The sequence below is a fragment of the Pseudomonas sp. 57B-090624 genome, from assembly GCF_003234055.1.
GTDB classification, from domain to species: Bacteria; Pseudomonadota; Gammaproteobacteria; order Pseudomonadales; family Pseudomonadaceae; genus Metapseudomonas; species Metapseudomonas tohonis.
The window spans coordinates 1-55,067 of the sequence record NZ_QKRU01000040.1 but is presented as its reverse complement, the minus strand read 5'-3'; the positions used below and the strand labels follow the sequence as shown (position 1 = coordinate 55,067).

Here is a 55,067-nt window from a genome sequence, read left to right as displayed (position 1 = left end):
CCAAGGGCAGCACCACCGAAACCCTACTCACCGCCCTCAAGCTCGAAGCCAGCAGCGGCGTCGCCCTGCGCCAGTGCATCGCCGCCGTACGGCGCGGCGGCACCGTCAGCGTGCCGGGCGTGTATGCCGGCTTCATCCATGGCTTCCTCTTCGGCGACGCCTTCGACAAGGGGCTGACCTTCAAGATGGGGCAGACCCACGTCCACCCGCTGCTTCCCGACCTGCTCGAACACATCCAGAAGGGCGACCTGAATCCCGAGATCATCATCAGCCACCGTCTCAACCTGGCGGATGCAGCCGAGGGCTACCGCCTGTTCGACAAGGCCGAGGACGACTGCCGCAAGGTGATCCTGCGCCCGTGATCCCGAGCCCATCGGTGCTTTCCCGTGGGAGCGGCTGCAGCCGCGAAAGACTGGTCTGCGGCGCCAGGCTGCTTGCCTCCGTCAGCGGTGCTGGATGGGGCTCCGATGGTGGATGGGTGAAGGGTCATCCACCCTACGCATGTGCCCTGGAGAGAGATTCGCAGGGCGGGTGAAACCCGCGTGGCGGGGTGCCGTGGTGTCGGGTTTGACCCGACCTGCAGGCTCGAGACGGCCTATCGCCTGCATGACTGCGGAGTGGCTTTTCGTAGGGGGGACAACGCTCTCTTTGTCCACCAGCGGAGCCCCGGTTGGAGCAGAGGGGGTGGAGGCCACCACCGGCATCCACCCCTACCGCTGCATCAGGGCTTCTTGTGCGTGGCGGCGAGGTCGCGCGCCATCTGCAGGTGGTGCTCCAGCTTGGGCAGGGTCTTGCTGGCGAAGGCGGCGATCTCCTTGTCATCGGAGGCGGCGGCTTCCTTGAACAGCTCGATGGTCTTCTCGTGGGCCACCACCTGGTTGTTGGCATAGGCCTCGTCGAAGTCCTCGCCGTCGCGCAGCTTCAGGATCAGGGCCTTGGCCTTGTTCATCAGCTCGGCCTCGGTCGCCACTTCCAGTTTCTTCTCGCGGGCGATGACCGCCAGTTCGCGGTTCGCCGCGCTGTGGTCGTCGATCATCTGCTGGGCGAAGGTCTTGACGCCGGGCGTGGTGGATTTCTCCAGCGCCAGCTTGCCGCTTTCGATCTCGGCGATGCCGCCCGCGCTGGCTTCGTCGACGAAGTCATCGGCATCGACCGTGTCGGCGGCGAGGAGCGGGGTGCTGAGGGTGGCGCAGAGCAGGGCGGGAAGAGCGAGGCGGTTGAGTCTCATGGCGATCTCCAGGGGTTGAGGGTTACAGGGCTGTAGAAGCGGCGACCCGGCGGAAAGTTGCACTTTCTGGATGAGCGCCACGCGGCCTGCCACCGGACCGATTTCCTGAACCTCTCCAGGGTCTTCGCCCTTCCAAAGCATGACGACACCCGCAAGCAGGAGACCCGCATGGCGATACGCAACCCACGCACGGCGCACCCGGCCCGCAGCCGGCCGCTGCCGCCTCAGGGCAACCCGCCGCTGGCCAAGACCCTGAGCTTCGCCGTGCTGCACTTCACCATCGCCTTCACCGTGGCCTACCTCTTGACCGGCAGCGTGCTGACCGGTGGTCTCATCGCCCTCATCGAGCCGGCATGCAACACCGTGGCCTTCTATTTCCACGAGCGGGTCTGGCAACGCTTCGGCGTGCGCGCGACGCCTCATAAGGGCCACGGCCACGGCAACCTTTCCAGAGACCTGCGGCGCGCCTCGCGCTGACGCCGCGCAACCATCAGGAGACCCACCCCATGCACCTTCAGACCCATAACGTCCACGGCGTCGAACGCGCCCTCTCGGTCGCCGCCGGCGTCATTTCCATCGCCTCGGGCGTCTACCGGGGCGGCGCCCCGGGCGTGATCAAGGCGCTCGGCGGCGCCGCCTTGCTGTTGCGCGGCGTCAGCGGCCATTGCAGCGTCAAGGGCCTGGTGATCGACCCCGAGACCGAGCTCGAATACCTGCGCCAGCGCGTGGCGGCCCTGCGTGCGGCGTTGCCACGCATCGAGGATCACCCGCTGCGCAGCCAGCGCGAGCTGGAGGCCAAGGTGGACAACGCCGTGGAAGAGACCTTCCCCGCGAGCGACCCGATCTCGCCCTGAGTCAGCCCGCGTCGCCGGTCCTGCCGAACAGCGCAGGGCCGGCCTCGCGCATGAATATCTCCACGGTCTTCGGGCCGATTCCCTCGAACGCCAGCAACCGCTGCTCGAACTCGGCCTGGTCGGCACTGCGCTCGAACAGGGCGCCGACCCGGCCGCCGTATTCGTCCTCGAGCCTGTCGCACAGCTTGCGCAGGCGCTCGGCCGTGGAGCGGTCGTAACGCACGTAGCGCGCCTGGCCGAGCATGCGCACCAGCTCAGCATGGCTGCTGCCCCCGAGCGTGCGCGGCGTATCGCGCCCCCTGGCTTGGACTATCACCCGGTAGGCGCGCTCGGCGACGGATTGCTGGATGGGCTTGCCGAACAGGAAAGCGGCGATCAGCCATTTGAACAGCGCGCCTTCCTCGCCCCGGGCGAGCCCCTGGTCCAGGCCGAGCTGGCGGGCGGTGATGGGTTGGGCGGCCAGGGCACACCTCGCTGGAGCCGGTCGGTGGACGTGCCGGAGGCGCGGCGGCCCCTCCGGCACTGGGGCGCTATGACGCGGGTTCTTCCGGCGGCTGCCGCTCGGTGCCGGGCTTCTGGCGGAAGTAGGGTTTGGGGCGCGAGAAGGTCAGGGGTTGCAGGCCCGGGCGGTCGTCCCGGACCAGGCTGATGTCGCGGATCTCCAGCCCGCAGGCGGTGAGCCAGGCCACGGCGGACAGGTTGCCGAGCGGCCTCGGCGGTGCGTCGCCATAGGCGTGTTCCACCACGCAGCGCGCGGCCGTCTTGTGGTTGGGCAGGTGGTTCGAACGAACGGTGACGGACCTCTCCTGACCTTCAGCATCGCGATAGCTGATGAGCCAATCCATATCTCCTCCTGAATGCAGATATCCAACGTGCAGAAACCCATGGAAGGGGGCGGACTGCGCTATAGAGCGGACGATCAGGAGAATGTTGCAGAAAAAATTCGGCTGTCCCGACGATCAGGATCTGGGCTCCGCCGCCTTGGCGAAATCGTGCTCGATGCTGGCGGTGATGCGCTGGATGATCTGAGCGTATTCCTCGCTCTCGACCAACTCGCACAGCTGCATGGCCGCCGCCATGCCGATGGCCACGGAGTATGAAATCTGGCGAGCGGGAAAGGGGCCACCGCGCTGGGATTCGAGGGTGGCCTGGATCGCGTCGTTGAGGCGGGCCTTCATCTCGTCCTTGGTCATGTCGCTCTCCGCTGGCTGGGGAAATCCAAGCATAGACGGCACCGGCCCGGCGGTCGGGCAGCCGGATGGGGGGCACCGCGCAAGATGGCGAGGACGCCTGGCCGGGGTGGGCGAAACCAGCAGCACCAACAGCACTCGCCATCAGCTGGACTCAAGCCCCCGTAGCACGCGGCGCAGACATGGCCCCTTCAGCCGCGAGGGGGCATCCCAGCCCTCGCCGCCTCCCGCCGGCAGCGGGCGTTTCGCGGCTGAAGCCGCTCCTGCGAGGCGCACGCCAGCGACCCTGCGCCGGCGTGGATCAGCCTGGCCGACTGACGGGCGGGAAGCCGGTGCGCTCAGGTGGCTTCCTCGCCAGGCCGCTGGCCGGCCTGGATGCGCCGGTAGATCTCCTCGCGATGCACCGGCACCTCGCGCGGGGCGGAGATCGCCAGCTTCACCGAGAAGCCGCGGATCTCGGTGACGGTGATCACCACATCGCCGCCGATGTGGAATTTCTGCTCCTGCTCGCACGTGATGATGCGCATCTGGCCATCCTCTCGGGGGCTCGGCGGGCCGGTGAAGGGCTGGCGCTCGTTCATCCCCGGGCACCCGGGCCGAAGGCCGGCGCCGCCCGTTCGGGGAGCGCGGTGGGCGAGCCCGCGTGTTCCCCGGAGGCGGGCAGCGGGCGGTGGGTGACGGCGCAGGGCCGTCGCTCCGGCGTCGGCTGCGCGTATCCGTGGGCGGGTTGGGTCGGCAAGGGCATCGGCATCGTCTGGGCTCCATGGTCGGGCAGGGGGCGTCCTGGGGGCGCCGGCTTCAGGTGGCCTTGGTCTTCACTCGGGGTCGCCCGAGCCGTCGTCGCCCTGGATGTCCGGGTCGTCCGGCTGCACCTCGGGCTCGTCCTCGGGCAGCCGCTCCACGGCGGAACCCGGGTCTTCGTTGCCGGGGTCGTTGATCGGGTCGTCGTCATCGTCGTGCATGGTGGGCTCTCCGGGCAGGGTTCAGTCGTGGGCGGGGCGCGTCGCCTCCAGCACCACGGCGGCGATGCGGTCGGCGCGGGCGTAGGCCGGGTTGTCCAGTTCCTCGCCGAACACGTCCGGGTCCATTTCCCGGTAGCGCCAGGTCCAGGCGTGGCCATCGAGCAGCGGCTGGAAGGCCTCACGGAAGGGGTCGGCGCCGCCGAACATCGCCACGCCGGTGTAGAGCAGCAGGGAGCCGCCGGGGGCGAGGCGTTGCAAGGCGGCCTCGATGATCGCCAGGGACAGGCCGGCGCCGTGTTCGCCGCCGCCATGGCGGTAGGCGCGGCCGGCCGGGTCGAGCATGTAGGGCGGGTTGGCGATGATCAGGTCGAGCGGCCCTTCCACCTGCTGCAGCAGGTCGCTGTGGCGCGGGGTCAGGTTGGCCGCGCCGGCGAGCCGTGCATTGACGGCGGTGAAGGCCAGCGCGCGGTCGTTGATGTCCAGGGCCAGCACCTGGGCCTGCGGCCTGGCGAGGGCCGCGAGCACGGCGCCCGGGCCGGCGCCGCAGCCGATGTCGGCGATGCGCCGCAGCGCTCGTGCGTCGCGGGCCAGGTGCTGGTGCAGGGCCTGGGCGAAGCGGTAGGTGTCGGGGCCGAAGAACACCGCGTCGGCGTCCACGGTGGGGTAGCGCGAGTGCACGAAGAGCTGGCCGTCGAGGCTGGACCAGCGGATGCGGCTCGACCAGAGCTCGCCGTGTGCGTCCACGGCGTCGGCCTCGCGCAGCAGGGCGAACACCTCCTCGCCGACCAGCGCCTGGCGGAAGGGGCGGCTCCAGCCGAAGACGTCCTCCAGGGTGCGTGCCTCGGCGTTGCCCGGCCGCGCGTTGACCCGCTGGTGGGAGAGCGGGGTGAGGGTGGTGAAGCGGTAGCCGCGACCGGCCAGCAGGCGGCCCAGGCGCAGCAGCGGGTGGTCGGCCGCGACGTCGAGGTGATCCAGGGGGGCATGCACGGCGTGCTCCTCAGCGGGTCAGGGTGGAGAACAGGCGGGTGGCCAGCAGCCCGGCCGGGGTCCAGTGGCTGGCCGGGCCCAGCAGCTCGATCAGCCGCGCTTCGTGGCGGGTGTCGTCGAGCTGTTGCAGCTCGTCCAGCAGATGGCGCTGCTCCGAGTTCTCCAGGGGTTGCAGCGAGGGCCGTTGGTGCTCCTGGCTGGGCATGTGCGGCTGCCGGTGGCGGCTGCGGAACACGCCGTTGCGCGACAGCGGCGCGCTGCCGGGGCGCTCCCAGCTGCCGGCGATCCAGTCGTGCAGCAACTGCTGCTCGTAGGCGGAGAACACGCCGAACATCGCGGCACGCTCGCCCTGCACCAGTTGCCAGAAGCGGCTTTCGGCCGGGTCCTGGTGGCGGCGTATCCAGCCACGTCGTTGCAGCGCGGCGAGGAAGCCGGCGATGCCTTCGTCGGCGGCCAGCCACTGGTTCACCGTGCGCCCTTCGATGCGGCAATAGTCGGAGTGCACCTGCCCGGCGACCCCGCGCTTGCGTTCGAACATCTCCAGCAGCTCGCGCTCGAGGTCGAAGTCGGCGATCACCGCGCGGGAGCCCTTGCCCAGCTCGTTGAGGCGATAACCGAGGGTGACGCGGCGGTAGAAGTCCTGCGCATCGGCCACCTGCGGGCGGTTGTCCAGCACCGCCTGCACGGCCTTGTGCGCATGGCCCGTGGCGCTGTTGTCGATGGTGACGTGGAGCTGGAAGTAGTAGGGATCGATGTCCAGCTCGTCGAGTTCGAAGGCGCTGATCAACAGGTGCAGCGGCAGCTGTTCGTAGCCGAGGTTGTAGCCGATCACCTCCGGCAGGAACTCTTCCGCCAGCGCCCCGAGCGCCAGCTGGGTGGTGCCCTGCAGGTAGTGCTCGTCGTCCAGCCCGGCGAGGTCGTCGCAGCCCTGGCTGGCCAGCAGGCGGCGGTACAGCAGCACGTGGTTCTGCGCGGCGACGCCATCGCCCAGCTCTTCGAGGAAGGTACGCACCAGGGGCGTGAAACGGGTGTCGCGCCAGTGGCGCAGGGTGCCGTGGAGCCAGGCGCCGTCCACCAGCTTGGTGGGGGCGACGCCGCGAAGGAAATACAGCGCGTGGGAGCGGTCGCCGAAGTAGCGGCGGCCCGCGCCATGGCGGCGCTCCTCCAGGTAGGTGGCGTACTGGTGGGTGACCTCGGCCGCGTTGCGGCGTGACCAGGCCGAGAGCTCGTCGGGCGAGGCCGGCAGGTCGCAGGGCAGGGCAGCCGCCTGGCGCAGTTGCTCCTGCAGGAAGGCACGGGCCTCGTCCAGGCTCTGCGCCGGCCGCTGTAGCAGTTCCTGATACAGGAGCTGGGTGGGGCCGAGCGGGGCCATCGGCAGGGGCACATCGGCCAGCGTGGTGTCGACGGGGCTGAGGACGGACATCGGCAGTATCTCCAGTACGGGCATGACTTCGCGAAGCGGGCGCTTGTGCACCTCTTGGTTGTGAGGGGCGTGCGGCGGAAAAGATTCCGACTTAATTCGCCCGGCGAAACGACTGGAACCGGGCGGGCGCTGCGGGCGTCCTCAAGGAGTGCATAGCTGACGGAGAAAGCTCGATGACCAGCGGTCCGCCCAGTGGTTTCGGGATAGAAGAGGAGTATTTCGTCGTCGACCTGGAGACGCGCGAGCTGGCCCGGGGCCCGCTGCAGCGCTATGTCGAGGCCTGCCGGCAGGCGCTCGGCGCGCAACTGGCCACGGAAATGTTCACCACCCAGATCGAGATCGCCACGCCGGTGCTGCACGGCCTGGAGGAGGCGCGCGGCTGCCTGGCCCGGGCCCGCGCCACCCTCGACGAGCTGGGCCGCCCCCATGGGCTGGGCATCCTCGCGGTCGGCACCCATCCGCTGGGCGGCTGGCGCCAGCAACAGGGCAGCGCCTCGCCCCGCTACCAGGAGCTGTTCGAGGACTATCAACTGGTGGCCAGGCGCAGCCTGCTGTCGGGGCTGCACGTGCACGTGGGCATCGCCCAGGGGCTGGACCGCATCCGTGTGATGAACCGCGTGACGCCCTGGCTGCCGTTGCTGCTGGTGCTCGGCGCCTCCTCGCCGTTCTGGGAGGGGCGTCCCTCCGGGCTGCTCAGCTACCGCCAGGCGGCCTGCGGGGAATGGCCGCGCATGGGCATTCCCGAGCACTTCGAGGACGAGGCCGCCTACGCCGCCTACCGGCGGATGCTGCTGGAGGCCGGGCTGGTTCGCGACGAGGCCGACGTCTGGTGGGCGCTGCGGCCCTCGGCACGCTACCCGACCCTGGAACTGCGCATCGCCGATGCCTGCCCGAGGCTCGATGACGTGCTGTGCATCGCCGGCCTGTTCCGCGCCATGGTGGCCTTCGCCTGCAGCGGCGAGGAACCGGCCTGGGTGCGCGACCCGCTCACCCGGCTGATCACCCGCGAGAACCATTGGCAGGCCATGCGCCATGGCCGTCACGGCCGCTTCCTCGATCCACTCACCCGTGCCGCGACCGGCTTGCGCGAATGGCTGGAACGGGTGCTCGGGCTCATCGGCCCCGAGGCGCAGGCGGCCGGTGATGGCGCGGCGCTGGAGCGGGCACGCTGGCTGGCGGAGGCGGGCAGTGGGGCGGAGTTCCAGCTCGGCTTCCAGGCGCGGCGATGCGGCCAGGGGCGGGGCGAGCGCGAGGCGCTGGTGGAGTTGGTGGATGAGTTGCTGCAGCAGACGAGGGCGGGGTGAATGCGGCCCGGGCTCCGCCTGAGCGGAGCCTGGGCCCGTACTAGGGATTACGAGCTACGACCGCCGCCGTGGCTCTTCTGGCCGCCCTTGCGGCCCGCCTCGGAAGCGCGCTCGCGATCGTTGGCGAAATTGCCGCCGCTGTTCTGCCCGCCCTTGCGGCCGGCTTCGGAGGCTTTTTCACGGTCGTTGCTGAAGTTGCCAGGGTTCTTGTTGCTCATGGTTCTACTCCTCAGGTGGCAGGCCGGGGTTGGCCTTACCTGAGTTCTGAGCGGGGCCGGCGGAAATTGTTCGACTGGCTTCGCGCTTCGCCAACCCACTGATCGACAAGCGGTTTTTCTGATGGCTGGGCGATGGCGCGGTGATGTGCGGGGGATGTCGCGGGCGCCCGTGACGGGTCGATTTCCTGAACCTGCAGGCGGATGGGCCTTCCAACCGGGTAGGTGGATGGCACGGCGTTGCCTCCGACCGCTCACCGATCCACGACGGAGGTCCCTCTCATGTCAGAACCCTTTTCCTACTTCTGGATCGCCATGGCGGCGATCCTGATCCTGCTGGACCTGTGGGCCATCATCAGCGTCTTCCGTAGCGACAAGAGCGTGGGCACCAAGGCCCTGTGGGCGCTGGGCATCTCGATCTTCCCCATACTCGGCCTGGTCTACTGGGGCATCGCCGGGCCTCGCGGCGTGGTCAGCGGACCCTCGTCGCCGGAGCACAGCAAGTAGCCGGAATTCCACCCGGTCGGCACGAGCCGAGCCGGGTGCGTCACCTTCACCTCCTTATCCACCCCGGGCACTCCACTTGGCCCGCGGTGGATTTTTTTTGGTGGCGTCCGTGCTGGCGATCAGCGCATCCGCATCCAGCTCGGCTCGTCGCTCAACGCGGGGTCATCGTGGGCGGCGAGGAACACCGGCAGGTCACGCCGGGCGATCCACAAGTCGCCCTGCCACTTGAGCACGTTCACCTGCTGGTTGGTCCAGGTCATGCGGGCGCGTAGCGGGGTGGCATCCGGGTCGCGGTGGCGGTCGTACAGGGTCGGCAACACCTCCTCGCTGAGCCAACGGCTGATGCTGCGGTGCTCGGGGTGGTTGAAGCGATACAGCAGGCGGTAGGCGCCGGCTTCACTGATGGCCGGCACCTCCTCGCTGTGACCCTCTCCAACATCTGAAACCGAAGGGGGCAGACCGCGCAGGGTTGACGAACCGGGATACTGGAAACCGGCAGACCTGAAGGTCTCCCCGCGCGGCCTGCCATAAAGCAGGCCGCTTCGAACCGCACGCGCGAGGATGCCTGCAAAAGGTCCGCTGTTGAACCCGTGCACCCTCCGATGCTCACCGTCGGGAAGCAGTCCCGGCCTGATATCGCCTTCCCATCAGAATTACCGTTTATCCATCAATGGCTTAGCGAAGCGGAAATCAGTGCGAACTGTTCGCGGCAGGCTCCATCAGAACTCATGAAGGCCAATTCCGGCCGTTCACAGAAGGAGACATTCCATGACTTCCAACAAGAACCCCGGCAACTTCGCCAATGACCGCGAGAAGGCATCCGAAGCGGGCCGCAAGGGTGGCCAGAGCAATGCGGGCACTCCCGCGAGTGATCGGCAGAAGGCTTCCGATAGCGGCCGCAAGGGTAGCCAGCAAGGCCGTAGCTGACATCGCAGAGGGGGCCCGCTGCGGCGGGTCCTCGCGCCCCTCAACGGCCGCCGGCTTGGCCCGGCGGCCTGCTCAACCCTGTTTCCCGACCAGTTGCGCCACGCGCTCGGCCAGTTCAGCGCGGCGGAAGGGCTTGGCCAGTACCTCGATGCCCTGCGTCTGCGCCGGGGTGAGGTTCGAGTAGCCGGTGATGACCAGCACCGGCAGTGCAGGGGCACGCTGGCGCAGGTCGTCCACCAGCTGTGCGCCGGTGCGGCCCGGCATCAGGTGGTCGGTGACCAGGATGTCCGGCTCCAGGCCGTCGTCCAGGAGGCGCAGCGCGGCGCTGGCCGAGTCGGCCTCGGTGACCCGGTAGCCCAGGTCGCGCAACTGCAGGGCGGTGGTATGACGGACCATTTCCTCATCGTCCACCAGCAGCACATGGGTCGGCCGGGGCGCCTGGGGTTCGTCCACGGGTGCGGCCTGCTCGCCGTCCGCCCGGGCGTGGCCGAGCGGCAGCCAGAGGGTCACCCGCGTGCCGTCGCCCGGCGTCGAGTCGATGCCGATGCCGCCACCCGACTGTGCCGCCAGGCCCTGGACCATGGACAGGCCGAGGCCCGTGCCCTTGCCCACGCCCTTGGTGGAGAAGAAGGGTTCCAGGCAGCGCCCGAGCACCTCCGCGCTCATGCCGCTGCCGTTGTCCTCCACGCTCAGGCTCACGTACTGCCCGGCGGGCACGCCGCTCACCTGGCCCTCGGCCAGGTCGTCCCGCGTGGCGCTGATCACCAGCCGGCCACGGCCGTCCATGGCGTCGCGGGCGTTGACGGCGAGGTTGAGGATGGCGAGTTCGAGCTGGTGCGGGTCGACCGTCACCGCCGGCAGCCGCTCGGGGATGTCCAGCGCCACGTCGATCATCGGCCCCAGCGAGCGCTCCAGCAGGTCGCGCATGTCCTCGACCAGCGTGCGCAAGACCACCGCCTGGGGCTTGAGGGTCTGCCGCCGGGCGAAGGTCAGCAGCCGCCCGACCAGGATGCGCGCGCGGTCCGCGGCCTGCAGCGCGCCGTCGATGAGGCTGCGGCTGCGGTCGTCGTCCAGGCGGCGGCGGATCAGTTCCAGGGAGGCCATGATCGGCGTCAGCAGGTTGTTGAAGTCGTGGGCGATGCCGCCGGTGAGCTGGCCGATGGTTTCCATCTTGCGGGCTTCGTGCAGCTGCGCCAGTGCCGCTTCTCGCTGGGCGACCATGGCGGCGACACGCGCCTCCAGGCCCTCGTTCAGTTCCCGCAACTGGGTTTCGGCGTGCACGCGCGAGCTGATGTCCATGCACACGCAGAGCATGCCGCTGATGCGGCCCTGCTCGTCCACCAGCGGGGTGATCTGGCTGTGCACCCAGGCGGGCCGGCCGTCGGGGCGTCGGTAGCGCTCGGTCAGCTCCACCGGCGAGCCGGCCTCCAGGGCGCGTTGGTGCAGGCTCGACGAGGGGCCGTTGGGGTGGGTGATGTCCTGCTGGCGCAAGCCGAGCAAGGCCTCGCGTGGCCGGCCGACGATCTGGCAGTAGCGGTCGTTGACGCGGGTGAAATTCCAGTTGCGGTCGTACACGGCGATGCCCGCGCTGGCCTGGTCGAACATCGCCGACAGCTGTGCGGAACTGGCATGCAGGGCGCGTTCGGCACGCAGGTGGTTGATCAGCACCCAGGCCAGCTTGGCGGCTTCCTCGACCAGCCGTCGCTCGGGCTCGGAGAAGGCGTGGGGGCGGTCGTGGTGGATCGCCAGCACGGCTTCCAGCTGGCCGTGGCGCATCACCGGCACATGCAGCGTGGCGGCCAGGCCCAGCTCCAGGGCCAGCGCCGTTTCGCCGGAGGCGAGGCCGGTTTCCTGGCGGATGTCCTCACGCGCGACGCTGCCGCCCGCCTGCAGGGCGGCCAGCAGCGAGGCGCCGAAATTGCGGTAGCGGTGGTGGCCGGCAGCGGAGCGCGCGCCGTTCAGGTATTCCTGGCGCACGCTGAAGGTCTGGCCGTCGCTGTTGTCCTCGCCGAACAGCACCCGGGTCGCGCCCAGTTCCTCGCCGAGCCGGCGCACCGTGGTGGCCGCGATCTGCTCCGGATCGCTGATGGAGGGCAGCGTCTGGCCGAGTTCGAGGAGAAAGGCCTGGCGCCGCTCGAAGCGCACGCGCTCGGTGGTCTCGCTGACGATGCACAGCACGCCGCCTACCGAGCCGTCGGCCTCGCGCACCGCCGAATAGGACACGTCGAAATACACCGTCTCGCCCAGGCCGTGGCGTTCGATGTAGAAGGGGCGGTCCTTGGCGGCGAAGGTCTTGCCGGTCTCCAGGACGCCGCGCAGCAGGGGGCCGAGGTCGTCCCACAGCTCGCTCCAGTTTTCCCGGGCCGGTCGCCCCAGGGCCCGCGGGTGCTTGGCGCCGATGCTCGGTGCATAGGCGTCGTTGTACAGCGCCACGAATTCGGGGCCCCAGAACAGCACGATCTGCGCCTGGGCTGGCAGCACCATGGCCATCAGCGTCTTCAGGGCGGCTGACCAGTCCTGCGGCGGGCCGAGGAAGGCCGGGTCGAAATCGCCGCGCAGCAACCGGGCGCCGATCTCGCCGCCGTTGTGGAGGAAGCCGAGGGGGGCGGGGCGCGAGTCGAGGTCGGGGTCGTGAAGCGATGCCATGGTTTCGGTCATGTTCTGCGCTGGGGCGGGTAAACAGCTAAGAGCGGCAAAGCGGTCCGGGCGTTCCGTTGGGATCGCGGCCCGCTGCGTATCGGTAGAAGAAAGCAGTCGCTTCGGCCGGCGGCAAGGCGCGGGGCGGGATACCTCGACTGGTCTACTCTTTTTCTTTCCAGCCAGAGGACGAGACCGATGGAAGACATTCGCCACACCGCCGTGAACGATGCCCTGTGGGTGGCCCTCGAGGCCGTGCTGGCCGCCGCCCTGGACGCGGGGCTGGACCGCGAGCAACTGCTCCGCGCGGCCAAGCGCGAGGCCGCCACCGGGCTGAGCGCCAATGCCGTGCAGGCACCGGAGTTCATCGAGCTGGCGGTGCTGCGCCGGCACATCGGCCCGAAGATCTGAGCGGAGCCCGGCTCAGTGGCGGGTGAGCCGGGTGTCGCACTTGCGCTGCTGCTTGATGCGGTACATCTCGCGGTCCGCACGGCGGATGGCCTCCTCGGCATCGATGCCGTCCGGCAACAAGGCCACCACGCCGGCGCTGGCACCGGCGTAGTCGAGCCGCCCCTGCTCGCCACCCATGTCGTACTGGCCGAGGGTCGCCCTGGCCAGGCGCTGCTGCAGGTGCTCGGCGGCCCGGAGCATCTCGCTCGCCAGGTCCAGCTGCTCGGAGCGCGGGCCCAGGGCGACGACGATGAACTCGTCGCCCCCGGTGCGGCCCAGCATGTCGCTGGTGCGCAGGCTGCCCTGGAGGTTCCTGGCCACCTGGGCGAGGAACAGGTCCCCCGCCTGGTGGCCGTGGGTGTCATTGATCGCCTTGAAGCCGTCGAGATCGACCACGCCCACCAGCAGATAGCGCTCCTCGCGTCGGGCCAGGGCCAGCAGGCGCGGGACCTCGGCGAGGATGGCCCGGCGGTTCCACAGCCCGGTCAGCGCGTCGGTCAGGGCCAGCCTGGCGAGCTCCGCGTTGCTGTTCTGCAACTGCTCGACGAGCATTTCCCGCTCCAGGGAAATGCTCAGCAGCCCGGACAGCAGCATCAGCGTGGGCTGTACCTCCGGGGCGTGCTCGATCTGGCTGGAGCTGGCGGCGCAGATGGTCCCCAGCAGACGACCGTCGCGCGCTCGCAACGGCGCGCTGGCATAGGTGCGGATGCCCAGCGCCCTGGCGGCGTCCGAATCCCCCCAGCACTCGGACACGTCGTTCGAGTAGAGGCGGTTCTCGGCCAGCGCACGCTTGCAGAGGGTGTCGTCCCAGGGCACTGAAAGCCCTTCGGGGATTTCCATCTCCCCCGCGTTGCGGGCGAATTCCACCCGCTGGGTGCCGGCGTCGAGGTCGATGGTGGTGAGGTAGGTCGATTCCATGCCGGTGACGCGGCTGAGCAGGGTCAGCAACGGACGGGTCAATTGCTCGACCGTCTTGGCCTCTGGAACGGTTTCAGAAAGAAGGGACAGTAGATTTTCCATGCTGAACTTCACTGGCGCATGACGGCGAGAATTGTTGCTCAACCTCCTTCCCGGTGAGTAGCTCCGTGATATCGCGGTCTTCGATTATGCAGATTAGTCGACTTTTTCCGCGGCTTCGCTTGGCCGCGACCAACGACCAAACGCGGCCTCGCGGGGGGCTTCGTACCTCAACCCAACCTACGGGTCACTCCGGTTCCTGCCGATGCCTCGGCCACCGGCGCGCCTCTTATATCCATATGCGAATCGGTTATTTATTTTTCGGCTTAATGGTTATTTAGGCTATATGCGCCTCAACGAGGCGGTGCCGCTGAGAGCGCCGTCCCTGACGCATTCCTTCCGTTGCCTGCCGAGATCTCCATGACCGCTTCGATAGCCGCCCGCCCTGATGCCTTGGCCAGTGCCCTGGTCAGTGCCCGGGCGCTGGGCAAGTCGTTCGGCGCCAGCCCCGTGCTCCAGGGCATCGACCTCGACCTGTTTCCCGGGGAAGTGGTGGCGCTGCTGGGGGCCAACGGTGCCGGCAAGTCGACCCTGGTCAAGGTGCTCGCCGGCAGCCATGGCCACGACGCCGGCGAATTGCGCGTGCAGGGCAGGGCGGTGCGCTTCGCCTCCCCCCAGGCGGCGCGCCGTGCCGGGATCGTCGCCGTGCACCAGCACGTGGACGACGCGGTGGTGCCGGGTCTGAGCGTGGCGGAGAACCTGGTGCTGGATGAACTCTGCCAGCCTGGCAATGGCGTCTGGGCCGGGCGTGGGCGGTTGCGTGAGCGCGCCGCGCAGATCGCCGCCGGGCTCGATCTGCACCTGCCGCTGGATGCGCCCATCGAATCGCTGGGCACCGCCGAGCGGCAACTGGTGGTGCTGGCCCGCGCCCTGGCGCTGGAGCCGCGCCTGCTGATCCTCGACGAGCCCACCGCATCGCTGTCGGCCAGCGAGGCCGAGCGCCTGTTCGCATTGATCGACCGCCTGCGCCAACGCGGCGTGGTGATCCTCTACATCTCCCATCGCCTGTCCGACCTGCAGCGCATCGCCGACCGCGCCATCGTCCTGCGGGACGGGCGCCTGGCCGGCGAGTTCGCCGCGCCGCTGGACCTCGCCGCCGCCGTGGTGGCGATGCTCGGTTCGGCCCTGGCGGCGGTCACGCTGGAGCGCCACGCCCCCGGCCGCGAGGTGCTGGCGGTGCGCGGATGCCGGCTCGATGCGCGCAGTGCGCCCTTCGACCTCAGCCTGCACGAGGGCGAGGTGGTGGCGCTCACCGGCCTGCTCGGCGCCGGCAAGAGCGAGATCGCCGAGCTGCTGTTCGGCCTGCGCCGCGCCGCTGCCGGGCACATCACCCTCGACGGCCAGCACTGGGCGCCGGCCACGCCACGCCAGGCCATCGCCGGGGGCGTGTTCATGGCCATCGAGGACCGCACGCGCGGTTCCCTGGTGCCGGGCTTCTCCCTGGCACGCACCCTGACCTTGCCGTTTCTCGCGCGCTTCAGCCGCGCCGGTTTCATCGACCGCCGCGCCGAGCGCGACGCTGTGCAGGCCCAGGTGCAGGCGCTGGGCATCAAGTGCGCGGGCATCGAGGTGCCCATGGACACCCTTTCCGGCGGCAACCAGCAGAAGGTGGTGCTGGCCCGCTGGCTGCTCGGCGAGGGCCGTGTGCTGATCCTCGACGAGCCTTTCCAGGGCGTGGACATCCGCGCCCGCCGCGAGATCGGCGCGCGCATCCGCGCCAGCGCTGCCGGCCGCGCCACGCTGGTGATCTGCACCGACCCCGACGAGGCGCTGGAGATCGCCGACCGCATCCTGGTGGTGCGCGATGGCGCCGTGGTCGGTGGCCATGCCAACGACGGCCTGCAACGCGCCGACCTGGTGGCGCAGCTGGCCGGCGTCCCTGAGCACCCCCTTCCCGACTACCCGCATCGCCAAGGAGCCGCGCGTGCCTGAATCCTCTTTGCCTTCCTCCTTCACCCCGCCCCTGGGGGCGACGCTGCTGCGCCTGGCCATCCACTACGGCCTGTTGCTGCTGCTGGGGCTGATCCTGGTGCTGTTCGCCGTGCTGGAGCCGGCGTTCCTGCGGGTGGGCAACCTGTTCATCATCCTGCAGTCGGTGTCCATCGTCGCGCTGCTGGCCCTGGGCGTGACCCTGACCATGGCGGTGGGCGGGCTGGACCTGTCCATCGGCGCGGTGGCGGCCATGAGCCTGATGTGCGCCAGCTACGTGATGGTGGTGCTCGGCTGGGGGCCGCTGCCGGCGGTGGCCATAAGCCTGGCCTGCGGCGCGCTGGTGGGGCTGCTCAACGGTTTTCTCATCGTGCGCCTGGGCGTGCCGGACATCCTCGCCACCCTCGGCAGCATGTTCCTGGTCATCGGCCTGCAACTGATCCCCACCGGCGGCCGCTCCATCGCCGTCGGCATGACCCTGCCCAGCGGCGACGAGGCCGCAGGCAGCTTCAGCGCCGCCTTCCTCGCTCTCGGCCGCGCGCGCCTGTGGGACACGGTGCCGGTGCCAGTGGTGGTGATGCTGGTGGTGGCGCTGCTGGTGTGGGCCTTCCTCGAACGCACGCGCTTCGGCCGGGTGTTCTACGCCATCGGCGGCAACGAGCGCGCCGCGCGCCTGGCCGGTGCCCCGGTGGAGCGCTACAAGCTGCTGGCCTACGTGCTGTCCGCCTCGCTGGCCTCGCTCGGCGGCCTGCTGCTGGCGGCCCGCCTGGGGCGCGGCGACGTCAGCTCCGGCAACGGCCTGGTGCTCGACGCCCTGGGCGCCGCACTGATCGGCTTCGCCGTGCTCGGTGCGCGCAAGCCCAACGCCTTCGGCACCCTGGTCGGCGCCTTGCTGGTGGCGACCCTGCTCAACGGCCTGACCATGCTCAACGCGCCTTACTACGCCCAGGACTTCGTCAAGGGCGCGGTGCTGGTGCTGGCGCTGATGTTCACCTTCGGCCTCGCCCAACGCGCGCGCTGAACCCTCTTCAGAAAAAGGAACCCGACATGCCTGCATTGATCAACCGCGCCCTGCGTCGCCTCGCGGCCGGCGCCCTGGCCCTGTCCCTCGCCTCCGGCGCCAGCGCCGCCGGCATCGAGGGTGCCCCGGTCCCCTTCGACAAGGGCGGCGTACGCATCGCCCTGGTCGGCTACCTGTTCTCCGGCGACTTCCCCGAGGCCTACCTGCGCGGCGTGGAGAAGCTGTCCAGGGCCCTGGGCGTCGACCTGCGCCTGTTCGATGCCCGCCAGCAGGCAGCGACCCAGCGCGAGCAGCTGGAGCAGGCGATCGACCTGGGCGTGGACGGCATCATCGTCCAGCTCGGCCTCGCCGAAACTCTCAAGGACACCGTCGACAAGGCCGTGGCCAAGGGCATCAAGGTGGTGGCCTTCGACGTCGAGCTGGGCAACCCCGGCGTGACCCAGATCGAGCAGGACCACCACGCCCTGGCGCAGCTGGCCCTGGACCAGGCGCTTAAGGACAACGGCAACGCCTTCCAGGCCGGCTACGTGTTTATCGGCGGCTTCACGCCCATGGAGCGTCGCGACGAGATCTGGCGCCAGGTCAAGGCGGCCAACCCCGGCATCGTCGAGAAGGCCCGCTTCGGCACGCTCAACCCGCCCATCGCCAACTCGGTGGCGGACCAGGCCAGCGCCGTGCTGCGCGCCAACCCCGGCCTGCAGGTGATCTTCGCGCCCTTCGACGAGTTCGCCAAAGGCGCCAAGATCGCCGTCGACGAAGCCGGCCTGGGCGAGCAGGTGAAGATCTACAGTGCCGACATCTCCACCGCCGACATCCAGATCATGAAGGAGCCGGGCAGCGCCTGGGCCGCCACTGCCGCGGTGAACCCGGAAGTGGCCGGCGCCATCAGCGTGCGCACCCTGGCCCAGCGCATCGCCGGGGAAGAGACCGGCCCCCGCGTGCAGGTGCCCGCCACCCTGATCACCCGCCAGCAGCTGCTGGACCTGGACGTGAAGAACGTGCGCGACCTGGCGCAGAAGCTGCCGGCCTTCGGCGAGTCGGCCAGCGTCGCCCGCTCGCCGTGGATTCCCCTGGCCGACTGAGGCGAGCGACATGCACGACAAGGCATCGCGGTTGCGCAAGGCGAGGGCGGTGAAGAACGACCCGGCCCACGGCACGCGCCTGCCGCCGGGGCAGGTGCTCACCGAGCGCTTCCCCATCCTCCACGAGGGCGAGGTGCCCCGGTACGCGTTGGCCGACTGGTCGCTGCGGCTGCACGGCGCGCTGTCCAGGCCCCTGGAGCTGCGCTTCGACGACCTGTTGCAGCTGCCGCAGCGCGAGGTGCGCTGCGACATCCACTGCGTCACCCGCTGGTCGAAGTTCGACACCCGCTGGCGCGGCGTGCACCTGGGCGACCTGCTGCAGGCCCACGGCATCGAGCCGCAGGGCGCCTTCGTCATGGCCCACGCCGACACGGACTACCAGACCAACCTCGCCCTGGCCGACCTGCTGCATCCCGACAGCCTGCTGGCGCTGGCCTACGACGACCAGCCGCTGACGCCCCAGCACGGCTGGCCGCTGCGCCTGCTGGTGGCCGGGCGCTATTTCTGGAAGAGCGCCAAGTGGCTGCGCGCCCTGGAGTTCACCACCGAGGAGGCGTCGGGCTTCTGGGAGCGCAACGGCTTCCACCTGCACGCCGACCCCTTCCTCGAACAGCGCTTCTCCGGCGAGGCGCTGGACATCCCCGAGGACGAATGGCAACGCAAGGCGTACGACTGAGCAGGGAAGGGCGGTGAGCCTCCGGCACCTGTAGGGTGGAGGTCGCTTTTTACCTCCACCCGCGGAGTTGGGTTCGGCACCCAGCAGGCACCGTGCATGACCGTAGGATGGGTAGAGCGCAGCGAAACCCATCACCGCAATGCCATATCCGCACCAACGCATGGTCCCGCTCGAAACTCATGTGGTGCGTAGGGTGGAGGTCGCTTTTTACCTCCACCAGCGGAGTTGGGATCGGCACCCGGCAGCATGGGTTTCGCGTAGCTCTACCCATCCTACGATTGAGAGTGCCTCCTGCCTCATCAGCGCAATACCGTATTCCGCATTTATTAAAAGACCTTTATCGGAATTGATTTAGTTGCTTTTTTTACAACTAACTTCACTTCAGAAACTGTCATTTCATTGTTGCTCCAGCAACACCTGTTGCTGCTGTAGCAGCAACTTTCTCGATTTCGCTTATAAGCCGGCTGTGCGATATAACCTAAGTGTTATTCGTTATTTTGCCCGTCCGTCGGGCTCGTCTAGGATCGGGCTCCAGGACACCCCATCAGGCATGGATGCCGCCCAAGAACGAGATACCAGGCCACCTCGCAAAGAGGCAGGACCCGGTCGGCACTGCCCCCGTTGCACGACGAATCAGAACGTGCCGCCGCTGTTAAGCGGGCGCTTCCGTTCAACTTCGCGATGGCAACTTGAAGACCATTTAAAACAGCATCCATCTGTCGGGACGGCAACTTCCAGTGGTTGGCCAACTGCCCGTCAAAAGTGCGACCAAGGAGTAATTCGCATGCATCGCCGTTCCTTCCCCTTGTTGGGCGCCGCCGTGCTCACGGCATTGGCGCAAGCCCCCGCACACGCCCAGGAAGCCACCAGCAGCGCCGACGATTCGACCCGCCTCGGCACCGTGCTGGTCACCGGCACCCGCGCCAAGAACCGCACCGTGCTCGATTCGCCCGTACCGGTGGACGTGCTCACCGCCGAGGACCTGAAGTCCACCGGCGCGGTCAACGGCGAACTGGGCCAGGCCCTGCAGACGCTGCTGCCGTCCTTCAGCCTGCCGCGCCAGTCCAACTCCGGCGGCGCCGACCACGTGCGTGCCGCCCAGCTGCGCGGCATGAGCCCGGACCAGGTGCTGGTGCTGGTCAACGGCAAGCGCCGCCACACCTCGGCACTGGTCAACGATTCCTCGAAGATCGGCCGAGGTACCGCCCCGGTGGACTTCAACTCCATCCCCATCAGCGCGGTGAAACGCATCGAAGTGCTGCGTGATGGTGCCGGCGCCCAGTACGGTTCCGATGCCATCGCCGGGGTGATCAACATCATCCTCGACGACGCCCCCGAAGGCGGCGAGGTCTCCACCACCTACGGCGCGTACCACACCCACCAGAGCGCCATCCACGAGACCACCACCGACGGCCAGAACAGCGCCACCACGGCCAAGATCGGCGCGCGCCTGGGCGAGGACGGTGGCTTCATCCGCGGCGGAGCCGAATACAAGGACCGCAACCCCACCAACCGTGCCGGCTTCGACGGCTTCGCCGACACCCCCGGCCAGCGCAACTACGTGATGGGCGACGGCGACGCCCGCGACATCAACACCTGGTTCAACGGCAAGCTGCCCCTGGGCGACATCGAGGCCTACACCTTCGGCACCTACAACCACCGCACCACCACCGGTGCCGAGTTCTACCGCTACCCCAGCGAGCAGCCGGCGTTCTACCCCAACGGCTTCCTGCCGCAGTCCCTCGGCACCAACCAGGACCTGTCCCTCACCGGCGGCTTCAAGGGCCTGATCGGCGAAGACTGGGACTACGACGCCAGCCTCACCCACGGCCGAAACCTGTTCGAATCCGCCACCAAGCGCACCCTCAACGCCTCCCTCGGCGCCGCCTCACCGACCCGCTTCGACACCGGCGAGTACGAGCTGCGCCAGACCGTAGGCAACCTCGACTTCACCCGCGAGCTGAGCCTGCTGGGCACGTCCTTCGCCCTGGCCCTGGGCGGCGAGTACCGCTACGAGAACTACCTGACCCGCGCCGGCGACGAGGCCTCCTACGTGGGCACCGGCGCCGACGGTGCCAGCGGCCTGCGCCCCAGCGAGGAGGTGGACCTGGACCGCAACGTGTTCGGCACCTACGCCGAGCTCTCGGGCGACCTCACCGACCGCCTGTTCGTCGATGCCGCCACCCGCTGGGAGCGCTACGACGATGCCGGCAGCAAGCTCACCGGCAAGCTCAGCGGCCGCTACCGCCTGACCGACGCCGTGGCCCTGCGTGGCGCCGTGTCCAACAACTTCCGCGCGCCGTCCCTGGCCCAGGTGGGCTTCCAGCACACCACCAGCAACTTCGGCACCGGCGGCACCCTCACCGACATCCGCGTGCTCTCGGTCAACGACCCCATCGCCCGCGCCCTGGGTGCCGAGAGCCTGGACCCGGAAACCTCGAAGAACTTCAGCATCGGCCTCACCGCCCAGCTGAGCGAGCGCTTCGACCTGTCGTTCGACGTGTTCCGCATCGACGTGAAGGACCGCATCACCCTGTCCCAGCGCATCGGCAGCGACGCCCTGGAGCAGTACGTGCTGGACAACTTCGGCGTGGCCGGGGTGCACGACGTCAACTTCTTCACCAACGCCGCCGACACCCGCACCGATGGCGCCGAGCTGGTGCTCAACTACCACCAGCCCTTCGCCGACGGCCAGCTGGGGGTGACCACCGCCTACACCTACAACCACACCAAGGTCACCGCCACCAAGGGCACGCCGTCGCAGCTGGCCGCCCTGGGCATCGGCAACGACGCGCTGGTGGGCGTGGAGGAGCGCAACACCCTCACCGACGCCGCACCGCGTGATCGCTTCGTGCTCTCCACCACCTGGAGCAACGCCAACTGGAGCCTGCTGGGCCGCCTCACCCGCCAGGGCGAGACCACCCGCGTGTTCGATTTCGGTACCTCGCAGCCGGAGCAGACCTACGACGCCGTGTGGCAGCTGGATGCCGAGGTGCAATACAAGTTCACCCCGCAGTTCAGCGTCGCCCTGGGCGGCAACAACCTCACCGACCAGTACCCGGAGCGTTCCAGCTCGGAGATCAACTACGGCGGCAACCTGCCGTACGACGTGCTCTCGCCGGTCGGCTCCAACGGCGCGTACTACTACGCCCGCGCCACCTACGGCTTCTGACCGAGCCGGCCGCCCACCCGGGCGGCCAGGCCCCTGCCGGAGGCGGGCATGAGCGACACCCCAAGCGCCGGGCCACGGCGTCACCTCGGCGTGCTGCAGGCGCTGCTGGTGACCCTGGGCATGGTGATCACCACCGATATCCTCAAGACCGCGCCCACCGTGGCGCTCAACGTCGGCGCCGAGCATTTCTACCTGGTGTGGGTGCTAGGCGGCCTGCTGTCCATGGTCGGCGCGCTGTGCTTCGCCGAAATGGCCACGGCCTTTCCCCACCCCGGCGGCGACTACCACTTCCTTCACCGCGCCTACGGCGAGCGGGTGGGCTTCCTCTTCGCCTGGTCGCGCTTCGCCGTGCTGCACACCGGCTGGATCGCGCTCTCGGCCTTTCTCTTCGCCGACTACTTCACCGCCGTGCTGCCCCTCGGGCACCACGGCGCAGGGCTGTTCGCCGGGGCACTGATCGTCGCCCTGGTGCTGGTCAACCTGCTCGGCGTGCGGGTCGGCTTCCTCACCCAGACACTGCTGGTGAGCCTGCTCACCCTGGGCTTCCTGACCATCGTCTCGGGCGGCGCCTGGCTGGCCTGGCAGGGCGTCGCGGTGCTGCCGCCGAGCAATCCGCTGCCGCCGGAAAGCGGCGGGGTGGCGGGCTTCTCGGCGGCGATGATCTTCGTCTTCCTCGCCTTCGGTGGCTGGAGCGACGCGGCCACGCTGTCGGCGGAGATCCGTGACGGCCGGCGCGGCCTCTTCATCGCCATGCTCGGCGCGCTGCTGCTCCTGCTGGGCATCTACCTGGCGCTGAACTGGGCCTTCATCCAGGGCCTGGGGTTCGATGGCCTGGCGGCCAGCGGCGCACCGGCGGTGGAGCTGCTGGGCCGCGCCTTCGGCGCACCGGGTGTCGGCGTGATCCTGCTGGTGGTGGGCGTTTCCGCCGTGGCCAGCATCAACTCCACGCTGATGGTCGGTGCCCGCACCACCTACGCCGCCGCCCGCGACGTGCCCTCGCTGCACCGCCTCGGCCACTGGGACGACAGCCACGGCGTGCCGCGCCGTGCACTGCTCGCCGAAGGCGGCGTGGCGCTGCTGCTGGTGGCCTTCGGCAGCTTCGCCGAGAGCGGCTTCAACGCCATGGTGGAGTACATGACCCCGGTCTACTGGCTGTTCATGGCCCTCAGCAGCCTGGCGCTGATCATCCTCCGCCGTCGCCACCCCGAGGTGCCGAGGCCGGTGCGGGTGCCGCTCTATCCGCTGCTGCCGCTGCTGTTCTTCGCCCTGTGCCTGTACATGCTCTGGTCGAGCCTGGCCTATGTCGGCTACGGCGCCTTCGTCGGCGTCGCCGTGCTCGCCCTGGGCGCGCTGTTGCAGGGGCTGCTGGTTTGGCGCGGTGGTTCGGTGGCTGGCGAAGGCGAGGTGCTCTCATGACTGTCTGGAAACTTCTACGCGGGCCGGTGGTGATCGCCCTGGTGGCATCCCTGGCCGGTGCCGCACTGCTGCTGGCAAGCCGCAGCCCACTGGCCGGCGACGGCCACCCACGGGAGCACGCCATGCTGCGCACCGAGCTCTACTTCGGCGCCATCGAGCCTGCGGCGTGGGAGCGCTTCCTCGCCGAGGAGGTGACGCCGCGCTTCCCCGACGGCCTCAGCTGGTACGACGTCAACGGCCAGTGGCGTGGGCCCAGCGGCAAGCCGGAGAAGCTGCCCTCGCGCATCCTCCTGCTGATCCACGCCGACAACGCCGCCAACCGCGAGGCCCTGGCCGAGATCGGCGCGCTGTTCCTCGCCCGGTACGGCATGGCGGTGCTCAAGGTCTCCAGCCCCGTCACCGCCAGCGACCCCGACTGGACCGACGACCGCGTGAAGAACCGCCAGCTGGCGCCCTGAAATCAGCGCACGGTGCGGGGCCAGACGTAGGGTGGATGACGCTCTTTTCATCCACCAAGCGGAGTGACCGGCGAGCCCGAAAGGTGGACCGATAGAGCGCGGTCCACCCTACGCCCGGATAATTGCTGTGGCTCTGAAATGATGGGTTTCGCTGCGCTCTACGCCATCCTACGGGGCGTGTTTGCGGGCACATGTCGCAGGCAGACGTAGGGTGGATGACGCTCTTTCCATCCACCACGCGGAGTGGCCGGCGAGCCCGAAAGGTGGACCGATAGAGCGCGGTCCACCCTACGCCCGGATAATCGCTGTGGCTCCGAAATGATGGGTTTCGCTACGCTCTACGCCATCCTACGGGGCGTGTTTGCGGGCACATGTCGCAGGCAGACGTAGGGTGGATGACGCTCTTTTCATCCACCAAGCGGAGTGGCCGGCGAGCCCGAAAGGTGGACCGATAGAGCGCGGTCCACCCTCTACGCCCAGGTAACCGCTGTGGCTGCGGAATGATGGGTTTCGCTGCGCTCTACGCCATCCTACGAGTCGTGTTTGCGGGCACATGTTGCGGGTAGATGTAGGGTGGATGGCGCTCTTTCCATCCACCACGCGGAGTGGCCGGCGAGCACGAACGGTGGACCGATGAAGCGCGGTCCACCCTACGTCTGGCTCGGCGCCTGCGCGGGGAAATTCACCCTTCGATCAACGCGCGCATGTACTGCGGCAAGGCGAATGCGGCCTGGTGCACCTCGGCGTTGTAGTAGCGGGTGCGCAGGCCGCTGGCGGCGAAGCGTTGCTGCAGGGTGGCGAGGTCGGTGGCGCGGGCGCGGTGGCTGTTGCTGGCCCAGCCGAAGCTCATGGCGCCGCCGATGTAGGTGGGCACCGCCGCGAGGAAGAAGCCCCAGTCGGCGAAGGTGGCCGCCAGGTGGCGCGCGGTGCCGCTCAGCTCGTCCGGCTGCAGGAAGGGCACGCCGTTCTGGGTGGCGAGCACGCCGTCGGGGGTCAGGCAGCGCTGGCAGTTGCGGTAGAAGTCGGCGCCGAACAGGCTGCTGGCGGGGCCGCCCGGGTCGGTGGAGTCGCTGATGATCACATCGAAGCGCTCCTCGGTGGTGGCGACGAAATCCAGCCCGTCGCCGATCACCAGGCGCAGGCGCGGGTCGTCCAGCGCGCCGGCCGAATGCAGCGGCAGGTGCTCGCGGCACAGCGCGATCACCTCGGCGTCGATCTCCACCGCGACGATCTCCTCGATGCCGGCATGGCGCACGATCTCGCGCAGGATGCCGCCGTCCCCGACGCCGATCACCAGCACCCGGCGCACCGCGCCGTGGGCGAGGATCGGCACGTGGGCGAGCATCTCGTGGTAGATGAATTCGTCGGCCTCGGTGGTCTGCACCACGCCGTCCAGGGCCATGACGCGGCCGAAGCGGGCGTTGCGGAAGATCACCAGATGCTGCTGGTCGGTATGGCCTTCATGCAGCAGCTCGTCGATGCGCAGCTGCTGGCCGTAGCCCTCGTAGAGGGTTTCCCGGTAGTCGGCCATCAGAACGACACGTCCGCCGGTTGCGACAGGCGCAGCACCGAGAGGTCGCCGGTGATGCGCTTCCAGGCCAGGCGGATGGCTTCGATATCGGCGTCGTGGCGCGGGGTGTCCTCGTGGAGGATGACGATGACCTTGGTGCTCAGGCGCTCGGGCTGCGCCGCGCCCTTGTCGCGCCACTGGCCGTAGGCGTCATAGGCGGTGAAGCCGTCGGGGAAGCGCGCCGTCACCTCCTGGTCGATGAACTCGCGCCAGCGCGCCGGGCTGACGCTGCCCGGGCCACCCTCCAGCGGGCCCACGGAGAAATACAGCTCGGTGCGCAGCCAATGCGCCTGCGCCGGCCGCGAGGCGTCGCCCTGCAGGGTGGAGCTGGTGGGGTTGGTGGTGTGGACCGACGCGGGCGGCGTCGCCGCGCATCCCGCCAGGGCAAGGAGCAGGGCGGGGAACAACAGGCGAGGGGACATGCGGGAATCCTTGTGCGAGCACGCTTCCGGACGTGCGGGGAGGGCTGGGGTACGCACTATAGAGCGCCCCGTTAATTCCCTGAAGGATGTAAAAATTAGATTGATAGATCGTTAGCGCATAACGATTCGCTGTTACCGCAACGTGCCGCTTAGGGCCGATCGTACGTCGACTGCGGGGGCGGCCGCAGGGGCGACTGTAAGGGCGACTTCAGTCGCCAAGCAGCCCGCAGGGCTGCCCTCCCACGGTGTTCCCCGGGGCACTGCGGGTGCTCGCCGGCCACCCCGCTGGTGGATGAAAAGAGCGTCATCCACCCTACAGGGCCGCACTTGTAGGATGGGTAGAGCGCAGCGAAACCCATCATTTCGACGGCACAGCGGTTATCCGGGCGTAGGGTGGACCACGCTTCATCGGTCCACCTTTCACGCTCGCCGGCCACTCCGCTGGTGGATGAAAAGAGCGTCATCCACCCTACGCAGGGTCAGCTCTGCGCGGCGGTACAGCATGGGTTTCGCACGGCTCTACCCATCCTACGTGTGGGAGCGGCTTCAGCCGCGAAAGACTTGCCGCCGGCCCCTACTGCGCCAACTGCTCCAGGGTGATGGCGAGGCGGTTGTCGTGGCGGTAGCCGGTCTGGCCCTGGGCGGGGAGGCTGTCGCTCTGTTGCGGGGCGCGGGCCTGGGCGCGGTAGGCAAGGGGGCTGGTGCCGAGCTGGCGCTGGAAGCTGCGGCGCATGCGTTCCTCGTTGCCGAAGCCGGTGGTCTCGGCGATGCGCTTGATGGGCTCGGCGCTGGTTTCCAGCAGCCGGCAGGCGGCTTCCAGGCGCAGGGTCTCCACGGCCTGGGCCGGGGTGCCGCCGGTGGCGGCGGCATAGGCGCGGGCGAAGTGGCGCGGGCTCATGCCGACGCGTTCGGCCAGGCGCTCGACGCGCAGGTCGGCGTCGAGGTTCTCGGCCATCCAGGCGTGCAGGCGCACCAGGCGCAGGTCACGGTCGCTGCGCAGGGCATCGCTCTGCGCCTTGAGCGAGGCGCTGAGCTGCGGCTGCTCGGCCGAGCGGTGGATGAACAGGGTGAAGTAGCGTGCCAGCGCCAGGGCGGCGTGGGGGCCGAGGTCCTGCTCCAGCAGGGCGAGGCCGAGGTCGATGCCCGCCGAGGCGCCGCCGCAGGTCCACAGGTTGTCGTCGTGCAGGTACAGCGCGTCGCGTTCCACGCGCAGCGCCGGGTAGCCCTGTTGCAGGTCCTCGGCGAACTTCCAGTGGGTCACCACGCGGCGCCCGTCCAGCAGGCCGGCGGCGGCCAGGGCGAAGGCGCCGGTGCCCACCGAGCACAGGCGGCGGGCGCTGGGGGCATGGCGGCGCAGCCAGGCGATGGCGTCGGCATCGGTCTCCAGCCGCGACACGCCCGGCCCGCCGATGACGATCAGCGTGTCGATGTCCGGCACCTCGCGCGCCACCTGCTCCAGCGAGCGGGTGCACACCTGGATGCCGGAAATGGTCTCGATCTCGCCGCCCTCGGGGGAGGCCAGCACCACGCGGTAGGGCGGGTGCTCGGCCAGCTCGCCACCGAGCACGCGGGGCGCGGCGGCGAACACCTCCAGGGGCCCGGCGGCATTCAGCAGCAGGGCGCCGGGGAAGGCCAGGACCAGCACGGAGCGGGGCGCCGCGATGGCAGAAAAGGTGGGGTGTTTGACATGGAGGCGAGCGCGGGGCGTCGACATACTGGGGCCAGCCTTGATTCAGAGACCCGCGACGATGCGCCGATTCCTTTCCGCTGCCAAGCACCTGCCGCTGCTCGCCCTGCTGTGCGCCGGGCCGGCCCACGCCGAGCCGTCGCCCCTTGCGGCCCGGCCCGCCACCGAACTGGCCGGCGCCGAGTTGGAGGTGGGCGACCAGAGCGGCCTGATCCAGGCGCTGCTGGCGGCGGCGGGCGAGGACCGCGACCTGCCGTACCGCCTCGACTGGCACCCCTTCACCGCCGGGCCGGCGCTGATGGAGGCGCTCAACGCCGCCGCCGTGGACGTGGGCGTGGTGGGCAATGCGCCGCCGGTGTTCGCCCAGGCCGGTGGCTTCGACGTGCGCATCATCGCCGCCGCCGAAGGCGCGCAGAACAACAACGCGCTGCTGGTACCGGCGGATTCGCCCCTGCACAGCGTCGCCGAGCTCAAGGGCAAGCGCGTCGCCGTGGCCAAGGGCTCCAGCGGTCACTACCTGCTGCTGGCCGCGCTGGCCGGCGCGGGGCTGAAGATCGGTGATATCCAGGTGCTCTACGCCAGCCCCGTGGATGCGCAGAACGCCTTCGCCAGCGGCCGCCTGGATGCCTGGGCGGTGTGGTACCCCTTCGTCGGCCAGGCCACCTCGCGGGGCGCGCGACACCTGGTGGATGGCAGCCCCTGGCCTGAGACCGGCCTCAACTTCACCGTCGCCAGCCTGGCGGCCTTGCACGACCCGCTGAAGGCCGATCTGCTGGGCGACTTCGTCCAGCGCCTGGCCCGCGCCCAGGCCTGGGCCACTGCCAACCCCGGTCCCTGGGCGGAGCACCTGGCCGGTGTCACCCGCCTGCCGCTGCCCCTGGTGCAGGAGATGCTGCAGCAGCAGAGCCTGCGCTACGTGCCCCTGGACGGCCGCGTCAGCGCCCTGCAACAGCGCCTGGCCGACGCCTTCGCCGAGGCGCGGCTGATCCCCCGGCCGCTGCAGGTGGGCGAGGCCTTCGACGACCGCTACAACCGCCTGCTGCCCAGCGCCCACTGACCCCCAGCCCGACCGCCATGCCACACCTGCCGGCAGGGCGGCGCTCACCCGGAGAAACCCCATGTCCCCACTCGATTCCACCACCCTGCGCCGCCACTCCACCGGCCTGATCGCCGTCGACCACGAGCGCAGCGCCGGCGGCTACACCCTGTTCGCCCCGCAGACCGCCGGCGGCAAGGTCTTCCTCATCGACATCGACGGCAACGAGGTGCACCGCTGGCAACTGCCGCAGCGCCCCGGCCGCGATGCGGTGCTGCTGGCCAACGGCAACCTCGGCTACAACGGCAACCACCCGGACTCGCCCGAGCTGTTCCCAGGCTGGTCGGTGTGGCACGGCGGCGCCTTCTCCGAGGTGACCCCGGAGGGCGAGGTGGTCTGGCAGCACACCGATCTCGCCCACCACCACGACGCCCAGTGGCTGGCCAACGGCAACCTGCTCTACACCACCGCCGAGCCGTTGCCGAAGGCCATCGCCGCGCGCGTGCTGGGCGGCATTCCCGGCAGCGAGGCGCCGGGCGGAGTGATCTATGGCGACGTGGTCAAGGAAGTCGACCGCACCGGCACCACCCTCTGGGAATGGCGCAGCTGGGAGCACCTGGCGCCGGAAGACTACCCGCTGCACGACTGCTTCGAGCGCTACCACTGGCCGATGACCAACGCGGTGAGCCCGGGGCGCGACGGCAAGGTGATCCTCAGCCTGCGCAGCGTGTCCTCGGTGATCGCCGTGGAGCGGGCCAGCGGCCGCGTGCTCTGGCGCCTGGGCCACGACATCGTCGCCCAGCAGCATTGCCCCAGTGAGCTGGAGGACGGCCGCGTGCTGGTGTTCGACAACGGCATCTCGCGCCCGCACATCTCCATGCCCCATTCGCGGGTGATCGAGGTCGACCCCATCGCCCAGCGCATCGAATGGCAGTACGCCGACACCCCCGGCTACGCCTTCTTCACCCCCTTCATGGGCGGTGCCCAGCGCCTGGAGAACGGCAACACGCTGATCACCGAGGCCAACTTCGGCCGGCTGTTCGAGGTCACCCGCGAGGGCGCCGTGGTGTGGGAGTACATCAACCCGCATTTCGCCGCCTACCCGGACGCCGCCTCGCGGGCCTACCTGCCGGGCGAGAACAACGCCATCTTCCGCGCGCACCGCTACCCGGCGCGGGACATTCCCTGGCTGCGCGGCTGACCGCGCGGCCTCACCCATCCACCCACGACAAGCACCCGATCACGCTTACGCAGACCACGCGCAGCGAGGGTCCACTCATGACCGGAGTCCATGATGACCACGCCCTTCAACCGGCCCCCCTGCGCGTCCGCACTGCGGATGCTGGCACCCACCCTGATCGCCCTGGCCTGCGCACCGGGCCAGGCCTCGGCGGCCGAGCGCACGCCCGGCGCCACGGCCGATGACACCACCCTGCAAGCGGTGACGGTCAATGCCCGCCGCCGCACCGAGGAGGCGCAGTCGGTGCCGACACCGATGACCGTGCTCTCGGCGCGCACCCTGGAGGAGCAGCGCCTGTACCGCGTGCAGGACCTGCAACAGGCGATGCCCAGCCTCAATGTCGCCTTCATGCATGCGCGGCAGTCGAGCCTGTCCATCCGTGGCCTGGGCAACAACCCGGCCAGCGACGGCCTGGAAGGCAGCGCCGGCATCTACCTGGACAACGTCTACCTGGGGCGCCCGGGGATGGCGGTGTTCGACCTGCTGGACATCGAACAGCTGGAATTGCTGCGCGGCCCGCAGGGCACGCTGTTCGGCAAGAACACCACCGCCGGCGTGCTCAACATCGGCACCCGCAAGCCGAGCTTCACCGCCGAGGGCGGGGTTTCCAGCTCCATCGGCGAAGACGGCTACGTGCAGAAACAGGGCAGTTTCTCCGGCCCCTTGAGCGAGACCCTGGCCGGGCGCCTGTCGGCCTACCGTACCCGCGAGAACGGTTACGTGGAGAACGAGCACGACGGCCACACCCTGGGCGGCGGCACCCGCCAGGGCTTCCGTGGGCAATTGCTGTTCGAGCCGAACGAGGCCTTCAACCTGCGCTGGATCGCCGACTACAACGAAGAGGATTCCAGCGCCGGGACGCGCTCGCTGTTCAGCACCGGGCCGACCATCAACGGCGTCAACCGCTACGAGCAGCGCGCCGCCGCCGTGGGCGCGAGCCTGGTGCGCGGGCGCCACGTCAACCTGGACGCGGACCAGAGCGTGAAGGTGTTCCAGGGCGGCACTTCGCTGGAGGCCAACTGGACCCTGCCCAACGACTTCACCCTGACCTCCATCAGCGCCTACCGCTGGTGGGACTTCACCCCGCGCAACGACGATGAGCTGAATGTGCGGGTGATGGACAACGTCGGCCAGTCTGCCCGCGACAAGCAGTATTCCCAGGAACTGCGCCTGGCGTCGCCCACCGGCGGCGCCTTCGACTACGTGCTCGGCGCCTATTACTTCCGCCAGGAAATGCGCAACGAGGTGTTCACGTACTACGGCCCCCTGGCCGACACCTGGAACGGCACGCCGGCCGGTGCGCTCAACGATGTCACCAGCATCGGCAAGGGCTGGATCGACACCGACAGCTTCGCGCTGTTCGCCCAGGGCACCTGGCACCTCACCGAGCGCCTCGATTTCACCGCCGGGGTGCGCGGCACCTACGAGGAGAAGCAGGCGCGGGTCGGGCGCAATGCCCCCGTGGGCGGCGCCGCCGTGAGCGGTGCGGCGGCCTCGGTGCGCAATGCGCGGGTCGGCGCCTACGACTCGGGCGACCTGGCGCAGTACAGCTTCAGCCCCTCGGCGCTGCTCAGCCTGGCCTACCGCTTCGACGACCGGGTGCTGGGCTATGCCTCGCTGTCCCATGGCGAGAAATCCGGCGGGGTGAACCTCAGCGTGGCCAGCGCCCCGGTGGCGGGGGCGGACTCCCTGCTGATCGGCACCGAGCGCGCCAACGATGCCGAGCTGGGCATCAAGAGCACGCTGCTGGACAACCGCCTGCAGCTCAACGCCAACCTGTTCTGGACGGTGGTCCACGGCTACCAGGCCAACGCCTACGACGACGCCAACCTCACCAGCTACCTCACCAACGCCGGCAGCGTGCGCAGCCGGGGCGTGGAGTTCGAGGCGACCCTGCGCCCCATGCGCGGGCTGACCCTGAACGCCAACGGCTCGTACAACGACGTGCGCTACCTCGCCTACGAGGACGCCCCCTGCCCGGCGGAAGTGGCCCTGCGCCCCGGCGCCCCGGCCTCGTGCGACCTCAGCGGGCACAACGTGGTCGGTGCCTCGAAGTGGATCTTCAACGGCAACGGCACCTACGAATGGCAGCTGGAGACGGTGCGCCCGTACCTCAACGCCAGCTACGCCTTCCGCTCCCACGCGGTGGGTACCATCGACGACTCACGCTACGCCCAACTGCCCAGCTACGCGCTGGTCAACCTCGCCACCGGCGTGCGCGGCGACCTGGGGGACGGCCAGTGGGACGTTTCGCTGTGGTTGAAGAACGCCTTCGACAAGACCTACTACACCACCCTGTGGAACTCGCCGAACGGCGCCTACACCGGCGTGCTCGGCACCCCGAGGACCCTGGGCATGACGGCGCGGTACGACTTCTGACCCGGGTAGGGGGATGCGGGGGGGCCGCGTTGCATCGGTCCACCTTGGGTGCCTCCCGGCGGCACCGATTGGTGGATGAAAAGAGCGCCATCCACCCTGCGGTGCCGCACTTGTAGGATGGGTAGAGCGCAGCGAAACCCATCATTTCGACGGCACAACGGTCATCTGGGCGTAGGGTGGACCACGCTTCACCGGTCCACCGTTCGTGCTCGCCGGCCACTCCGCTGGAGGATGAAAAGAGCGTCATCCACTCTACGCAAGGTCAAAATCCGTGCAGCGCGCAGCATGGGTTTCGCTCGGCTCTACCCATCCTACGGCTGCATTTGGGGCTGCATGCGTGGATGGGCGGGCGGCTCAGGCCTTCACATACACCCAGGCCGGGGTGCCGGACTTGAGCGTCACCCGTACACGCTTGTAGTCGTCGACCTCGTAATCATCGGCAGCCGCCAGTTCCCGGGCGGTGATGAGCAATACGGTGCCCGCCACCTCGCTGGCTGGGTCGTCGCTGGGCTGGACGATAGGGTGGTGGGTCTTGCCGCTGCTGCGCAGCACGTCCGGGTCGGTGATCTCCACCCAGTCCTGGCGATAGCCGGGCATGGCGTCGGCCTGGCCTTGCAGCTCGCGGCCGAAGTTGGCCAGCTGCACGGCCTTGTCCTGCAGGGTGCCGTAGGAGAACAGCAACTCGGTGGCGTCGGTGTGGTCGGTCATGCCAACAGGTCCTCATGAAACGCCCCGAAGGGCCGCTGCGGGTGGGCCAGCTGGATTTCCAGGATCCACAGGCCGACGTTGGGGCAAGCGGCGAAGTCGCCCAGGTCGCCCGCGCGGTAGATGGCGTGGGGGAAGTCGCTGACGCGGTGGCCCTTGATGTCCAGGTTGAGCATCCAGCCCATGGCCTCGGCCTGTTCGGCGGCGTAGCGGTACAGCTCCTGGCCGGCCACGTGTTCTTCGCGCCAGTAGCGCTCGACCTGGTCGAAGAGCGTCTTGCAGGCGGCGGCGCAGGCCAGCATCTCGGGGTCATTGCCGGTGGTGAAGGTGGCGCCGGCGTCGCCTTCATGGCCGTCCCACACCGCGCCCAGGTCGATGAAATAGATGTCGTGCTCGCCGAGTCGCAGGTCGCCGTCGGAGCGCTGCTTGAAGGTCTTCAGGGTGTTGGCGCCGAAGCGGATCAGCAGCGGGTGCCAGATGCGCTGCATGCCCAGCTCGGTGAGCACCTGCTTGCCGAGGGCGGTGGCCTCGGATTCCAGCATGCCGGGGCGAATCAGCGCCGAAAGCTGTTCGATGGCGCGCCAGGTCATGCTCTGCGCGTACTTCATGGCGTCCAGGCTGTAGAGCTCGCCCACGGCTTCCTTCGCTGCTGATGCAGTCATTCTTGCCCTCCAAGGCTGTATCGGCACGGTACCGAAGCGCAGTATTGAATTTTATACAGCGATGCCGATCAATGCTCAGTTGCGAACGGCCGGAGCGGTACACTTTGCGTTGCCCGCACCTCGGGTGCTGCTGTGCGTCGCAGGCCAAACGGGGTCGCCAGGCTCTATAGTTGCGCCCATCCCCGCCGTACCTGCCGAGCCCTATCCGATGATCACGCGCCCCCAGAATCCTTCGATCCCGGTCCTGCTGTTCTCCCTCAAGGGGTCGATCATCCCGGCCATCTGGCGCAAGGTGCTGTTCACCGTGCTGATCAGCTCGGTGGTGGTGGCCACCCACGGCACGCTCTATCACTACAAGGTGATCCTCACCGCCACGCCCTTCACCCTCTGGGGGCTGACCCTGGCGATCTTCCTCGGCTTCAGGAATACCGTGGCCTACCAGCGCTTCTGGGAGGCGCGCACGCTGTGGGGCGAGCTGCTGATCGTCACCCGCAACCTGACCCGCCAGCTGCTGAGCCTGACCCCGGCCATGGCGCCAACCGAGCGCCGCCGGCTGGTGGATGCGCTGGCCGCCTTCAGCCATGCGTTGCGCGACCACCTGCGTGGCGGTGGCGATGGTGCCGACGTGCAGCGCCTGCTGGACGAGCCCACCCGCGCGCAACTGGCCGGCAAGGGCAACGTGCCCAGCGCGCTGCTGGGCCTGATCGGCCAGCGGGTGATGGCGGCGAGCCGCGAAGCGGGGGCGGGGGAGATGGTCCAGGCCACCCTCGACGAGCAACTGACCCGGTTGTCCTACGTGCTGGGCGGCTGCGAGCGCATCAAGAACACGCCCATCCCCTATCCCTACATCCTCATGCTGCACCGCATCGTTCACGTGTACTGCTTCCTGCTGCCGTTCTGCCTGGTGGACGCCATCGGCTGGTTCACGCCCTTCGCGGTCTGCGTGCTGGCGTACACCTTCTTCGGCCTGGACGCCCTGGGCGACCAGATCTCCGACCCCTTCGACACCCAGCCCAACGACCTGCCGCTGAATGCCATGTGCCGCAACATCGAGATCACGGTGCTGGAGTTACTGGACGAGCCGGCGCCCGAGCCGGAGCAGCCGATCAAGGGCGTGCTGCTCTGACTCCGGCGTCTTTCAGCTACCGGCCTCAGGCCGTCTGCTCGAAGGCCTCCAGGGCACGCAGCGAGTAGATGTAGGCGGCGCCGGCGTTGAGCGAGATGGCGGTGGCCAGGGCCTGGGCCAGTTCGGCCTCGGTGGCGCCGGCTTTGCGCGCGGCCTCGGCATGCACGCCGATGCAGCCGTCGCAGCGGGTGGTGATGGCCACGGCCATGGCGATCAGTTCGCGGGTCTTGGCGTCGAGCGCGTCGCCATCGCTGGCGGCGGCACCCAGGGCCTGGTAGGCGGCGAGCATCTTGGGATGGGACTTGCCGAGCTTGCCGAAGGCTTTTTTAACGGCGGGAACGTAGTCGGACCAGTTGAACAGCATGATGGCTTCTCCTAGCTTTGCACGGGGCCGGTAATCGGCCGGTGAGGAGAGTTTCCCGCTGGCGCGCTCCCGGCGTTTTGCATTCCTGCCCATCCCTTTGCCGAAACGTCCCAATGCATGCATTCGACCACCTGATCGACCTGGCCAACCTGCGTGGCGTGCTGGACCTGCGCTGCCAGCTGCACGGCAACTGGGCCCTGGACCACCCACGCCTGCCGGCGGGCCAGGCCAGCTACCACATCCTGCTGCGCGGCGAGTGCCGCCTGGAACTCGCCGGCCAGCCGCCCCGACGCCTGCGCGCGGGGGAGATCCTGCTGCTGCCGCGTAGCGACTCCCACCTGTTGCAGGCAGACCAGACGGGACGCGTGCGCACCCCGCCGTCCCCGTACCAAGAGCCCGGGCGCATCCCGCTGCTGCGCATCGGCCAGGGCGGGGAGGGCTTCGAGATGCTCTGCGGGCGCATCCACTACAGCCCGGGTGCGACCCTGCTGGAGGCCTTGCCCGATGTGCTGGTGGTGCAGGCCGGCGGCGCCCCGGAGGGGCGCCTGGCTGCGGTGGTGGAGCTGATGCGGCTGGAGGCCGAGGGCGAGGAGGTGGCCAACCAGGTGATGGTCGACGGGCTCTCGGTGATCCTCTTCACCCTGGTGATGCGCGCCTACCTGCAAGCGCGCCAGGACCTGCCGGGCATCTTCGCCCTGCTGCGCGACCGGCGCCTGGGCAAGGCGGCGCTGGCGCTGCTGGCGGACCTCTCGCGGGAGTGGCCGGTGGAGGCCCTGGCGGCCGAGGCGAACATGTCCCGCTCCAGCTTCATGCGCAGCTTCACCCAGCTCGCCGGCACCTCGCCCGGCGCCCTGGTCACGCGCCTGCGCCTGGAGCGTGCGCAACAGCTGCTGCTGGGCACGGCGATGAGCATCGGCGCCATCGCGCTGGACGTCGGCTACCCCAGCCAGGCGTCCTTCAGCCGCGTGTTCCGCCAGCACCTGGGCGAGTCGCCGGCGGGGTACAGGCAGCGCGGTCGCGGGTAATGGGCCAGGGATTGGCGGGGGCTCCTCCGTAGGAGCGGCTTCAGCCGCCAAAGGCCGCTCGCCGGTCTTCGGCTGTGGCTGCAACTTCGCTTCGTTTCACGACGACTGCGATCGGGTCTACCCCTCCGGGTATTACCCCTTGGGGTAGGGCTCAGGCACTGGCGGCCTGGATATCGGGCATGTGGAAGCGCCGCCACTTGTTCGGGGTGGTGCCTTCGAGCTTGTTGAACACGCGGCAGAAGTGCGACTGGTCGGAGAAGCCGCATTCCTGGCTGATCCGCGAGATGGGCATGCCCGGGTTCAGCAGCAGCTCCTTGGCGCGGCGGATGCGGTAGTGCAGTGACCACTCCTGGGGCGACAGCCCGGTGGCCTTCTTGAACGCGCGGGAGAAGTGGCTGCGCGACAGCGCGCACTGCTCGGCCACCTCGGCGATGAACAGCCGCGAGGACAGGCTGCCGGCCATGATCTCCTTGGCCTTGCGCTCCTGCCAGGGCGCCAGGGCGACCCGTTCGCAGCGGGCCGGCAGGGGCGCGCGGTAGCGCTGCAGCAGGTGTTCGCAGAGTTGCAGGCTGGCCTGTTGCAGGGATGGCCCGCTCGCCGGTTCGGGGGCCTGGAGGCTGTCCTTGAGCGACAGCAGCAGTTCGTAGGTGCGGTGGTCGAGGGTGGCGACCGGGGCGGCAAGGTCGGTCATGGCGGCTCTCCTGTGCAAGGTGGCACCAGCCTGCCGCTTCGCTGCCGTCGCGTCCTTTGGGGAGCCTTAAACGTCCTGAATGCGCCCTTCAGCCTCGCCGAGCGCGGGCAGGGTGAAGAAGAACAGGCTTTCCCCATGGCGCCCCTGGGTGGCGCGCAGGGTGCCGCCGTGGGCGGCGACGATGGAGGAGCAGATCGCCAGGCCCATGCCCATGCCGCTCGCCTTGGTGCTGTAGAAGGCCTGGAACACCCGTGCCTGGTCTTCGGCGGCGATGCCGGGGCCGGTGTCTTCCACCGTCACCAGGATCTCCCCACCCACCCGTTGCGAGCCGATGGTCAGCCGCCGCGCGCCCGGTGGCAGGGACTGCATGGCTTCCACCGCATTGGTGATGAGGTTGTGCATGACCTGCTGCAGCTGCACCGCATCCCCCCGGGCGCGGGCGTCGTGGGCCAGCGCCAGGGTCACGCTGACGTGCTTGTCGTGGATGTCGGCCTGGGTGATGGCGAGCACGGAGCGGATCACCTCGTCCACCTGCACGGGCGCGTGGTCGGGAGGTGCCTGGCGGGCGAGGGCGCGCACGGCGGTGACGATGCCCGCCGCGCGCTGGCCTTCGGCGAGGATGTCGCGGATGCCTTCCAGGGCGTCGTCGATCTGCGGGTGGGCCCGCTCGAGCCAGCGGATGCTGGCACCGGCATTGGAGAGGATCGAGGCCAGCGGCTGGTTGATTTCGTGGGCGATGGAGGCAGCCAGCTCCCCGAGCACGGTGGCCTGGGCGGTGCGCTCCAGCTCGCTGCGGGCGGTGCGCAGGTCGGTCTCGGTGCGGCGCCGCTCGGTGATGTCGGAGATGACGCCGATGAAGGTCTCGGCGCCGTCGTCGGGTTCGCCGGCCAGTTCCAGGTAGCGTGGGCCGCCGTCCAGCTCGAGGGTGCGGAACTCCAGGCGGAAGGCCTCGTGCTGCTCGACGGCGTGGGCGAGGGTGGTGTGGAAGCGCAGGCGGTCGTCGGGGTGTACCAGCAGGGCCGGGTCGTGCAGCGGATCGCCGCCACCGGGCAGCGGCAGCCCCAGTTCCGCCACCAGGCGCCGTGTCCAGGGCGAGGGCTCCTCGGCGGGGCGCCAGACGAAGGTGCTGTAGCGGCTTACCGCCTGGCCGATGGCCATCAGCGCCTGGGTGCGGCGCAGGGTGTCCTCGCCGAGGCGTCGCCTGCGGTTTTCCGCCAGCAGGTCGGTGTACAGGCGCGCGTTGCTCAGGGAGATGGCCGCCTGGGCCGCCAGCAGCTCCAGCACGTCCACCCGTGCCGGCTCGAAGGCCCCGGGCGTCAGGGTGTTCTCCAGGTAGAGCACGCCGATGGTCTCGTTCTGCTTGAGCAGCGGCACGCAGGCCACCGAGGCGCATTCCAGGCGCAGCAGGTAGGGGTCGTCCTCGAAGCGGCGTAGCGCCTCGGTGCCGTCGAGCACCAGCGATTCACGGTGGCGCATCACGTGGGCGACCAGGCTCAGGGGCGCGGCGTCGGTGGCGGTGGGGTTGGCCCGCAGGCGGATGTCGATGCCGCTGGCGTCGGCCAGGCCGCTGGCCTCGACCCGCAGCGCCCCGGCATCGGCCAGCAGCAACGCGGCATAGGTGGCACCCGCATGCATGGCGGTGTTGGCCAGCAGGGTCTTGATCAGCGCGTCCGGCTCGATCTCCCGCGACAGGGCCTGGCAGGCGCGGGTGATGGCGACCATGTCCAGCTGCTGCGCGCCCGGCAGCACGGCGCCCGGGGGCGGCACGGCGGGTTGCTCGCGGAGGAAGGCGTGCTGCGCCTCCAGCTGGTCGGCGAGCTTCTTCGCCCCCCAGCGGCGCCAGGCGTCGCGCGCCAGGCGCAGGTGGGTCTGGGCGCCGAACGCCAGGCCGAGGGCGGCGAGGTGGCGCGCCTCCAGCTCGTGGGCCAGGCCGCGGATATGGATGGCACCGCACTGGGTGGCCTTGGCGATGGCGTCCTCGTAGTGCTGCAAGGCCGCCATGTCGTGCCCGCCGATGCGCAGCACCTCGGCTTCGGCCAGGGCCAGGCGGTCGGCGAAATAGCGCGGGTTGGTGCCGGCCCACAGGCGCAGCCGCCCGAGCGGCTGCTCGAAGTCCTGGGCTATGCCGCTGCTGCTCTGCAGTGCGGCGCGGTTGAGCACGGTGAACAGTGCGAGGTCGATCTGGTGGATGTGCACCGGCGCTGCCCAGGTCAGCGCCCAGGCCCGGTCCAGGTGGCCGGCGGCCCGCTCGAAGGCGCCTTCGAGGAAGTGGAACAGGCCTTCGAACAGCTGCCACCAGAAATGCAGCGGCCCCATGCTGCTCTGCGCGACGCGTTCGGCGATGGCCTCCGGGGCGGGAATGGGGATGGGCGTGCCGACCTCGCCGGCCAGGCGGCGGATGTACAGGGCCTGGGTGTAGAGGATGGTCTGCGCGTCGACGAACTCCAGGTTGCGTGCCAGCTCCAGGCCGGAGTCGATCTGCCGCAGCATGCGCTCGATGGGGGCGCCCAGCACCAGCAGGTCGGACACCACATGGGTGTTGGCGTAGCAGGCGAAGCTCGGGGTGCCCTGGGCCAGGCTCTGGCGGTAGGCGGTCTCGGCGCATTCCAGGGCGAAGGGCAGGGGCCGGGTCCAGGCGCTGACCTGGTCCAGCGCCACCAGGGTGGAGATGCGCGCGGAGGCGTAGCCCTCCTGGTCGGCCAGGCGCCGCGCCAGGGCGGTGAGCTCGAAGCCCTCGCGGCAGGCGTCATGGCGCTGGGCGATGCTCACGCCGAGCCAGGCCAGGGCGTGCACCGCGGCGGCGCTCATGCCGTGCTGCAGGCTGAGTTCGAGAAGGCGGCAGGTGCTCAGCAGCATCAGGTTGGGGTGGATGAACGAGCCGGGGATGACGATGCTGGCGAGCAGCTCCAGGGTCGCCAGCAACTGCGGTTCGCGCACCCTGGGCAGGCGTTCGAGGATCGCTGGCGATTGCGCCGAGAGCGCCCGCTCCACGGCTCGCCAGGCCTGCTCGGTCTCCTCGCCGCCGGGGTCCCGGGGCAGCGCGAAACCCAGGGAGGCGAGGCCGTCGATGGCGGTGTGCACCGCCCCGGCGTAGTCGCCGCGCAGGCAGCTGATCTCGCACTTGAGCCTGTGCAGCTCGCAGCGCTCGGTGTGGCCGTCGGCCTTGGCCAGCAGCACGCCGATGCAGGCTTCCGCCGCCGTGTAGTCGGCGCTGAGGATCAGGCACTGGGCGTAGAGCAGCTCCACGGCGCGGCCCAGCGATTCGTGGTGCGGCACCTGCATCCGCAGCAGTTCTGCCGCGTGGTGCAGGTAGGCCAGCGCGGTGGAAGCGGCGGCGGAGGCCTTGGCCAGCCGCGCGGCGTGCATCAGCAGTTCGATGAAGTCCAGGCGGCGGGAGGCGTCCAGGGTCTCGCCGCCGATGGCCAGCACCTGGGTGGCGACGCGGAACACGGCCTCGGGCAGGGCGGCGGCGGGCAGGGCGTCGAGCAGCGCCTGGGCGAACGCCAGGTGCATCGCCTGGCGGGTGGCCTCGGGCAGTTGCGCCCGGGCCGACTCCCACACCGCGTCGTGGGTGAAGGCGAGGCCGTCCTGGTATTCGCCCACCAGCCCCGCCTTGAACGCCGGGCGCAGCAGGTTGAACAGCTGCGGCACGTCGGTGCCGCTGACCAGCGCCAGCGCCTCCGGGGGCGTGTGGTTGCCGAGCAGCGCCAGGCGGCCGAGGGCGCGACGGGTGCGCTCGGGCAGGCGCTCCAGGCGCGAGCGCATCATCGCGGCGACATCGTCGAACAGCGCCGGCGGCGCTTCGGGCCGTTCGCTGCTTTCACGCAGCACGGCGATGGCCTGCGACACGTACAGCGGGTTGCCGTTGCCGCGCTGGCTGAGGCGCCCGGCCAGCAGCGAGCGCTCGGCGGGGTGCAGGTCCAGTTCGCTGGACAGCAGGGTGGCGATTTCGCTGGCCGCCAGCGGGTGCAGGCGCAGCTCCAGGGTGCGCGCGCCCAGGGCGCGGCAACGCTCGATGAACGCCGGCAGGCGGGAGGCTTCGCCGAGCGGCTCGTCGCGGTAGGCAGCGATCAGCAGCAGGTGGTCGAAAAGCGTGGGGCCGAGCTCTTCGAGGAAGGACAGGCTCTCCGGGTCGATCCACTGCACGTCGTCGAGGAACAGGATCAGCGGGTGCTCGGCCCGGGCGATGAGCCCCAGCAGGCGCTGCAGGGTGCCGTGCAGGTGGCGCCGCGCCTCGCTCACCGGTGGCGCGCCGGCGCTGCCGAGGGGGCCGGTCAGCCATTCCAGCTCCGGCACCACGCGGGCGGCCAGGTCACCGTGCTCGCCCACGGCATCGCGCAGGCGCCGGCCCCAGCGCTTCACGTCTTCCGGCGACTCGCCCACCAGCCGCGCGAACAGCGAGGACAGCGCCGAGGCGAGCACTGCGTAGGGCAGGTTGTGCCGGGCCTGCTCGCACTTGCCGTTGGCGAACAGCAGGGTGTCGGCCGGCAGGTTGCGCCACAGGTGGCGCACCAGGGTGGTCTTGCCGATGCCGGGCTCGCCCTCGATCAGCAGGGCGCCGCCGCACCCTCGCTGCAGGCGGCGCACGGCCGCGTGCAGGGTCTGCAGTTCGGCTTCACGGCCCACCAGCGGTGCGCTCGGCCGGCGGCCGGGGGAGCTGTCGCGCTGGGCGTCGGAGCGGCCGATGCTGCCCAGCTCGCGCCATTCGTTGAGGAAGCGGCGCAACTCGGCTTCCAGCGCCAGGGCCGACTCGGGGCGCTTCTCCGGCTGCTTGTGCAGCAGCCAGGCGACCAGCTCTTCCAGCGCGGCGGGCAGCCCCGGACGCCAGCGGGCGATGGCGGGGGCGGGCACGGCCACGTGCATGTGCAGCCACTGCACCGGGTCGCTGGCGTTGAAGGGCAGGTGGCCGGTGAGCAGCCGGTAGAAGGTCACGCCCAGGGCGTACAGGTCGCCGCGCTGGGAGCCGGGAGCGCCGGGGCGGCCGGCCCGCTCCGGGGCGAGGTAGGCGAGGCTGCTGTCGGTGCTGTGCAGGGGGGCGTCCGGGCAGCCTTCGCCCAGCACGGCGAAGGCGAAGCCGGTGAGGCGGATTTCGCCGTCGCTGCCGAGGAAGAGGTTCTCCGGGCGGATGTCGCGGTGCACGAGCCCGCGACGGTGCGCCTGGGCCAGGGCGCTGGCGGCGGCGACCGCCACGCGCAGGAAACGCTCCACCGAGAGCGCCCCCATGATCAGGCCGGACAGTGGGCGGCCATCCTGGTCGTCGAGCAGCAGCGCGGGGCCGCGCGGCGTCGTCAGCAGGGCCAGCGGCGGTACGGCCCAGGCGGCGTCCAGACAGGGCGCCATGGCGTATTCGCGGTCCAGCCGGGCCTGCTCCCTGGCGCAGGCGCGAGGGCCGGCGCCGACCAGCAGCCAGCGCCGCTGCGAGGTGGCGTCATGCAGGCGCCAACGGGTCAGGCCATCGTGCTCGTCGATACGCTCCCAGCGCGCCCGGGCCACCCGCTCTTCGTCGAAGGCGAGCAGGTCGTCGGCGTCCCCCTGGCGGACGATGGCGGCGCGCGGCGGTGGCGTCATGGCCGCCCCAGCAGCGCTTCGCCGATGGCCGCCAGCAGCACCTCGGCGGTGAAGGGCTTGGCGATGAAACCCACTGCGCCCTGTTGCCGCGCGAGGCCGATGGCCTGCTCGCTGGCGCGGGCCGACATGCAGATCACCGGCACCCTGCTGCCCCGGGCGTTGAGGCTGCGCTGCACGTCCTGGCCCTGCAGGCCGGGCATGCACAGGTCGAGCAGCACGCAGTCGGCCTGCTCCTTCCAGGGGGAGGCGAGGAAGCTCTCGCCGGACTGGAAGCAGACCGGGCTGTAGCCCTCGGATTTGAGGAGGTTGGCGACGCCCTTGCGGACTGAAGGGTCGTCGTCGATCACACACACGACGCGCATGCTGGGCCTTGGACGGTGGGAGGAAGGGGGCGCCACCGACAGCATGTCCGCGAGCCCTTTCAAGCCTGCGGATCGCTGCGTTGATGCGGCTCGGGAAGCCTGCCGAGCATCTTACCCACCAGCAGCAGGTCCACCAGCGTGCGTGTGCCCAGTTTTGTCATGATGTGCTTTTTGTGCACCTTGACCGTCACTTCCTGAAGCCCCAGTCGCGCCGCGATTTCCTTGTTCATGCAGCCTTCCAGGAGCAGCAGGAACACCTCCTGCTCGCGCGGCGTCAGCCCCGCGTAGCGCTCGCGCGCAGCGGCCAGGCGACGGCTTTCGGCGTGCCGCGCGGCCGCCTGGCGCATCGCCTCGTGCACGTTGCCGAGCAACTGCCGCTCATCGAAGGGCTTGGTCAGGAAGCCCTCGGCGCCGGCCTTGATCGCCCGCACCGACATGTCGATGGTGCCGAAGCCGGTCATGAAGACGATGGGCAGCGGTGCCTCGCGGCGGATCAGCTCGGCCTGCAGGTCGAAGCCGCTGCCCTGGCTCAGGCGCACGTCCAGCAGCAGGCAGCCCGGCAGGGTGAAGTCGCAGTGGCCGAGGAAGGCCTCCGCCGACTCGTGGCCGATGGCGCTGATGCCCGCCGACCGCAGCTGGCGCACCAGGGCCGCGCGTACGGCGGGCTCGTCGTCCACCACATGGACATGGACCTTCGGCAGCTCCTCGCCGGGGGGGTAGGCGTCGGCGGCGTTGGCTTCGGTGCCCACCGACACGCGGGTGATCTGCGCCAGGTTCAGGCGGTAGCCGCGCCCAGGGATGGTCTCCAGCATCTGGCGGTCCAGCCCCAGGGCCTTGCGCAGGGTGGAAACGTGCACCTGCAGGTTGTTCTCCTCGACCACGGTGTCCGGCCAGATGCTGCGGATCAGCTCGTCCTTGGTCACCAGCCGGTTGGGCGCCGCCAGCAGCGCCTCGAGGACATCGAATGCGCGGCTGCCGAGGCGGACCGGGGCGTCCTCGTGGAAGGCTTCGCGCCGCTCCAGCGACACCCATGCGTTGCCTAGACGGATCATGCTCATGCCTGTGCGTGGGGTTCGTGTGACCGGCCGGCCCGGCTCGGGCGGCCACGGGGCAGTCAATCACAGGTGGCGGGGCGGCTCCTTGTACAGGAGTGCTGAGTGCTTCCCCGCAGGAGCGAATTGATTGGCGATGGCCCGCCACCGGCCACGTCGGACCGACCCGGGATGCAGGGTGGGCCACGCGCCATCGGTCCACCATCCGGGGTCATGCCGGGCCCCGCGGGTGGAAGGGAAGGCGCCCTTCATCCTGTACAGCGGGCGTGTCAGAGGCTGCCGCCCAGCGGGTATTCGACGATCAGGTAGAGGCGGTCGATGTCGGCGCCGGCCTGGGCGTCGTTGGCGCGGTGGGTGACGTGGGCGAGGCTGAGGGCGAGATCGCGGGCGGGGCCGGATTGCAGGGTGTAGCGCAGGTCGAGATCACGCTCCCAGTGGCGGCCGCCGCTGCCCTGCTGGGGCTGGAAGCGGCCGCTGGCATCGTCGAACGGGGCGTAGGCGCCGCCTTGCGGGGCGTGGCTGCCGTCGATGCCGCTGCCGCGCACGTAGCGGGCCGAGAGGGTGAGGCCGGGCCAGCCTGCGGCGCTGGCGTCCCATTGATAGCGCGCCTGCCAGGAGCGTTCGCCGGGGCCGTTGAAGTCGGCGTACTTGATGGAGTTGGCCAGGTAGATGGAGTCGCCGCCGACGAAGTCGAAGGGTGTGTCGCCCTGGATCTTCTGGTAGGCCAGGCTCAGCGCGTGGCTGCCCAGGGCGAGGCGGCCCAGCAGGCTGTAGGCGAGGGTGTCGATGCGCCCGGCCCGCCGCTCGCCGGTGTCGCGGGTGCGGTAGAGGTTGGCGTCCAGGGCGAGGTCGCCGAGGCGGCCGTTGAGGTTGGCGTAGGCCTGGCGCCAGGTGTCATCCAGTTGCGAGGCGTAGAGCGCGCCGCCGAGGGGGGAGCCGGCCGGTGCCCACCGGGCGCCGGCGAGGCTGATGCCGCCGTGGCGGGTACTGGCGCCGTAGCCGTCGAAGTCATCGTGGCCGGAGCTGGCGGCCTGGTTCCTGAACGCGGTGAAGCGCCCGGCCTGTAGGCGCAGCGCCTCCAGGGCCTGGCTGTCGAGGAACCAGCCGGTGGCGTATTCGGGTTGCAGGCGCTTGTCGGCGGTGTCGAGCACCGGGGTTTCCACGGTCATCTCGCCGACCCGCAGCAGGGTGTCGGCGAAGGACAGCCTGAGCGCGCCGCCGGCGCTGGCGTACTCGCGCTCGCTGGCGCCGTCGCTGTCCAGGGGCAGCAGGCCGGTGCCCGCGTGGCCGCGCCCGCCGTCGAGCTTGAGGCCGAGGAAGGCGTGCAGGTCGACGCCGAGGCCGAGGGTGCCCGGTGTGAGGGCCGACTCCAGGTTGGCGATGAAGCCCTGGGCCCATTCGCGGCGGTAGGCCTGCCCGGAAGGCGAGGTGGAGCGGAATTCGTTGTCCAGCAGGTAGTTGCGCGCCAGCAGCGACCAGTCGGCGAGCGGCGTGGTGTCGGCGTGCACGGGGCTGCCGGCCAGCAGCAGGAGGCCGGCGAGGGTTCGGGGGGCGTAGGTCACCTGGCGTCCTCTGTGGCGGAGGTGGGGGCGGCAGCGCCGCCCCCCGGGTGCATCAGTGGCCTTCGGAGGCGTTGAACATGGTCTTGGCGTAGATCAGGCCTAGGCCGTAGGCGCCGCCGTGTTCGATGGAGGTCTTCACGGTCTGGTCGTAGGTTTCGCCACGGGCCCAGTCGCGTTGCAGTTCGAGCAGGTACTGCAGCGAGGTCATGGGGCGGGCGCCGAGCTGGATCATGCGTTGCAGGGCCATCTCGTGGGCTTCGTCGGAGACGTCGCCGCAGGCGTCGGCGATGACGTAGACCTCGAAGCCCTGATCCAGCGCGGAGAGGGCCGGGCCGACGATGCAGACGGAGGTCCAGAGGCCGGCGAGGACGATCTTGTTCTTGCCCAGGCGGTTCACTTCCGCGGCGATGCGCGGGTCTTCCCAGGTGTTCATGGTGGTGCGGTCGATCACCTCGTGCTCGGGGAACACCGACTTGATCTCGTCGAAGATCGGCCCCGAGAAGCTCTTCTCGGCGACGGTGGTGAGGATGGTGGCGACGCCGAATTCCCGGGCGGCCTTGGACACCAGGGCGGCGTTGTTGCGCAGGGTCACCGCGTCGATGGATTGGGTGGCGAAGGACATCTGCGACTGGTGGTCGATGAGGATCAGGGTGTGGTCCAGCGGGTTGAGCAGGGTCTTGCCCGGAACGGCGGAAGCGGTGGCCATGGAGGTCTCCTCGTGGATGGCGATACGACGATGATCGCCGGCGGACACCGGCGAAGCTCGAACCACTATGGCAAAGCCGCCGGTGCCGATATTGCACCGGTGTGCTGAGCTGTTGTGCGCGCCGCAATGCGCGTTGCAGAGCCGTTGGCGCCTGCCCGGCAGGCAACTTCTCAGGGGCGTTGCCAGTGCAGCACATGCGTGCAATCCCGCTGTCCGATGGCGGTGGATAGTGGTGGTCTCGACGGCTGCCAATGACCTGTCGACACCCATCGATGACGATTCCAACCCACGCTCAACTGGAGGTTTGCATGACGACGTTCGTGACCCGTGACGGCACCGAGATCTATTACAAGGACTGGGGCAGCGGCAAGCCCGTGCTGTTCAGCCATGGCTGGCCGCTGGATGCCGACATGTGGGAATACCAGATGCAGTACCTGAGCAGCCGCGGCTACCGCACCATCGCCTTCGACCGCCGTGGCTTCGGTCGTTCCAGCCAGCCGTGGAGCGGCTACGACTACGACACCTTCGCCGACGACATCGCCCAGCTGATCGAGCACCTGGACCTGCACGAGGTGACCCTGGTGGGCTTCTCCATGGGCGGTGGCGACGTCAGCCGCTACATCGGCCGCCACGGCACCGGGCGGGTCGCCAGGCTGGCGCTGCTGGGCGCGGTGACGCCGATCTTCGGCAAGACCGCCGACCATCCGCTGGGTGTGGAGCAGGCCGTGTTCGATGGCATCAAGGACGGCCTGCTGAAGGACCGCGCGCAGTTCATCGCCGACTTCGCCGCGCCCTTCTACGGCATCAACCATGGCCAGCAGGTTTCCCAGGGCGTGCTCACCCAGACCCTGAACATCGCCCTGCTGGCCTCGCTCAAGGGCACCCTCGATTGCGTGACCGCCTTCGCCGGCACCGACTTCCGCGGCGACCTGGCCAAGGTCGACGTGCCGACCCTGGTGATCCACGGCGACGACGACCAGATCGTGCCGCTGGAGGCCACCGGCAAGCTGGCGGCGGAATCGATCCCCGGTGCGCTGCTCAAGGTCTACGCAGGCGCCCCCCATGGCTTCGCCGTGACCCACGCGCAGCAGCTGAACGAGGACCTGCTGGCGTTCCTCGCGCAGTGACCGCGCGTCCGGCCGCCCGCAGGGGTGGCCGGCCCACTGGGCTTCAGTCCGTCGCCGTGGCGAAGGCCTCGGCGATGGCGTCGATCACCACCCGCACCCGCGCGGTATGGCGCACGTCCTTGTGCGTCACCAGCCAGACGTCGTAGGGGCGGATCTCGCGTTCCTCCCACACCCGCACCAGTCCATCGCGCGCGCCGAGCGGCAGGGGTATCTCGCCCAGCCCCAGGCCACTGGCGACGGCATGGCGCACCATCAGGCCCGAGGTGCAGGTGATGGCGATGCGGCCGTTGCCGATGGGCTCGGACGCCAGGGTCACGTCCTTGCCGCTGTCCAGGTAGGGCTGGTAGAGCACCAGGTCGTGGTCGGCGAAGGACGCCCCCGGTTCGGGGGTGCCATGTGCCTGCAGGTAACCCGCCGTGGCGAACAGGCCCGCGCTCCAGCGCGCCACCCGGCGTACCACCAGGTCGGGGTTGTCCGGCTTCTGGTTGCGCACGGCGATGTCCGCTTCGCGCTTGGTCAGGTTGAGCATCTGCGTCGAGGCCTGCAGCTGCACTTCGATGTTCGGGTGCTCCAGGCGCATGCGTGCCATGGCCGGGATGATGAAGTCGGTGGCGAAGGACTCGGTGGTGGTGACCCGCACCACGCCGGCCAGGCGGTCGTCCATGCCGAGGATGCGCCGCTGCAGGTCGGCGGCGGAGGCTTCCATGTCCAGGGCGGCGGCCATCGCCACCTCGCCGGCGGCGGTCAGGGCGTAGCCTGCCGAGGTGCGCAGGAACAGCGTGGCGCCCAGGGACTGTTCCAGCGAGGCGAGCCGGCGGCCGACGGTGGCCTGGTCGACGACCAGCGCGCGGGCGGCGCCGCGCAACGTCTGTTCGCGGCACAGGGCGAGGAAGATGCGGGCGTCGTCCCAGTTCATCCGGGGCTCCTGCTTGATGCAAAAATGCATGGCTGTGGTTGGAAAACGCTGCATTATTTCATCTTTCCACCGGCTTATCCTCCTCTCATCGCGACGCCGTCACGTCACCCGAGAGGTCATCATGGATTCCGCCCCGTCACTCGCATCCTCCCGCCGCTCGCCCTGGTTGCCCATCTGGGCGGGCATGTGCGCCAGCCTGGTGGGTATCGGGCTCGCCCGGTTCGCCTATACACCGCTGGTGCCCGCGCTGATCGAGGCGCACTGGTTTTCCGCCTCGGCGGTGTTCTACCTCGGCGCGGCGAACCTCGCGGGCTACCTGGTCGGTGCCCTGGCCGGTCGGCCGCTGGCCCGGCGCTTCTCCAGCCCCGCCGTGCTACGCGCGATGATGCTGCTGGTGACCCTGTCGTTCTTCGCCTGCGCGGTGCCCTTGTCCCTGGGCTGGTTCTTCGCCTGGCGGCTGTTCTCCGGCATTTCCGGTGGCGTGATCATGGTGCTGGCCGCCAGTACCATCCTGCCGCGGGTGCCGCCGCAGCGCCGGGGCCTGGCGGGGGGCGCGATCTTTCTCGGCCTGGGCCTGGGCATCGCCGGCTCCGGGACCCTGGTGCCGCTGCTGCTGTCTTCCGGCCTGCGCCAGGCCTGGGTCGGGCTCGGCGCGGTGGCGGCGTTGCTGACGCTGTCCAGCTGGTGGGCCTGGCCTCGCGAGGGGGCGCACCTGGCCGACGTGGCGCCGTCGCCCGCACCCGGTGGCGCAGGCGGCGTCCACCTGCTGTTCGCGCAGTACGCGCTGATGGCGGTCGGCCTGGTGGCGCCGATGATGTTCCTGGTGGACTACGTGAGCCGCAGCCTGGGGGCCGGCCACCACGCCGGGGCGCTGCTGTGGACGCTGTACGGCCTGGGGGCGACGCTCGGACCTGTGGTGTACGGCTTCCTCGCCGACCACCTGGGCGCGCGCAGGGCCATCCGCCTGGTGCTGGCGGTGCAGGCCGTCGCCCTCGGCGTGCTGCTGGAGTCCGGCGACCTGCGCGTGCTGGCTGCGGCGGCGCTGCTGATCGGCTCCTTCCCGCCGGGCATCGTGCCGCTGGCCCTGGCGCGGGTGCACCAGCTGGTGGCCGACCACCCTCGGCAGACCGCCACCTGGAGCCGCGCGACGGTGTCCTTCGCCACCTTCCAGGCGCTGGCCGGCTATGGCTACTCGATGTTGTTCTCGGCGAGCGGCGGCAGGTATCAGGCGCTGTTCGCCGTCGCCCTGGGCGCCATCGTCCTGGCGCTGCTCCTGGATCTGTCGCTGGCACTGAAGGCGCGCGTGGGGTTGCGGTTCGCGCAACGGGCGGGGAGCGGGGCGGCCTGAGGGACCCGTGGCGAAAAAAGCACAACGGCACAATTTCCCGGCGCCGCGACGGCCCACCATCTGCACGCCGGTGGCCGCTCGTCGGCACCCGGCCCAAGGCCCTACTTCACGGGGCGCAACGGCTGAAAGAGCCAGACTATCGACCTTCAATGCTGCCTCTATTAGACCTCCTCCAATGGAGGTCTAGTCTTGCTCTAGCGTTGGGCTCGGTCCCGCGCCAGACCTGATGAAGGGATAACAACAGAGCCCTGCTGCCCGCTGTTGGAATATCGCTGCACCGTGCATCCGTGGAACCGTGCGATCCGTCGACCGCCACTCCGCAGACGGCGGCCGGCGCGACCGTTCCGACCCCGGGCAGAGGGGCACACGCGACCCGAGGTGGATCCAGATGTCGACCGAATCGAAATGCCCGTTCAACCATGCCGCTGGCGGCGGCACCAGCAACCGTGACTGGTGGCCGAAGCAACTGAACCTGAAGATCCTCCACCAGCATTCCTCCCTGTCCGATCCGATGGACCCGGACTTCGACTACGCCAAGGCCTTCAAGAGCCTCGACTTCCAGGCGGTGAAGCGCGACCTGCACGCGCTGATGACCGATTCCCAGGACTGGTGGCCCGCCGACTTCGGCCACTACGGTCCGCTCTTCGTGCGCATGGCCTGGCACAGCGCCGGCACCTACCGCACCGGCGACGGCCGTGGCGGCGCGGGCACCGGCCAGCAACGCTTCGCCCCGCTCAACAGCTGGCCGGACAACGTCAGCCTGGACAAGGCGCGCCGGCTGATCTGGCCGATCAAGCAGAAGTACGGGCGCAACCTGTCCTGGGCCGACCTGATCGTGCTCACCGGCAACGTCGCCCTGGAGTCCATGGGCTTCAAGACCTTCGGCTTCTCCGGCGGCCGCCCCGATGTGTGGGAGCCGGACGAGGACGTCTACTGGGGCACCGAGACCGTCTGGCTGGGCGGTGACGAGCGCTATGGCAACACCAGGGCGGTGCAGGAGCCGGGCGACGGCACCCTGGTGGCCGAGCCCGGCAAGCACGGCCAGGAAGAGAGCCGCACCGGCCAGGGCCAGCGCAACCTGGAGAACCCCCTGGCCGCCGTGCAGATGGGCCTGATCTACGTGAACCCGGAAGGCCCCGAAGGCAACCCGGACCCGGTGGCCTCCGCGCGGGACATCCGCGAGACCTTCGGCCGCATGGCCATGAACGACGAGGAGACCGTGGCGCTGATCGCTGGTGGCCACGCCTTCGGCAAGACCCACGGCGCCGGCCCGGCCGACAACGTCGGGCCCGAGCCCGAAGCGGCCGGCCTGGAGGAACAGGGCCTGGGCTGGAGGAACGCCTTCGGCAGCGGCAAGGGCGGCGACACCATCACCAGCGGCCTGGAGGTGACCTGGACCTCGACGCCCACGCGCTGGAGCAACGAATACCTGGAGAACCTCTTCGGCTACGAGTGGGAGCTGACCAAGAGCCCGGCCGGCGCGCACCAGTGGCGGCCCAAGGGTGGCGCCGGCGACGGCAAGATCCCCGACGCCCACGACCCGGCCAAGCGCCGTGCGCCCTCGATGCTCACCTCCGACCTGGCGTTGCGCTTCGACCCGGCCTACGAGCAGATCTCGCGGCGCTTCCTGGCCAACCCGGACCAGCTCGCCGACGCCTTCGCCCGCGCCTGGTACAAGCTGATCCACCGCGACATGGGCCCGATGGCCCGCTACCTGGGCCCGGAGCTGCCCGCCGAGGAACTGCTGTGGCAGGACCCGATCCCGGCCGTCGACCACCCGCTGGTGGACGACGCCGACGTCGCCGCGCTCAAGGCCAAGGTGCTGGGCTCGGGGCTCTCGGTGTCGCAACTGGTGTCCACCGCCTGGGCCGCGGCCTCGTGCTTCCGTGGTTCGGACAAGCGTGGCGGCGCCAACGGCGGGCGCCTGCGCCTGGAGCCCCAGCGTTCGTGGGAAGCCAACCAGCCGGAGCAGCTGAAGAACGTACTGGCCGTGCTCGAGAGCATCCAGGCGCAGTTCAACGCGGCCCAGGCCGGTGGCAAGAAGATCTCCCTGGCCGACCTGATCGTCCTGGCCGGTGGCGCCGGCGTCGAGCTGGCGGCGAAGAACGCCGGGCACAGCATCACCGTGCCGTTCTCGCCGGGGCGCATGGACGCCTCCCAGGAGCAGACCGACGTCGAGTCCTTCGGCTTCCTCGAGCCCATCGCCGACGGCTTCCGCAACTACCTCAAGGGGCACTACAGCGTCTCCGCCGAGGAGCTGCTGGTGGACAAGGCGCAGCTGCTGACCCTCACCGCGCCGGAGATGACCGTGCTGGTCGGCGGCCTGCGCGTGCTCGGTGCCAACGTCGGACAGAGCAGGCACGGCGTGTTCACCCAGCGCCCGGAAACCCTGACCAACGACTTCTTCACCCACCTGCTGGACATGGGCGTGGAGTGGAAGCCGGCCTCGGCGAACAGCTACGAGGGGCGCGACCGCAAGACCGGCGAGCTGAAGTGGACCGGCACCCGCGTCGACCTGGTGTTCGGCTCCCACGCCCAGCTGCGTGCCATCGCCGAGGTGTATGCCAGCGCCGATGCCGGGGACAAGTTCGTCAAGGACTTCGTCGCCGCCTGGACCAAGGTGATGAACCTCGACCGCTTCGACCTGCGCTGAACACCGCCAGGGCCTGACCACGACGCCTCCTTCGGGAGGCGTCGTGCATTGCGGGGCATCGCAGTGCGGCATGGGGGGCATGCGCCTCTGGTATTGGTCGGCGCGCGCCGTGCTCCCTACAGTCGGGCGGCGTCCGTTGCGGTCGCTCATTCCAACAAGACCAGAAAGAGCCCCTTCATGCCCATTTCCCGTCTCAGCGCCATCGCCCTGGCGCTCCTGTCCTGCGGCACCGTGCACGCCGACTCCGCCGCTCCCGGCAAGCCCGCCACGGCCATCACCGCCGAGCTGAACCAGTCCTGGCTGCAGCGCCTGCCGTTCTCCGACACCGCCGATTTCGACGACGCCCGGCGCGGCCTGCTGGAGCCCTTCGATGGCGTCATCGCCAACGCCGAGGGCAAGGCGGTGTGGAACCGCCGCGCCTACAACTTCCTCGATGGCAATGATGCGCCGGCCAGCGTCAACCCGAGCCTGTGGCGCATCGCCCAGTTGAACAACATCGCCGGGCTGTTCGAGGTGCGCGAGCGCATCTACCAGGTGCGCGGCATGGACCTGTCGAACATGACCCTCATCGAGGGCGACAGCGGGCTGATTCTCATCGACCCGCTGATCAGCGCTGAGACCGCCCGCGCCGGCCTGGAGCTGTATTACAGGCACCGTCCGCGCAAGCCGGTGGTGGCGGTGATCTACAGCCACCCCCACGTCGACCATTTCGGTGGCGTGCGCGGGGTGATAGACGAGGCCGACGTGAAGGCCGGCAAGGTGCGGGTGATCGCCCCGGACGGCTTCTTCGAGCACGCGGTCAGCGAGAACGTGCTGGCCGGCCCGGCGATGATGCGCCGCGCCCAGTACATGTACGGCGCGCTGCTGCCGCGCGGCGAACGGGGCCAGGTGGACGCGGGCCTGGGCAAGGGCACGCCGAGCAACGCCACGGTGACCCTGATCGCCCCCAGCGAGGTGATCAGCCAGGCGGTGGAGACCCGCATCGTCGACGGCGTGGAGATCGAGTTCCAGCTCACTCCCGGTACCGAGGCTCCGGCGGAGATGAACCTGTACTTCCCGCAGTTCAAGACCCTGTGCATGGCGGAGAACGCCACCCACACCCAGCACAACGTGCTGACCCTGCGCGGCGCCCTGGTGCGCGATGCCAAGGTCTGGGCGCATTACCTGGACGACGCGCTGGTGCGCTATGGCGACAAGGCCGAGGTGCTGTTCGCCCAGCACCACTGGCCGACCTGGGGCGGCGCGCGGATCCGCGAGTACCTGGCCGACCAGCGCGACATGTACGCCTTTCTCGATAGCCAGACGCTGCGCCTGATCAACCAGGGGCTGACGCCCACCGAGATCGCCGCGAAGCTGACGACCCTGCCGCCGCGCCTGGCCGGCAAGTGGTACAGCCGCGACTACTACGGCTCCCTCAGCCACAACGTGCGCGCCGTGTACCAGCGCTACATGGGCTTCTACGACGGCAACCCGGCCAACCTCGACCCGCTGCCGCCGGAAGAGGCGGGCAAGCGCTACGTCGAGGCCATGGGCGGCGCCGGCGCGGTGCTGGCCGGGGCACGCAAGGCGGTCGAAGGCGGCGACTACCGCTGGGCGGCCCAGCTGCTCAACCACCTGGTCTTCGCCGAACCGGACAACCCGGCGGCGCGCGAGCTGCAGGCCGACACCCTGGAGCAGCTCGGCTACCAGAGCGAGAACGCCACCTGGCGCAACGTCTACCTCAGCGGCGCCCTGGAACTGCGCCAGGGGGTGGCCCGTGCCAAGGCGCGCAACAGCGCGCCGGACATGGTCCGGGCGCTGACCCCGAGTATGTTCTTCGACTACCTGGCGGTGCGCATCGACGCGATGAAGGCGGCCGACGAGGACCTGCTGATCAACTGGCGCTTCAGCGACCTGGGCGAGGACTACGCCCTGACCCTGCGCAACGGCGTGCTCACCCACCGCAACGGCGCGCGCCATGCCGAGCCGGACGTCAGCCTGAGCATGACCAAGGCGCTGCTCGACCGCATCGCCCTCAAGGAGACGGGCTTCCTCAAGGAGTCGATGATCGGCGGCATCGAGATCGAGCAGGGGCGGATCAAGCTGCTGCGGCTGCTCGGCGGGCTGGACGAGCCCAACCCGCAGTTCAACCTCGTCACCCCCTGAACCCCGCGTCATGCCCGCCGGGGCCGGTGGGCAGGGTGCTTGCGCATTGGGGAAGCCCGCAGGAGTGAGTTCTTTGGTGTTGTCTGCGTTAGCTGTTGTGGATTCAATGCAAAGGTTCAAGAGCGGCGCCTTCAGGGCCATTCTGGATTCCTGGCACGCCCACCGCATGGGTTTCGCTTCGCTCTACACCATCCTACGAAAGCCGCCAGACGCCCCTTCAGGAGGCCGAGCGTAATCATCGTTTCATGGGTTGAACGACATGGATGTCGCGAGAGCCGCGATGGGCCAGGGATGGCCCTTCGCGGCGTGCCCCTGAAACGATGATGGAGCGAGGGAACCCGACGCAGTCGGCCGTATGCAGGGGCAAGCCTCTTTGGTTCCTTTCCTGGCGACTGAAGAAAGAAACTCGCCCGGCAAGGCGAAACAGAAGCCATCAGCAAAGCTCGGCAATCAACTGAACTCGAAATCATCCAGCAACACTTAACGCAGATGGGCGTTCCAGGCATCCAGAATGGCCTTCAAAGCGCCGTTCTCAAGACCGCCGCACGCTGCTTCCGGCGAACTCCAGGTGCACGCTCTGCGGTCCGGTTACTGCCCATCGCATCCGCCTGCGTAGCCCGGGCTTCAGCCCGGGGATGCGGGTCAGCCCGTCATCGCGGCCTTCACCATCGCCAGCAGCGTCATCGCCACCATCGCCAGGCCGGTGCCGAGCACGGCGGCGGTGCGGGGGCGGCCGCGTTCGTCGCGGAGCATGGCGAGGCCGTGGCGGTAGCGTGGGCGCTGGCCGAGCCAGAGGGCGACGGCGCTGCCGAGGGCGAGCAGGGCCAGCGTCGGTTCGGCACCGCGCAGGGCCAGGCAGGCGATCACCAGCAGCGAGAGCTGGGTGCGGCGCCAGGCCAGTTCGGTGCGTTCGGCCTGGGTCTCACCCATGCCAGCGCGGCCAGAACAGCCCGGCCAGGACCAGCGCCGCCACGCAGCAGCCGAGTGCCAGCGCCGGCACCAGGGCCGGCAGGGGCAGGGCGCGGCGATGGCGCAGGGCGCGCTCCACCGCCAGCCAGCGCAGGCAGGCGCCGAGGCTGATGAGCAGGCTCAGCGACAGCAGGCCGAGGGTGATGACCAGCCGCAGGCGGGGTTCGAAGGCGTGCCCGGCGAAAGTCTCGACGGCGATGCCGCCGCCCAGCAGGGCGAGGGCGGTGCGTATCCAGGCGAGGAAGGTACGTTCGTTGGCCAGGGTGAAGCGGGGGTCGGGCTCGTCGCGCGCCCTGC

Annotated in this window: 49 protein-coding genes and 1 pseudogene (1 of these 50 running past the window's edge); 23 read left to right on the top strand and 27 right to left on the bottom strand. The window is 69.5% G+C overall.

What is annotated here, in order from left to right; translation table 11 throughout:
• Nucleotides 1-362: the 3' portion of a zinc-dependent alcohol dehydrogenase gene (locus DMX10_RS19210; RefSeq protein ID WP_111262544.1), read on the top strand. It extends 805 nt beyond the left edge of the window; 362 of the gene's 1,167 nt are visible here — the last part of the coding sequence; its start codon lies beyond the left edge, outside the window; it ends in the stop codon at nucleotides 360-362.
• Between the two features lie 359 nt (nucleotides 363-721).
• On the opposite strand, the gene DMX10_RS19205 is transcribed toward DMX10_RS19210, so the two are convergent.
• Complete coding sequence (locus DMX10_RS19205) at nucleotides 722-1,228, bottom strand: DUF4142 domain-containing protein (protein WP_111262543.1); 507 nt, start codon at nucleotides 1,226-1,228, stop codon at nucleotides 722-724.
• 168 nt (nucleotides 1,229-1,396) lie between these two features.
• On the opposite strand from DMX10_RS19205, the gene DMX10_RS19200 reads away from it, so the two are divergent.
• Nucleotides 1,397-1,705, top strand: coding sequence for a DUF2061 domain-containing protein (locus DMX10_RS19200; protein WP_111262542.1), 309 nt, complete (start codon nucleotides 1,397-1,399; stop codon nucleotides 1,703-1,705).
• Nucleotides 1,706-1,734: 29 nt separating this feature from the next.
• Nucleotides 1,735-2,082 carry a DUF2892 domain-containing protein gene (locus DMX10_RS19195; protein WP_111262541.1) on the top strand — a complete coding sequence of 116 codons (348 nt, stop codon included), beginning with the start codon at nucleotides 1,735-1,737 and terminating at the stop codon, nucleotides 2,080-2,082.
• A gap of 1 nt (nucleotide 2,083) precedes the next feature.
• Here DMX10_RS19195 and DMX10_RS19190 read toward each other — a convergent pair whose 3' ends face one another.
• From DMX10_RS19190 to DMX10_RS19165, 7 genes are all read right to left on the bottom strand, one after another.
• Nucleotides 2,084-2,530 (bottom strand): DNA methylase, encoded by a 447-nt coding sequence (locus tag DMX10_RS19190; RefSeq protein ID WP_111262565.1) that lies wholly within the window; start codon nucleotides 2,528-2,530, stop codon nucleotides 2,084-2,086.
• Nucleotides 2,531-2,612: 82 nt separating this feature from the next.
• Nucleotides 2,613-2,927 carry a hypothetical protein gene (locus DMX10_RS19185; protein WP_111262540.1) on the bottom strand — a complete coding sequence of 105 codons (315 nt, stop codon included), beginning with the start codon at nucleotides 2,925-2,927 and terminating at the stop codon, nucleotides 2,613-2,615.
• A gap of 114 nt (nucleotides 2,928-3,041) precedes the next feature.
• Complete coding sequence (locus DMX10_RS19180) at nucleotides 3,042-3,275, bottom strand: hypothetical protein (protein WP_111262539.1); 234 nt, start codon at nucleotides 3,273-3,275, stop codon at nucleotides 3,042-3,044.
• Between the two features lie 335 nt (nucleotides 3,276-3,610).
• Nucleotides 3,611-3,799 (bottom strand): carbon storage regulator, encoded by a 189-nt coding sequence (locus DMX10_RS19175; RefSeq protein WP_111262564.1) that lies wholly within the window; start codon nucleotides 3,797-3,799, stop codon nucleotides 3,611-3,613.
• A gap of 288 nt (nucleotides 3,800-4,087) precedes the next feature.
• Nucleotides 4,088-4,234, bottom strand: coding sequence for a hypothetical protein (locus DMX10_RS32980; RefSeq protein ID WP_178082983.1), 147 nt, complete (start codon nucleotides 4,232-4,234; stop codon nucleotides 4,088-4,090).
• A gap of 21 nt (nucleotides 4,235-4,255) precedes the next feature.
• Complete coding sequence (locus tag DMX10_RS19170) at nucleotides 4,256-5,221, bottom strand: class I SAM-dependent methyltransferase (RefSeq protein WP_236205028.1); 966 nt, start codon at nucleotides 5,219-5,221, stop codon at nucleotides 4,256-4,258.
• A 10-nt stretch (nucleotides 5,222-5,231) separates the two neighbouring features.
• Complete coding sequence (locus DMX10_RS19165) at nucleotides 5,232-6,644, bottom strand: iron-containing redox enzyme family protein (RefSeq protein WP_111262538.1); 1,413 nt, start codon at nucleotides 6,642-6,644, stop codon at nucleotides 5,232-5,234.
• A gap of 173 nt (nucleotides 6,645-6,817) precedes the next feature.
• Here DMX10_RS19165 and DMX10_RS19160 point away from each other — a divergent pair, with 173 nt between their 5' ends.
• Nucleotides 6,818-7,948: a carboxylate-amine ligase gene (locus DMX10_RS19160; protein ID WP_111262537.1), complete on the top strand. Its 1,131-nt coding sequence runs from the start codon at nucleotides 6,818-6,820 to the stop codon at nucleotides 7,946-7,948.
• Between the two features lie 47 nt (nucleotides 7,949-7,995).
• Here the strand turns inward: DMX10_RS19160 and DMX10_RS19155 are convergent.
• Nucleotides 7,996-8,151 (bottom strand): annotated as a pseudogene (locus tag DMX10_RS19155) (general stress protein); the annotation flags it as partial.
• Nucleotides 8,152-8,445: 294 nt separating this feature from the next.
• On the opposite strand from DMX10_RS19155, the gene DMX10_RS19150 reads away from it, so the two are divergent.
• Nucleotides 8,446-8,670, top strand: coding sequence for a PLD nuclease N-terminal domain-containing protein (locus DMX10_RS19150; RefSeq protein WP_111262535.1), 225 nt, complete (start codon nucleotides 8,446-8,448; stop codon nucleotides 8,668-8,670).
• Nucleotides 8,671-8,789: 119 nt separating this feature from the next.
• Here DMX10_RS19150 and DMX10_RS19145 read toward each other — a convergent pair whose 3' ends face one another.
• Nucleotides 8,790-9,083, bottom strand: coding sequence for a hypothetical protein (locus tag DMX10_RS19145; protein WP_111262534.1), 294 nt, complete (start codon nucleotides 9,081-9,083; stop codon nucleotides 8,790-8,792).
• Between the two features lie 355 nt (nucleotides 9,084-9,438).
• On the opposite strand from DMX10_RS19145, the gene DMX10_RS19140 reads away from it, so the two are divergent.
• Nucleotides 9,439-9,597 (top strand): general stress protein, encoded by a 159-nt coding sequence (locus tag DMX10_RS19140; protein ID WP_111262533.1) that lies wholly within the window; start codon nucleotides 9,439-9,441, stop codon nucleotides 9,595-9,597.
• 72 nt (nucleotides 9,598-9,669) lie between these two features.
• Here DMX10_RS19140 and DMX10_RS19135 read toward each other — a convergent pair whose 3' ends face one another.
• Nucleotides 9,670-12,243: a PAS domain-containing protein gene (locus tag DMX10_RS19135; RefSeq protein WP_218281329.1), complete on the bottom strand. Its 2,574-nt coding sequence runs from the start codon at nucleotides 12,241-12,243 to the stop codon at nucleotides 9,670-9,672.
• A gap of 189 nt (nucleotides 12,244-12,432) precedes the next feature.
• Here DMX10_RS19135 and DMX10_RS19130 point away from each other — a divergent pair, with 189 nt between their 5' ends.
• Entirely contained in the window at nucleotides 12,433-12,645 is a 213-nt protein-coding gene (locus tag DMX10_RS19130; protein ID WP_111262531.1) for a hypothetical protein, read from the top strand.
• Between the two features lie 12 nt (nucleotides 12,646-12,657).
• Here the strand turns inward: DMX10_RS19130 and DMX10_RS19125 are convergent, their stop codons facing one another.
• Nucleotides 12,658-13,704 (bottom strand): sensor domain-containing diguanylate cyclase, encoded by a 1,047-nt coding sequence (locus DMX10_RS19125; RefSeq protein ID WP_111262562.1) that lies wholly within the window; start codon nucleotides 13,702-13,704, stop codon nucleotides 12,658-12,660.
• 357 nt (nucleotides 13,705-14,061) lie between these two features.
• Between DMX10_RS19125 and DMX10_RS19120 the strand changes: the two genes are divergently transcribed.
• The 7 genes from DMX10_RS19120 to DMX10_RS19090 all read left to right on the top strand — a co-directional run bounded on the left by DMX10_RS19120 (nucleotide 14,062) and on the right by DMX10_RS19090 (nucleotide 23,455).
• Nucleotides 14,062-15,633, top strand: a complete 1,572-nt coding sequence (locus DMX10_RS19120; RefSeq protein WP_111262530.1) for a sugar ABC transporter ATP-binding protein — start codon at nucleotides 14,062-14,064, stop codon at nucleotides 15,631-15,633.
• Complete coding sequence (locus DMX10_RS19115) at nucleotides 15,626-16,651, top strand: ABC transporter permease (RefSeq protein WP_371921708.1); 1,026 nt, start codon at nucleotides 15,626-15,628, stop codon at nucleotides 16,649-16,651. The genes DMX10_RS19120 and DMX10_RS19115 overlap by 8 nt, the downstream gene beginning before the upstream one ends.
• 26 nt (nucleotides 16,652-16,677) lie before the next feature.
• Entirely contained in the window at nucleotides 16,678-17,733 is a 1,056-nt protein-coding gene (locus DMX10_RS19110) for a substrate-binding domain-containing protein (protein WP_111262529.1), read from the top strand.
• Between the two features lie 10 nt (nucleotides 17,734-17,743).
• Nucleotides 17,744-18,409 (top strand): sulfite oxidase-like oxidoreductase, encoded by a 666-nt coding sequence (locus DMX10_RS19105; RefSeq protein ID WP_111262528.1) that lies wholly within the window; start codon nucleotides 17,744-17,746, stop codon nucleotides 18,407-18,409.
• A 784-nt stretch (nucleotides 18,410-19,193) separates the two neighbouring features.
• Nucleotides 19,194-21,581 (top strand): TonB-dependent siderophore receptor, encoded by a 2,388-nt coding sequence (locus DMX10_RS19100; RefSeq protein ID WP_111262527.1) that lies wholly within the window; start codon nucleotides 19,194-19,196, stop codon nucleotides 21,579-21,581.
• Between the two features lie 48 nt (nucleotides 21,582-21,629).
• A complete protein-coding gene (locus DMX10_RS19095; protein ID WP_111262526.1) occupies nucleotides 21,630-22,997 on the top strand; it encodes an APC family permease in 1,368 nt (455 codons plus the stop codon).
• Nucleotides 22,994-23,455: a DUF3574 domain-containing protein gene (locus DMX10_RS19090; RefSeq protein ID WP_178082982.1), complete on the top strand. Its 462-nt coding sequence runs from the start codon at nucleotides 22,994-22,996 to the stop codon at nucleotides 23,453-23,455. Before DMX10_RS19095 ends, DMX10_RS19090 begins: the two co-directional genes overlap by 4 nt.
• Nucleotides 23,456-24,137: 682 nt before the next feature.
• Here the strand turns inward: DMX10_RS19090 and speE are convergent.
• From speE to DMX10_RS19075, 3 genes are all read right to left on the bottom strand, one after another.
• Entirely contained in the window at nucleotides 24,138-24,986 is an 849-nt protein-coding gene (gene speE, locus DMX10_RS19085) for a polyamine aminopropyltransferase (protein WP_111262525.1), read from the bottom strand.
• Complete coding sequence (locus DMX10_RS19080) at nucleotides 24,986-25,447, bottom strand: DUF3574 domain-containing protein (RefSeq protein WP_111262524.1); 462 nt, start codon at nucleotides 25,445-25,447, stop codon at nucleotides 24,986-24,988. The genes speE and DMX10_RS19080 overlap by 1 nt, the downstream gene beginning before the upstream one ends.
• A gap of 574 nt (nucleotides 25,448-26,021) precedes the next feature.
• Nucleotides 26,022-27,092: a helix-turn-helix domain-containing protein gene (locus tag DMX10_RS19075; RefSeq protein WP_318220804.1), complete on the bottom strand. Its 1,071-nt coding sequence runs from the start codon at nucleotides 27,090-27,092 to the stop codon at nucleotides 26,022-26,024.
• Nucleotides 27,093-27,195: 103 nt separating this feature from the next.
• Between DMX10_RS19075 and DMX10_RS19070 the strand changes: the two genes are divergently transcribed.
• The 3 genes from DMX10_RS19070 (at nucleotide 27,196) to DMX10_RS19060 (ending at nucleotide 31,789) form a co-directional block, all read left to right on the top strand.
• The gene (locus DMX10_RS19070) at nucleotides 27,196-28,191 is read left to right on the top strand and encodes an ABC transporter substrate-binding protein (protein WP_111262522.1); all 996 of its coding nucleotides are present in this window, start codon (nucleotides 27,196-27,198) and stop codon (nucleotides 28,189-28,191) included.
• Nucleotides 28,192-28,252: 61 nt separating this feature from the next.
• Nucleotides 28,253-29,371 (top strand): aryl-sulfate sulfotransferase, encoded by a 1,119-nt coding sequence (locus tag DMX10_RS19065; RefSeq protein ID WP_111262521.1) that lies wholly within the window; start codon nucleotides 28,253-28,255, stop codon nucleotides 29,369-29,371.
• A gap of 93 nt (nucleotides 29,372-29,464) precedes the next feature.
• On the top strand, nucleotides 29,465-31,789 hold the full coding sequence (locus DMX10_RS19060) for a TonB-dependent receptor (protein ID WP_111262520.1): 2,325 nt from the start codon (nucleotides 29,465-29,467) through the stop codon (nucleotides 31,787-31,789).
• Nucleotides 31,790-32,143: 354 nt separating this feature from the next.
• Here DMX10_RS19060 and DMX10_RS19055 read toward each other — a convergent pair whose 3' ends face one another.
• Together DMX10_RS19055 and DMX10_RS19050 are read right to left on the bottom strand one after the other, a co-directional pair.
• Nucleotides 32,144-32,497 (bottom strand): gamma-glutamylcyclotransferase family protein, encoded by a 354-nt coding sequence (locus tag DMX10_RS19055; RefSeq protein WP_111262519.1) that lies wholly within the window; start codon nucleotides 32,495-32,497, stop codon nucleotides 32,144-32,146.
• On the bottom strand, nucleotides 32,494-33,156 hold the full coding sequence (locus DMX10_RS19050) for a M24 family metallopeptidase (RefSeq protein WP_111262518.1): 663 nt from the start codon (nucleotides 33,154-33,156) through the stop codon (nucleotides 32,494-32,496). Before DMX10_RS19050 ends, DMX10_RS19055 begins: the two co-directional genes overlap by 4 nt.
• Before the next feature lie 208 nt (nucleotides 33,157-33,364).
• Between DMX10_RS19050 and DMX10_RS19045 the strand changes: the two genes are divergently transcribed.
• On the top strand, nucleotides 33,365-34,282 hold the full coding sequence (locus DMX10_RS19045; protein ID WP_043242100.1) for a bestrophin family protein: 918 nt from the start codon (nucleotides 33,365-33,367) through the stop codon (nucleotides 34,280-34,282).
• Between the two features lie 25 nt (nucleotides 34,283-34,307).
• Here DMX10_RS19045 and DMX10_RS19040 read toward each other — a convergent pair whose 3' ends face one another.
• Nucleotides 34,308-34,646, bottom strand: a complete 339-nt coding sequence (locus tag DMX10_RS19040; RefSeq protein ID WP_021220047.1) for a carboxymuconolactone decarboxylase family protein — start codon at nucleotides 34,644-34,646, stop codon at nucleotides 34,308-34,310.
• A gap of 113 nt (nucleotides 34,647-34,759) precedes the next feature.
• Here DMX10_RS19040 and DMX10_RS19035 point away from each other — a divergent pair, with 113 nt between their 5' ends.
• Nucleotides 34,760-35,671, top strand: a complete 912-nt coding sequence (locus tag DMX10_RS19035) for an AraC family transcriptional regulator (protein ID WP_111262517.1) — start codon at nucleotides 34,760-34,762, stop codon at nucleotides 35,669-35,671.
• 151 nt (nucleotides 35,672-35,822) lie between these two features.
• On the opposite strand, the gene DMX10_RS33250 is transcribed toward DMX10_RS19035, so the two are convergent.
• The 6 genes from DMX10_RS33250 to DMX10_RS19005 all read right to left on the bottom strand — a co-directional run bounded on the left by DMX10_RS33250 (nucleotide 35,823) and on the right by DMX10_RS19005 (nucleotide 45,612).
• Entirely contained in the window at nucleotides 35,823-36,362 is a 540-nt protein-coding gene (locus DMX10_RS33250) for an AraC family transcriptional regulator (RefSeq protein ID WP_111262516.1), read from the bottom strand.
• A 66-nt stretch (nucleotides 36,363-36,428) separates the two neighbouring features.
• Complete coding sequence (locus DMX10_RS19025; RefSeq protein WP_111262515.1) at nucleotides 36,429-41,930, bottom strand: AAA family ATPase; 5,502 nt, start codon at nucleotides 41,928-41,930, stop codon at nucleotides 36,429-36,431.
• Nucleotides 41,927-42,292 carry a response regulator gene (locus DMX10_RS19020; protein WP_178082981.1) on the bottom strand — a complete coding sequence of 122 codons (366 nt, stop codon included), beginning with the start codon at nucleotides 42,290-42,292 and terminating at the stop codon, nucleotides 41,927-41,929. The genes DMX10_RS19025 and DMX10_RS19020 overlap by 4 nt, the downstream gene beginning before the upstream one ends.
• Nucleotides 42,293-42,351: 59 nt before the next feature.
• Complete coding sequence (locus tag DMX10_RS19015) at nucleotides 42,352-43,344, bottom strand: response regulator (RefSeq protein WP_111262558.1); 993 nt, start codon at nucleotides 43,342-43,344, stop codon at nucleotides 42,352-42,354.
• A 269-nt stretch (nucleotides 43,345-43,613) separates the two neighbouring features.
• Nucleotides 43,614-44,906 carry an OprD family outer membrane porin gene (locus DMX10_RS19010; RefSeq protein WP_111262514.1) on the bottom strand — a complete coding sequence of 431 codons (1,293 nt, stop codon included), beginning with the start codon at nucleotides 44,904-44,906 and terminating at the stop codon, nucleotides 43,614-43,616.
• A gap of 52 nt (nucleotides 44,907-44,958) precedes the next feature.
• Nucleotides 44,959-45,612: a hydrolase gene (locus DMX10_RS19005; RefSeq protein ID WP_111262513.1), complete on the bottom strand. Its 654-nt coding sequence runs from the start codon at nucleotides 45,610-45,612 to the stop codon at nucleotides 44,959-44,961.
• Nucleotides 45,613-45,920: 308 nt separating this feature from the next.
• Between DMX10_RS19005 and DMX10_RS19000 the strand changes: the two genes are divergently transcribed.
• On the top strand, nucleotides 45,921-46,739 hold the full coding sequence (locus DMX10_RS19000; protein ID WP_111262512.1) for an alpha/beta fold hydrolase: 819 nt from the start codon (nucleotides 45,921-45,923) through the stop codon (nucleotides 46,737-46,739).
• A 43-nt stretch (nucleotides 46,740-46,782) separates the two neighbouring features.
• Here the strand turns inward: DMX10_RS19000 and DMX10_RS18995 are convergent, their stop codons facing one another.
• Nucleotides 46,783-47,655, bottom strand: coding sequence for a LysR family transcriptional regulator (locus DMX10_RS18995; protein WP_111262511.1), 873 nt, complete (start codon nucleotides 47,653-47,655; stop codon nucleotides 46,783-46,785).
• 121 nt (nucleotides 47,656-47,776) lie between these two features.
• Here DMX10_RS18995 and DMX10_RS18990 point away from each other — a divergent pair, with 121 nt between their 5' ends.
• The 3 genes from DMX10_RS18990 to DMX10_RS18980 all read left to right on the top strand — a co-directional run bounded on the left by DMX10_RS18990 (nucleotide 47,777) and on the right by DMX10_RS18980 (nucleotide 53,801).
• Entirely contained in the window at nucleotides 47,777-49,003 is a 1,227-nt protein-coding gene (locus DMX10_RS18990; RefSeq protein WP_111262510.1) for a YbfB/YjiJ family MFS transporter, read from the top strand.
• Between the two features lie 388 nt (nucleotides 49,004-49,391).
• Complete coding sequence (katG, locus tag DMX10_RS18985; RefSeq protein ID WP_111262509.1) at nucleotides 49,392-51,656, top strand: catalase/peroxidase HPI; 2,265 nt, start codon at nucleotides 49,392-49,394, stop codon at nucleotides 51,654-51,656.
• Nucleotides 51,657-51,833: 177 nt separating this feature from the next.
• Nucleotides 51,834-53,801, top strand: a complete 1,968-nt coding sequence (locus DMX10_RS18980) for an alkyl/aryl-sulfatase (protein ID WP_111262508.1) — start codon at nucleotides 51,834-51,836, stop codon at nucleotides 53,799-53,801.
• A gap of 642 nt (nucleotides 53,802-54,443) precedes the next feature.
• Here DMX10_RS18980 and DMX10_RS18975 read toward each other — a convergent pair.
• Both DMX10_RS18975 and DMX10_RS18970 read right to left on the bottom strand, forming a co-directional pair.
• Nucleotides 54,444-54,731 carry a DUF202 domain-containing protein gene (locus DMX10_RS18975; protein ID WP_111262507.1) on the bottom strand — a complete coding sequence of 96 codons (288 nt, stop codon included), beginning with the start codon at nucleotides 54,729-54,731 and terminating at the stop codon, nucleotides 54,444-54,446.
• Nucleotides 54,724-55,067, bottom strand: a 344-nt coding sequence (locus tag DMX10_RS18970; RefSeq protein ID WP_111262506.1) for a YidH family protein, incomplete at its 5' end; no start/stop codon positions are given. The genes DMX10_RS18970 and DMX10_RS18975, both read right to left, overlap by 8 nt.

What these genes read in the sequence shown, in the direction of transcription:
- DMX10_RS19205 (WP_111262543.1), bottom strand. Translation starts at nt 1,228, where the DNA reads ATGAGACTCAACCGCCTCGCTCTTCCCGCCCTGCTCTGCGCCACCCTC.
- DMX10_RS19200 (WP_111262542.1), top strand. Translation starts at nt 1,397, where the DNA reads ATGGCGATACGCAACCCACGCACGGCGCACCCGGCCCGCAGCCGGCCG.
- DMX10_RS19195 (WP_111262541.1), top strand. Translation starts at nt 1,735, where the DNA reads ATGCACCTTCAGACCCATAACGTCCACGGCGTCGAACGCGCCCTCTCG.
- DMX10_RS19185 (WP_111262540.1), bottom strand. Translation starts at nt 2,927, where the DNA reads ATGGATTGGCTCATCAGCTATCGCGATGCTGAAGGTCAGGAGAGGTCC.
- DMX10_RS19180 (WP_111262539.1), bottom strand. Translation starts at nt 3,275, where the DNA reads ATGACCAAGGACGAGATGAAGGCCCGCCTCAACGACGCGATCCAGGCC.
- DMX10_RS19175 (WP_111262564.1), bottom strand. Translation starts at nt 3,799, where the DNA reads ATGCGCATCATCACGTGCGAGCAGGAGCAGAAATTCCACATCGGCGGC.
- DMX10_RS32980 (WP_178082983.1), bottom strand. Translation starts at nt 4,234, where the DNA reads ATGCACGACGATGACGACGACCCGATCAACGACCCCGGCAACGAAGAC.
- DMX10_RS19165 (WP_111262538.1), bottom strand. Translation starts at nt 6,644, where the DNA reads ATGTCCGTCCTCAGCCCCGTCGACACCACGCTGGCCGATGTGCCCCTG.
- DMX10_RS19160 (WP_111262537.1), top strand. Translation starts at nt 6,818, where the DNA reads ATGACCAGCGGTCCGCCCAGTGGTTTCGGGATAGAAGAGGAGTATTTC.
- DMX10_RS19150 (WP_111262535.1), top strand. Translation starts at nt 8,446, where the DNA reads ATGTCAGAACCCTTTTCCTACTTCTGGATCGCCATGGCGGCGATCCTG.
- DMX10_RS19140 (WP_111262533.1), top strand. Translation starts at nt 9,439, where the DNA reads ATGACTTCCAACAAGAACCCCGGCAACTTCGCCAATGACCGCGAGAAG.
- DMX10_RS19135 (WP_218281329.1), bottom strand. Translation starts at nt 12,243, where the DNA reads ATGGCATCGCTTCACGACCCCGACCTCGACTCGCGCCCCGCCCCCCTC.
- DMX10_RS19130 (WP_111262531.1), top strand. Translation starts at nt 12,433, where the DNA reads ATGGAAGACATTCGCCACACCGCCGTGAACGATGCCCTGTGGGTGGCC.
- DMX10_RS19125 (WP_111262562.1), bottom strand. Translation starts at nt 13,704, where the DNA reads ATGGAAAATCTACTGTCCCTTCTTTCTGAAACCGTTCCAGAGGCCAAG.
- DMX10_RS19120 (WP_111262530.1), top strand. Translation starts at nt 14,062, where the DNA reads ATGACCGCTTCGATAGCCGCCCGCCCTGATGCCTTGGCCAGTGCCCTG.
- DMX10_RS19110 (WP_111262529.1), top strand. Translation starts at nt 16,678, where the DNA reads ATGCCTGCATTGATCAACCGCGCCCTGCGTCGCCTCGCGGCCGGCGCC.
- DMX10_RS19105 (WP_111262528.1), top strand. Translation starts at nt 17,744, where the DNA reads ATGCACGACAAGGCATCGCGGTTGCGCAAGGCGAGGGCGGTGAAGAAC.
- DMX10_RS19100 (WP_111262527.1), top strand. Translation starts at nt 19,194, where the DNA reads ATGCATCGCCGTTCCTTCCCCTTGTTGGGCGCCGCCGTGCTCACGGCA.
- DMX10_RS19095 (WP_111262526.1), top strand. Translation starts at nt 21,630, where the DNA reads ATGAGCGACACCCCAAGCGCCGGGCCACGGCGTCACCTCGGCGTGCTG.
- DMX10_RS19090 (WP_178082982.1), top strand. Translation starts at nt 22,994, where the DNA reads ATGACTGTCTGGAAACTTCTACGCGGGCCGGTGGTGATCGCCCTGGTG.
- speE (WP_111262525.1), bottom strand. Translation starts at nt 24,986, where the DNA reads ATGGCCGACTACCGGGAAACCCTCTACGAGGGCTACGGCCAGCAGCTG.
- DMX10_RS19080 (WP_111262524.1), bottom strand. Translation starts at nt 25,447, where the DNA reads ATGTCCCCTCGCCTGTTGTTCCCCGCCCTGCTCCTTGCCCTGGCGGGA.
- DMX10_RS19070 (WP_111262522.1), top strand. Translation starts at nt 27,196, where the DNA reads ATGCGCCGATTCCTTTCCGCTGCCAAGCACCTGCCGCTGCTCGCCCTG.
- DMX10_RS19065 (WP_111262521.1), top strand. Translation starts at nt 28,253, where the DNA reads ATGTCCCCACTCGATTCCACCACCCTGCGCCGCCACTCCACCGGCCTG.
- DMX10_RS19060 (WP_111262520.1), top strand. Translation starts at nt 29,465, where the DNA reads ATGACCACGCCCTTCAACCGGCCCCCCTGCGCGTCCGCACTGCGGATG.
- DMX10_RS19055 (WP_111262519.1), bottom strand. Translation starts at nt 32,497, where the DNA reads ATGACCGACCACACCGACGCCACCGAGTTGCTGTTCTCCTACGGCACC.
- DMX10_RS19050 (WP_111262518.1), bottom strand. Translation starts at nt 33,156, where the DNA reads ATGACTGCATCAGCAGCGAAGGAAGCCGTGGGCGAGCTCTACAGCCTG.
- DMX10_RS19045 (WP_043242100.1), top strand. Translation starts at nt 33,365, where the DNA reads ATGATCACGCGCCCCCAGAATCCTTCGATCCCGGTCCTGCTGTTCTCC.
- DMX10_RS19040 (WP_021220047.1), bottom strand. Translation starts at nt 34,646, where the DNA reads ATGCTGTTCAACTGGTCCGACTACGTTCCCGCCGTTAAAAAAGCCTTC.
- DMX10_RS19035 (WP_111262517.1), top strand. Translation starts at nt 34,760, where the DNA reads ATGCATGCATTCGACCACCTGATCGACCTGGCCAACCTGCGTGGCGTG.
- DMX10_RS33250 (WP_111262516.1), bottom strand. Translation starts at nt 36,362, where the DNA reads ATGACCGACCTTGCCGCCCCGGTCGCCACCCTCGACCACCGCACCTAC.
- DMX10_RS19025 (WP_111262515.1), bottom strand. Translation starts at nt 41,930, where the DNA reads ATGACGCCACCGCCGCGCGCCGCCATCGTCCGCCAGGGGGACGCCGAC.
- DMX10_RS19020 (WP_178082981.1), bottom strand. Translation starts at nt 42,292, where the DNA reads ATGCGCGTCGTGTGTGTGATCGACGACGACCCTTCAGTCCGCAAGGGC.
- DMX10_RS19015 (WP_111262558.1), bottom strand. Translation starts at nt 43,344, where the DNA reads ATGATCCGTCTAGGCAACGCATGGGTGTCGCTGGAGCGGCGCGAAGCC.
- DMX10_RS19005 (WP_111262513.1), bottom strand. Translation starts at nt 45,612, where the DNA reads ATGGCCACCGCTTCCGCCGTTCCGGGCAAGACCCTGCTCAACCCGCTG.
- DMX10_RS19000 (WP_111262512.1), top strand. Translation starts at nt 45,921, where the DNA reads ATGACGACGTTCGTGACCCGTGACGGCACCGAGATCTATTACAAGGAC.
- DMX10_RS18995 (WP_111262511.1), bottom strand. Translation starts at nt 47,655, where the DNA reads ATGAACTGGGACGACGCCCGCATCTTCCTCGCCCTGTGCCGCGAACAG.
- DMX10_RS18990 (WP_111262510.1), top strand. Translation starts at nt 47,777, where the DNA reads ATGGATTCCGCCCCGTCACTCGCATCCTCCCGCCGCTCGCCCTGGTTG.
- katG (WP_111262509.1), top strand. Translation starts at nt 49,392, where the DNA reads ATGTCGACCGAATCGAAATGCCCGTTCAACCATGCCGCTGGCGGCGGC.
- DMX10_RS18980 (WP_111262508.1), top strand. Translation starts at nt 51,834, where the DNA reads ATGCCCATTTCCCGTCTCAGCGCCATCGCCCTGGCGCTCCTGTCCTGC.
- DMX10_RS18975 (WP_111262507.1), bottom strand. Translation starts at nt 54,731, where the DNA reads ATGGGTGAGACCCAGGCCGAACGCACCGAACTGGCCTGGCGCCGCACC.